We start from the raw sequence: 56,052 nt of genomic DNA, 5'->3' as shown, positions 1-56,052 counted from the left end.
CCGGAAGCACATTGGCGACGCCCGGTCCGATCGCCTCGACGACACCTGCCGCTTCGGCTCCGATGACGAGAGGCATCTTGCGCTTGGCGAAAGCCATGCCGCGCCAGCCCCAGACGTCGATATGGTTCAGCGCCACCGCTTTGACCCGCAGCGTCACCTCGCCGGCACCCGGCGCCTCCGGCTCCGGCAAGTCGGTGATTTCCAGCTTGCGATCGTCAATCAGTTGTAAAGCGCGCATGACAAAATCCCTCGCCCGGAGGCGTCAGTGTCTCTTCGATTGTTTGGCGACTGAGCCTCTAAGCCGGTTCGAGCGTCATGACAAGGCTGGCATTCTGCCCGCCGAACCCGAACGAGTTCGAAAGCACGGCATTAACCTGCTTTTCGCGTTTCTTGTTCGGCACGACATCAAGCGCGATTGTCGGATCCGGATTCACATAGTTGATCGTCGGCGGCAATGTCCCCGTCAGCATGGTCTGCAGCGAGAACACGGCTTCGACAGCGCCCGCGGCAGTCAGCGTATGGCCGATCATCGACTTGTTGGACGACACAGGAATAGTCGAAAGCGAATCGCCGAAGACGGCAAGCATGGAGCCGTATTCCATCTTATCGTTCTCCGGCGTCGAGGTGCCGTGTGCGTTGATATAACCGATACCGGTTTCGTCGATACCGGCGTCGGCAAGTGCTGCACGGATCGTCGCGATCGCCGGACCGCCATCAGGCGACGAACGCGTGCGGTGGAAGGAATCCGCCTTGTCGCCGGCGCCCTTCATGATCCCGAGGATCCTCGCGCCACGCGCGACGGCCGATTCCAGCGATTCCAGCACCAGTGTTGCCGCACCCTCGGCGATGACGAAGCCGTCGCGATCCTTGCTGAAGGGCTTGGAGGCCTTCGTCGGCGGCTCGTTCTGCGTGGACAATGCGGAGAGCAGCGAGAAGCGGATAAGCGCCTCGGCGCTGAGCGATCCGTCGGTGGCAACGGTCAGCGCCCGCGTCGTGCGGCCCTGGCGGATAGCCTCGATGCCGAGCTGGATCGCAGTGACGCCGGACGCGCACGCGGTCGATAAAGTCACCGGCAGGCCGCGCGTACCAAAGCGATCGGAAAGGCGCTCGGAAATGGCGCCGAACAATGCAGCCTCGTGGAAGGCGGCATCCGGACGCTGGCGCATGGCGGCGAGAAAACGCTCATAGACATCGCCGTCATGGTCAGCCGGCGGCGAGCGGTCGCCGAGATCGAAACGGGCGCTCCATTCCGGTTCGATCGGCGGCGCGGCCAGAAAAAGCGGGCCGTTGAAATCGCCGGACAATCCCGCCTGCGCAAGCGCCTCGATGGTCGTCTCACGGGCAAAGGCATAGGATCGCTCGACGGCGTTCGGGACCGGAATGTCGATAAAATCCACTGTTCCAGCAATGCGGGTCGAAAGTCCGTCCGTCGGAAAGCGGCTGATCTTGTGGATTCCGGATGTGCCGGAGGACAGCGCATCCCAATTGTCCTTCAGTCCCTGGCCGAGCGACGTGATGATGCCCATGCCGGTGACGGCAACGACCGGGCGACCGAGATGATCTTTGTATGCGGAAGTCGTCATGACCTGTCACTCCTCACATTTCGGCGGAAAGAATTGCGACGCCTTCGCCGCGCACATGACCGATGGTGGTCACGATCGCGGTGCGCGCACCGGCATCCATCGGCTTCTCGTGGTCTGGATCGAAGGCTGGGACCTTTGCTTCATTGGCCACGGCGAGGGCCGCAAGAGCAAGGCCGAGGGGGAATTGTGGTTCCAACCCGTGACCTGAAACGCCGCCATAGCCGCGGACAGCAGCCTGCGGCAGCTTCGCCTCCAGCACCGCCTTTTCCCTGGCGGCGAGATCATGCTGTCCTGTATTGCCGGAGAATACGACCATTCCTTTGGGCGGGGTGTCCTTGGCATGGTCAAGTAGACGCTCCAGCCGCGCTTCGAACTTGCCGTCACCACGATTGCCTCGATCACCCTCGACCGCGTTGATAGTGGCATAGATATGGGCGCCACGCACCTCCGCATGCGCCCGCGATTCCAGCACGAGGAAAGCGCTGAGTGACCCCATGACAATGCCGCCACCATCTTCCGGCTTGCGCGACCAAAGCGGATGCCAGTCGCCGAGTGCATGCGCGTTTATGGCTTCAAACAGCAGGATCATGTCCATCCGTTCCGCTGCGAAGGCACCGCCGACGAGAGCGTGGCTCGATTCGCCAGACTTGATGCGGAAGAAAGCCGTCTCGACCGCGGAAATGCCTGAAGCCTCCTCGCCCATGAAGGTGCGCGACGAGCCCGTCACTTTGTGGACGATCGAGATATTGCCGGCAAGCAGATTGGAAAGCTGCGCTAGGAACAGTGTCGGACGAAGTTCTGTCGTCAGCTTCTCGTTCAGGAGCAGTTCGCGGTCATTACGCTTCAGTCCTTCGTTGACGATCAGCGTATCGACATTGATGTCGCGCTCGCCGCCGCCGGCGGCCACGATCATGTCCATGGTACCGCAGGCCTCGAGATCGTCCTTGAAGCCGGCGTCTTCCAGTGCCAGACCCGCGGTGAAGACCCCGAGGCGCTGCCAGGTTTCCATCTGGCGCTGATCGCCCCGTTTCGGAATCTGCTGCGACCAATCGATTTCCGGCAGCGGATGCACGGGATAAGGCTTGAACTTCTCGGTCTCTATGATGGTTTTCGGCGCTTCGCCCGCGGTCAGCATCGCGACATGCGCGTCCTTGCCGACTCCCTGACAGGTGACGATACCGATTCCGGTAATGACAACGTCGTTTTGAGCCTTGCTCATCCATGCACCTCTTGCGCCGCAATCGCTTCGAGCAGCCCGACCTCGCCGGCGCGTTTTCTGACAATATCTGCAAGCGGGACTTCGTTGAAAGGCATGGTGCGCAGCTTCAACTGCGCGTCGCATACCTTCTTGCCCGCCATCGTGATCTTCGCCTTGGTGACGGCGAAGCCCGATCCATCATGCTCAAGACGCGCTTCGATCTCGAGTTCTGCCTCGGGCTCGACGAACGTCCGCATCTTGGCGCCGTCGACCGACATCAGGAATGGCATCGCCGCAAAATTGGTCGCGGCAAGAACCAGCATGCCCGAGGCCTGCGCCATGGTCTCGATCAGCAGTACGCCCGGCACGAGCGGCATGCCTGGAAAGTGGCCCTCGAAGACCGGGCTCTTGGCGGGTACGACAGAGCGCGCCGCCAAAACCCCATTGGCGAGATCGACCGCTTCCACCCTGTCAATCATCTGGAAATATTCCAGCAGCATCGAATCCTCCGGCTCGATCTCAATGCATCAGCATGCTCGGATCGGATACGCCTACTTGGGAACAAAACCGCCCGGCCGCCATATTCCGGGGCGGCTGGGCGTCCAAAAGATCAAATTGTTGCTTAGCCCTTTGCTGCACGCAGTTCATCGATCTTGGCACAGAGATTCTTCAGAACGAAATATTCCTCGGTCGAGACCTTGCCCTCGTTGACTTCCTGCGTCCACTGCTCGAGCGGAATCTTGATCCCGAATTCCTTGTCGATGGCGAAGACGATATCAAGGAAGTCGAGGCTGTCGATACCGAGATCATCAATCGTGTGACTTTCCGGCGTAATCGTCTCGCGATCGATTTCGCTGGTCTCTGCGATGATGTCGGCAACTTTGTCGAATGTAGCTGTCACGCCCATACCTCTTGAAATGACAATTCAACCCTCCTCATAGGGAAATCCATTTCAAATGCCAATGCTTTCGTCCGAAGCACGCGGAAAAATGGCATGCCACTGTTGCCTAAACAGCAATGGAGCGCCACCCCTTTTCGCGGTCGAAGGGGGCGGTTGCGCCGGCGCATACTTCAATCATCTGTCGCGTCGCCGAAGCAGTCCACTTCATTGCAAGAAGTTTGATCTGGATCAAACTGCCATAGGGGGCATTTGATAAACATCAAGTGCAAATTCCGCCCTATTCCGGCATAGACGAGAGCATTCCTCTGAGTTGATCTCACACCGGAATTGGAACGGGCGCAAATGACAGGACCGGACATGGATATCGCTCGACAGGACATGAACAATCCAGAAATTCCAATGGTCTGCAGATCCTGCGAGGGGCGTCAGGGGGGCATTTGCGGTGCGTTGTCGACAGCGCAGTTGCTTGAACTCAGCAGGCATTCAAGCCAGAGGACTGTGGCCACCGGCTGCGAAATCGTCGGTCAGGGTGAGCTGGTCTCCTCGTACTGCAGTGTCCTAAAGGGCGTCGTGAAGCTCAGCAAGGTGATGTCGGACGGCCGTCAGCAGATTGTCGGCCTGCAGTTCGCCCCCGATTTCGTCGGGCGTCCTTATAGCAGCGAGAGCGCCTTTTCGGCTGAGGCGGCCGTCGAAACCGAAGTCTGCATATTTCCCCGCAAGCTGATCGACCGGATGGTGGCGGAAACACCGGAACTATGCCAGTGCCTGCATAATCAGGCGCTCAGGGAACTGGACGAGGCACGCGACCGGATGCTGACGCTCGGTCGCAAGACCGCGAGGGAAAAGGTTGCAAGTTTCCTTCATCTCTTCGCGATGCATGCCGATCCGGAGAATCAGGATTGCGCCATATTCGATCTGCCGCTGTCACGCGCCGAAATCGGCGATTTCCTCGGATTGACCATCGAGACCGTCAGCCGTCAGATGACGCGCCTTCGCAAGGAGGGCATCATACGAATCGAGAGCAATCGGCATATTGCCGTACCCGATCTCGATGCCCTGAACCGGGCCTCGGGAAACGACTGAATGGCTGTCAGCGCGTAATGACGATTCTGGTATTGGCAAGCCCCACTTTACTTGCCATCGAAAAGAACGCGGCAGCATTGTTTGGATGCAGGCGGATGCAGCCATGCGAAGCTCGCCTGCCGAGCCGCCTCAAATCATAGGTGCCATGCACGGCGTAGTCGCCGGTGAAAAACACGGCAAAGGGCATCGGCGCATTCTCATACTTCGACGAGCGATGGTAACGCGACAGCCATTTGGCGCGCCATGAGCCTGTCGGCGTGACATAGCCCTTGCGTGCCGTTGAAACCTTCCAACGATATTTCACCAAGCCGTTCTTTGAAACAGTCATCGTCTGCGAGCCGAGATCGATCTTCGCAACAAGAACAGCTGCACTGGTCGCAACCGGTGAAAACTGCAAGAACAGACCGGCAGTCAGGGCTGCTAAGATGATTTTCATCTTAATCCCCTTCTCGTTTTCGCATGGTGAAACGCGAGATCGCAGGAAGGAACCTGCCGTAGTACTTTCTATATTACTTTATCAGCATGGTAACACGACTGATAACCAAGCAAAATAACATCCCGCTGCTCACAGCAAGGTTAGAAACAATAGGAAACTCGCGATAACAAGAACGGTGCAGGCTGAATGGAATACGGAGACGCCTGTTTCGATATCACTGGCTGTCGCGATATCGCGACCGGCGCCGTTGATCATGGATTCACGAACAATTTCTCCGGAATAGATCCGGGGGCCGGCAAGTTGTACGTCAAGCGCGCCCGCCATTGCGGCCTCTGGATGACCGGAATTGGGTGAACGATGAAGGCCGCCGTCCCTGATGGCCACGCGCAAGGCGTTGCTGCAGGCTGCGACCCCACGTCTGAGAAGGGCCCCGGCGGCAATCAGCAGGACTGAAAGCCGAGCTGCCGGCCAATTGGCGAGATCGTCGAGCCTCGCCGCTGCCCAACCAAAATCGATATATTTCTCGGACTTGTGTCCGATCATGGAATCGGCCGTGTTCAACATCTTGTAGACGAATAGCCCCGGCAGCCCAAAGATCGCGTACCAGAGTGCAGGAGCGACGACACCGTCGGAAAAATTCTCCGCCAGGCTTTCGATCGCCGCACGACAGACGCCAGGCTCATCGAGTGTCTCCGGATCGCGGCCGACGATATGCGAAACCGCATTGCGCCCGCCGGCAAGCCCTTCGGCACGCAAGGCTTCGGCGACCGCACCGACATGGTCGGCGAGGCTTTTCTGTGCCAGGAAAATCGCCACGCAGATGACTTCGAAAAGGATGCCGAGCGGTCCGAAAATGCTGAAGATGCCGTGCAGGATCCAGCCGGTGAGAGCGGCAAGTACAAGCAGGGCGACGATGGAGACGACGCCGTTCTGACGCCTTGTCGAATCCGGCAAGCGATTGCGGTTGAAATTCTGATCGAAGGCGGAAATCGCCTTGCCGAAGAAGACGACCGGATGCTGGATGCGCGACCAGAGCCAGTCCGGATCACCGATGATGCGGTCCAAGAGCAATGCGAGAACCAGAATAAGCAGATGTTCGTCGATCATCATCCATCCAAACCCGCAGATTCCAGACCGGTGAGCGCCTGTGCCAAGCGCCGATCCGCCTCATGGTCGGGAGGGAGGCCGAACCGAAGCCAGTTTGGCGCATAGTCGAACTTGCGGACAAGAATGTGATGTTCGCAGAGCCGCGAATATATCTCGCTTGTCCGGGAGTCATTGACGAGAGCGAAAAGCGCTGTCCCGCCCGAAACCATGAGTCCTGCGGACTGCAGCACGGCGTCGAGAGCCTCTCGGCGCCTCAGGATGTTCGCCCTGATAGGAGCCGTATCGCCGCCGAGCAGCGAAGCGGCGAGAAAGAGCGCGGGACCGGAAACAGCCCAGGGCCCGAGCCAATCCTCAAAAGCTGCAAGAATCGAGGGTTCGGCAATCGCAAAGCCGAGACGCAGACCGGCGAGGCCGAAGAACTTGCCAAATGAACGGAAAATGACGAGACGGGGCATCCGAGCCGCATATGGCGCGAGGCTAAGTTCCGGCGTCATGTCCCCGAAGGCCTCGTCAACGATCAGCAGACCGCCCCATGCCCTTAACCTGTCATGCAGTTCGATGAGTGCCTGCGGCGGCAGCACGCGCCCATCCGGATTGTTCGGATTGACGACGACGACGAGTCCGTGCTCCGCGCCCACCGCTTCAACGCTTCCGATGGCATCCACTGGAAATCCGGACAGTTGGAATGCCCGCGCATATTCACCATAGGTCGGCGACAGGATCGCAACCCGCCGCCCCCTCCCTGCAAGGCGCGGCAGGAGTTGGATGACCGATTGCGTGCCTGGTACGGGCAGAGGCAGGATATCGACACTGCGATAATATCGGCGCGCCGCCGTGCGCGCGGTGTCGACGAGATGCCTGTCGGGTAGGCGATGCCAGGCCGAAGCGGGTATGTCCGGCAGCTTGACCGGCTGAGGATTGATGCCGGTCGAAAGGTCGAGCCACTCCTCCGGACGGCCGCCATGCAGGCGCGCGGCGGCCGTGATGCCACCGCCATGAACGATCGGAGCCGTCATGCCGCGTCACCGGCAAGATCAATCAGGTGCAGATAGGAGCCAGCCACCTGCCCTCGCCTCAACCCGACATCGCCAAGATCACTGCCGAGGGCATCGGTAACATGGAACAGCCGGTCCACGCTGCTTTCGGACACGATCGTCGAATAATGAAACTCATGTGCCGTCATCGCCCGGTCGAAGAACGAACCGGCCACTGGATTGACACGCCGATAGCCGAGGTGGCGTTTGCGATGCTGATAGCTGGTCACGACCGGCAGCAGCCCCAGCATTTCATGGCGATTGCCTTCCGCATCGACCAGGCCATCGCCGAGGACCATGTATCCTCCGCACTCGCCGAAGATCTTAACCCCGCGCGAGGCCGCATCCATCATGCCTTTGCGGAAGCGACGGGCGCCTGCGATCCGGCCCGCGTGAAGCTCCGGATACCCCCCCGGCAGATAGATCGCGTCGGCATCCGCCGACGGAGCCTCGTCGGCAAGCGGGGAAAAGAACGAGATTTCTGCGCCGCGGCGGTGCCAACCGAGCAGCATGTGATCGTAGCAGAAGGCAAACGCGATATCGCGCGCGACGGCGACATGCCGGCCGAGCGGCATCAGGCGTGCGATATTGGCGGCGGAAGGCCGATTCGGCCCTTGCCTTGCGGCACGCAGCAGAAGTTCGAAATTGCAGGTGGCCGAAAATGCGCTAGCCGCTCGATCAATGAAAGCCTCGAGAGCCTGATGCTCCTCCGCCTGCACCAGACCCAGATGCCGTTCCGGCAGGGCAAGATCGGGATCGCTTCGGAGGACGGCGATGACAGGCATTCGGATCATCTCCAGCGCATGGCGCAGCATCGCCTCATGCCGATCGCTGGCGACCTTGTTCAGGATGACACCGGCAATGCGGACGGTCGATCTGAAATTTGCATAGCCACTGACAAGTGCGGCCACCGAATGCGACATTCGCGATACGTCCACGACAAGTATCACCGAAAGGCTGAGAGCCGCGGCAAGATCGGCAGGAGCGCCCTTGCCGTCGGCGGCGCCGTCGAAAAGCCCCATCATCGCTTCGACGATCATCAGCCGGTCGCCTGCCCTATGCAGAGCGGCATTGGCGGAAATGAGCTCCGGACGCATCGCCCAAGGGTCGAAATTCAGACAGGTCATGCCGCTTGCCGCCGCATGAAACGCCGGATCTATGTAATCTGGTCCGGCCTTGCCCGGGGCTATGGCAATTCCGCGGTTTCGCAGCGCCCGAAGGAGGCCGAGGGTTACGGTCGTCTTGCCGGCACCCGAAGACGGCGCCGCGATCAGGAGGCCGCTCATGCCGTCACCTCGCGACCGAGTTGCGCGAAAGGATCGGGCTTCAGTCTCCGTCCGGCAAGTGCTCCCAGCCAGTCCAGTGATGGTCGCAGCCTGACGACCTCTCCCACCACGACGATGGCGGGCGGTTCGATGCCAGAGGCCACGACGGCTTGCGGGGCTTCGCCTAACGTCGTCTCTACGACCTGCTGCAGGCTCGTCGCCGCATTGCAGACGAAGGCGACAGGCTCGTGAGGCGACCGACCGGCCGCGATAAGGTTCGCACTAATTGCGGCGATATATTTCATCGCCATGTACATGACGATGACCGGCGATCCCCTGCCGATTGCCTCCCAATCAATCCGGTCCGGCACGATGCCGGCGGAATCATGTCCTGTCAGAAAGGTAACGGAGTGATTGATCTCGCGATGGGTGACGGGAATGCCGGCATAGGCGAGCCCGCCGATCCCGGCAGTGATGCCTGGCACGATACGGAACGGAATATTGTGCTCCGCCAAGGTCAGGGCCTCTTCGCCGCCACGGCCGAAGACGAAAGGATCACCACCCTTGAGTCTCAGAACACGTTTGCCGGATCGCGCCAGCTCGACCAGGCGGAATGAGATGTCGCGTTGGCTGGCGGAAGGCTTGCCGCCACGTTTGCCCGCATATTCGAGCACGGCGCCCGAACGGGACAGTTTCAGGCATTCCTCATTGACCAATGCGTCATGGATGATGACATCAGCTTCTGACAGCCCCTTGGCGGCAAGCAAGGTCAAAAGGCCGGGATCACCCGGACCGGCTCCGACGAGCCAGACACTGCCCGGCTCCAGCGCCGGAAGATTGAAAAATGCAGTATCGTTCATCCCTATTTTCCTATGCCCGCCCGGCTGAAAATGCAATCTTGACAGCAGTTATCATAACTGGGCGGCGGCGTGATCTCTTCGCCATTTCACGCTGTATTCCATGCCGTGGACGACGGAAACCGAATCGACTCACTTAAAGAGAATCCGATTAATCATTATGCTTGCAATCTGTTGATTGCATTCAACAATGACGAACTGGAAGCCAGAGAAATGGGTGCACGAGTTGGCACCCATTTCTCATTGGGGTGAGATCCACGGAATGTCCCGAGATTCGAGAGGCAGCCAAGCCGGGTCAAATTTCAATCACACTCGACTGATCAAAAAAGCGGGCGCGTCAGCCGCCTGAGGCTGCAAGCAATGTATCGCGGATCAGATCGAGCACCCGTTCCGACTGAACGGCTGTGCAGACGGTCTGGCTCGGCAATCCGTCCCAATCGCCCGGCGGAAACCGGCGTCCGTCGGGCTTCAGAACGGTTTGTCCGTCGGCGATGCCGCCGCAAACCACCCGCACCGCACCAGTCTTCGTCTCGAACAATTGCGGCGCGACCACATAGACGCAGGCACAGCTGTCATGGACCATCATGCCGTCATCAACGATATGGCTGTAAAAGTCGATGTAAGATTGCGACAGATCGTTCAGCAATCGCAGGCCCCGATCGCCTTCGGCGGCCATATCCGCCAGAAACGGGCGGGTCATGACGGTGGCTGCGGTGACATCCAGTCCCACCACGGTGACCTTCCAGGGCGCGGCCATGACAATATCGGCCGCCTCCGGATCTCCGTGGATATTCGCTTCCGCGACCGGTGAGACATTGCCGTGCACGTAGAAGTTTCCGCCCATGATGACGACGTCCTTGACCAGCCCGGCGATCTCCGGATCCTGCCGCAGGGCGAGCGCCAGATTGGTCATGCGCCCGACGGCAACGAGCCGCACCTCGCCCGGATGGGCGCGCACCGTATCGATGATGAACTCGTGCGCAGGTCGTGGATCGAGCGGCAGGTCGACTGTCTCCGGGACCTCGATATCGCCGAGGCCATTATTGCCATGGACCCTGGTCGGCCAGGCCCTTTCCTTGCGCAACGGGTCGAACGTTACGTGCGCACCCTTCGCAATCGGAGCCGGAATATCCCATTCGCGCTTCAGAAAAAGCGCATTACGAGTCGTGGTCTCGACCGAGGCATTGCCGAAGACTGTGGTAATCCCGAGCAGATCGATATCCGGACAGCGATGCAGGAACAGCAGCGCCATGGCATCATCGACGCCAGGATCCGTATCATAGATGACTTTATGCATTATCGTTTCCTATCAAGCCATGCCTGTGAGATCGGCAAGGGCCAACATAGTCGTGGGTATCGCATCTTCAACAGAGAAGCGACCCTTGCCGAATTTCGTCACAGATATCGCTGAACTGAATAGAAAGCGAGATCGCTAAAAGATCTCGGCGATAGCTGCCGTCGCCGTTCCGGATTTGATCTTAGGAAGCACGAGCTTGGCTTGCGGACCGGCGGCTGCGAGCGCCGCGGCTTCCGCGACACCATGACAGCCGACCCGCGCAAAAACGACCTCCGAGGGATTGGCAAGCCTCGGCGTTTCCTTTTCGAGCGCCTCTGCGTCGAAGACGACCAACTCGATTGCGAAATGCTTGCCGACTGCGAGAATCGCCGGCTCCTGAGCCCTGTTGTCGATAGATGTCAGAAGCCTTAGCTGCGCCACTGCGATCCCTGCCGCCTGCAACGCCTTCTCCGCGAGCCTGATCGTCTCGTCTGATGGCGTGCCTCGCTCGCAGCCCATTCCAAGAATGAAGCGGCGGTCATCGATCCGGTCGACCGGAAAGACTGCAACGATTGCGTCCTCGGGTATTTGCGCGGGTGAAGACATCGATGAAATTTGCGCCCTGTGTTCTGTCAGCAATTGCAGCAAATCGCGGCCAATGCAACAAGGCGCTTTCCATTCCAGTCTCTCGAGTCCAATCTTGCAAGACCTCGCCCCACATCTGCTTCTTCTACTGTTTGCCGCCGCCTTCTTTGCCGGTTTCGTTGATTCCATCGCCGGCGGTGGCGGTCTGATCACCGTTCCCGCCATGCTCATCGTCGGAATCCCGCCATTGCAGACGCTCGGGACGAACAAGGTTCAATCCGCCTTTGGCGCCGCCTCGGCGACCTTCGCTTACGCTCAGAAGGGGCATGTCCGGCTTGCCGAACAGTTGCCCATGGCGGTGATGGCGCTGATTGGCGGTGGCCTCGGGGCTGCCCTTGCCACGATCGTTCCCGGTGACGTTCTGCGCGTCATCATGCCGTTCCTGCTGATCGCGATTGCGCTCTATTTCGCGTTCAAGCCAAATCTCGATGATATCGACAAACACAGGCGCATGGCACCGTTTGTCTTTGGCATGACCTTGGTTCCGGCAATAGGTTTCTACGATGGCGTCTTCGGGCCTGGAACCGGCTCATTTCTGATGCTGTCCTTCGTCACTCTTGCCGGCTTCGGCATGCTCAAGGCGACCGCGCATACGAAGCTCCTTAATCTTGGCTCCAATATCGGCGCCCTGATCGTTTTTACCTTCTACGGCGTGACGCTTTGGAAGATCGGCCTGATGATGGGTGTCGGCCAGTTTCTGGGCGCTCAGGCGGGCTCACGGCTTGCAATGCGCAGCGGTGCCCGGATCATCAAACCGCTGCTCGTCATTGTCTGCATCGCCTTTGCAACAAAGTTGATAGCCGATCCGGCCAATCCTGTCCGCCTCTGGCTTGGAATTTGAACTAGTTTTGATTACCTCTGATCCTGCTCTCAAACAGCTGATGAATGAGTTGGTTGCCTATCCGTTTAGCCAAATCTCGAAGCTATCCACCATCGAAGGCGATCACGCTGGGGTATTCGTGCCGTTGGAACTGATCATCGACGCAGGCCGGCTTTCTTTTTCCTCGACGAGTTTTCGGAACCCGACTGACATCACCCTGTCCGAACTTGCAATCGAAGCCTTTTTCCCGGTCGATGCAAATACGGCAGAAATCCTGCGGAATATGATCGGCAAAGCAAGTTAATGGTCAGTCTACCGTGGTCTCAAAACTCGACGCCGGGCTGTCCCTTGATACCGGAGCGGAACGGATGCTTGATTAGTTCCATTTCGGTAACGAGATCGGCGATCTCGATCAGTTCTTCCTTGGCATTGCGGCCCGTTAGCACGACATGGGTCATGAAGGGCTTTTCCGTCTTCAGGAAGTTCAGGACCTCGTTCAGGTCGATATAGTCATAGCGCAGCGCGATGTTGATCTCGTCGAGAAGCACCATGGAATTGCGCTCGTCGCGGATCAGCTCCTTTGCTTTTTCCCAGGCAGCCGTTGCTGCCTGAACGTCGCGGGCGCGGTCCTGCGTTTCCCAGGTAAAGCCTTCGCCCATCGTGTGAAATTGGCAGATGTCGGAAAAATGCGTCTCGATCAGATCGCGCTCGCCCGTCCACATCGCGCCCTTGATGAACTGCACGACGGCGCAGGGTTTCTTGTGGGCAATATGGCGGAAGATCATGCCGAAGGCTGCCGACGATTTGCCTTTGCCCTTGCCGGTGTGAACGATAATTAGGCCCTTCTCGTCCGTCTTCGTCGCCATGATCTTGTCGCGCGCGGCCTTCTTCTTGGCCATCTTCTCCGTGTGGCGGGTATCATCGTCCTTCCGGGGCCCGATGTCAGTGGATTCCGTTTCGTCGCTCATTCCTGTCTCCCGGACATTATTGATTTCTGTGGGAATAGCCCGCATCTCGCTCGCGCCATGATCCCGCGCGTGCCGGCGTCTCAAGATCGAAGCGCGCCGAATTGCTGCGCGGGCTCCAGAGCCGCCGATCAATCGCTTCGAGTAGGCGCTCCTTCATTTCATCGAGCGCGGAGGGATTTTTCTCCGCCATGAAATCCCGGACCTTCGTATTGGCGACGAAGGCCTGATAGACGGCTTCGAAATGGTGGTCGCGCACCGCTCCCGTCGTCGCGGCGAAGGCGAAGAGATAGTCGACAGTAGCGGCGATCTCGAATGCACCCTTATAGCCGTGGCGCATGACGCCTTCGATCCATTTCGGGTTGACGACGCGGCCACGCACAACGCGGCCGATCTCCTCCTCCAGCGACCGGATCACCGGCTTTTCCGGCCGGGAGTGGTCGTTGTGGTAAATCGAAGGACGAGATCCGCCGAGCTGCTCGGCCGCCGCTGCCATGCCGCCTTCAAACTGATAGTAGTCGTCGCTGTCGAGCAGATCGTGCTCGCGATTGTCCTGATTTTGCACAACCGCCTGGATCGAGCGCAGTCTCTCCTCAAAGAGGCCGCGCTCAGCATGTCCTTCTTCGCCCGCACCATAGGCGTAGCTGCCCCAGACGAGATAGGCTTCCGCAAGATCGGCGCGCCGCTCCCATCCCTTCTCGTCGATCAGAGCCTGCAGACCGGCGCCGTAGGCACCGGGCTTTGAACCGAAGACGCGATAACCCGCTCGACGCTCTGCGGACACTTGATCGAGCCCTGCCCCCGCAAGTCGGCTGGCCTCTCCGCGCATTCGTGCCGCAATCGGATTGTCCACGGCGTCCTCGTCCAGCGCGCCGACTGCACGGATCGCCCTGTCGAAGAGAGCGATCTGTTCGGGAAAGGCATCGCGGAAAAAGCCAGAAATGCGGAGCGTGACATCAACGCGCGGCCGCCGCAGCAAGGCAGGCGGAATGATCTCGTAGCCGGTCACGCGTCGCGATGTCATATCCCATAGCGGCTTGACGCCGATCAGTGCCAGTGCCTGGGCGATATCATCGCCGCCTGTACGCATGTTCGACGTCCCCCAAGCCGTGAGCCCGAAGGAAACGGGCCATTCGCCGTGGTCCTGCACATAGCGGCGAACCAGCAGTTCTGCGGATTTCCTGCCGAGTTCATAGGCGGCCGGTGTCGGCACGGCGCGGCTGTCGACCGAGTAGAAATTTCGGCCCGTCGGAAGGACGTCCGGCCGTCCGCGCGTCGGGGCGCCGGAGGGGCCAGGCGGAACGAAGCGGCCGTCGAGCCCCGTGAGTAGAGCAGCGATTTCGGCATCGCCGCACGCAAGAATCGAGGGCTTCAGCCTGCCTTCGATTTCATCAAGGACGGATCGCGTGCCGGCCCAGTCCAAAGGGCATTCGATTTCGCCCGACACCAGCTTGGCCGCCAGCAGCTCGATGCGCTCGACCGTATCGCCATGTGTTCGCCATGTGTCGTCTGAGACAGTCGCAAGAAGTGCCGGGCGCGGTCCACTCCAAAGCGACGCCATTTCGCAATCGAGCGGATCCAATGTCAGACCCGCATCCTGCGCGATCGCGCGCTGCAGGCTCTGGTCGCCCTCCTCACCCAGACCCCGCGGCACCCGCGCCAGCGCTACCGTCAGGTCCGTTAGCAACCGCCCCTGGGGCGAGACGCCGAAGATATGCAATCCATCGCGGATCTGCATCTCCTTGAGATCGCAGAGATAGGCGTCAAGCTTCTTCAGAGCCTCGTCTTCGCTCTCTTCCTTGATGATGCCGGCATCCTGGTCCAGCCCGATGTCACTGACAAGATCGAGGATCTGCTTGCGCAGCAGTTTCAGCCGGCGCGGATCGCCGCCCGAAGCCTCGTAGTATTCATCCACCAGCGCTTCCAGATCCTTGAGCGGACCGTAGCTTTCAGCGCGCGTCAGTGGCGGAGTCAAATGGTCGATGATGACGGCGCTGGTGCGGCGCTTGGCCTGCGTACCCTCGCCAGGATCATTCACGATAAATGGATAGAGATGCGGCAGCGGCCCGAGGATCGCCTCCGGATAGCAAGCCTCGGAAAGGGCGAGCGCCTTGCCGGGCAACCATTCGAGATTGCCGTGCTTGCCCATATGGATGACGGCATGGGCATCGAACGCCCTTCTCAGAAAGGCATAGAACGCAAGATAGCCGTGCGGCGGAAACAGATCCGGCGAATGATAGCTTTCCTTGGGATCGATATTGTAGCCACGTGCCGGCTGGATGCCGACCAGGAGTTCGCCGAAACGGGCGAATGACAGCGCGAAGACACCGTCGCGGAAATAGGGGTCGGCCTCCGGAGCGCCCCATCGCGACCTGATCTCTTCCTGAACTTTTTGTGGAAGAGACGTGAAGAAGAGATTGTACTGATTTAGAGAAATTATCTCGCGTATCAATCGACCGTCATGGACGGAATTGGTCGGACCGTCCATCAGATGGCGCATCAATGCGTCACCATCGGCCGGAATATCGGCGACCGGATAACCGGCCCAGGCCAGTGCCTTCAGCACCTCGATCGTGCCAGCCGGCGTGTCGAGCCCGACGCCGTTGCCGAGCCGGCCGTCGCGGTTCGGATAATTCGCCATGACCAGCGCAACACGCCGGTCTTTAGGGGCGGTATGGCGAAGCCGCGCCCAGTTCGCCGCCAGCTGCGCGGTAAAACGCATCCGATCTGCCGCCGGCTCGCTGGCGACGATATTGGCCTCCACACGATCGTCGTAGCGTGCTGCCGTCTTGAACGAGACCGCACGGGCAAGCACGCGTCCGTCCACCTCCGGCAGCGCCACGTTCATGCCGAGATCGCGCGCCGAAAGCCCCTGCGCCGAGGCCGCCCAGGCCTCCCTTGAGGAGGTCGAAAAAATGGCCTGCAGCACAACGGCTCCGTCCGATTCCAGCACCGTCGGCTCGCGATCGGCACCCGGTGCTGAAACCGCAAAGCCTGTGGTATTGATCACCACATCCGGCTTCAGCTCTTGAAGGACACTTTCCAGGATCGCCTTCGAAACCGGATCCTTGAGGCTGTAGGCAAAGACCGGCAGCGGCCGCATCCCCTCCGAGATCAGAGCATCGATAAATGCTTCGACGGGTCTAGTCTCTCCGCTTTGGACAAGCGCACGGTAGAAGCTGATCGCGACAGTTGGGGGTTCAAATCCCTCCTCCGCTACCATTTCCAGACTGTGGTCGGCCGAGCGTAGCCCCTCATCCGCCCTTCGGGCAGCTTCTCCCCGCAAGCCGGGCGAAGGGGATGCCGCACCCTCGGAGAGCCCCCTCTCCCCGTCGAGACGGGGAGAGGGCTGGGGTGAGGGGCAAATCCTCTTCCACTCCTCTACCCCGATCACGCCCCTGCCCGGCCACCAGATCCCGGCCTTCATCAGCGGCGTAGCCGGTGCCGGCTTCTCCGTGCCGGAAAGCATTGCAGCTGCGTAGCTGAGAAACGCACGCGAATTGGCGTCCCCGCCTTCGATTAGGTAGGACCATAGGGCATTGAGATCGTCGAGCGGAACATTCGAAAAGGGTGTAAGCCCCGGATCAGGCCTGGAATCACCTGGCAAAACGGCGATAAGGCTGTGGCTTCGGGCTGCTGCCGCATGCAGCGCTTCCAACGCATGATGGAAATAGCTGGCGCCGCCGAGCGCGCGAACGATGATGAGCTTCGCATGCCGCGCCGTCCGCTCGATATAGGTATCGACCGACATCGGATGCTTAAGGGTCATCAGGTTCGCGAGCCGCAGAGAACAGGCCATTTCCTGCGCATCATAAGCGCCGGCAATGGCCGCGAGTTCGGTATCGGCGGCAGACAGGAACAGGACGTCGCCGGGAGACTGGCCGAGATCGACCGCCTCCTCGCCGTCAGTGATCGTCCCTTTCTGGGCTAGAAGTAGATGCATTGCCCGATCTTATATCAATCCCTCGATCGCCTTACGCACTTCGCCCTCGTCCATTTCATGTAGGCCGATCACGACGAGGCGGGTGACGCGGGCTTCGCCCGGTTCCCAGGCCCGATCGAAATAGTTGTCTATGCGGCTGCCGACCGCTTGAATCTGCAAGCGCATCGGCTTGCCGGGGACATCAACGAAACCCTTGAGGCGCAGCACATCATGTTCGGCGATCACGCCCTTCAGCTTTTCGACAAAGGTCGCCGGATCGCCAATCGGACCGAGCTCGACGACGAAGCTGTCGAATTCATCGTGATCGTGCGGCGTACCGTCCTCATGCTCCAGCTCGTGGTGCGACTTGCGGTTTGCGACATCAGCTTCCGCTCCAATGCCGAGGCCGAGCAGGATGGCGGCAGGCACTTCGCCATTCCTGGCCTCGATCATTGTCGGCTTGCGGGCGATCCGGGAAGCGACCTCTTCGCGGACGCGGCCGAGACCGTCGCTGTCGATGAGATCCGTCTTATTCAGGACGATAAGGTCTGCGCAGGTGAGCTGGTCTTCGAACAGCTCTTCGATCGGGCTTTCATGATCGAGGGAATCGTCCTCGACGCGACGCGATTCGACTGCATCGTGATCGTCGGCGAAGCGACCAGCGGCGACTGCCGCGCTGTCGACGACGGTAACGACGCCGTCAACCGTCACTTGCGTGCGAATATCGGGCCAGTTGAAGGCGGCGACCAATGGCTGCGGCAGTGCCAGACCCGAGGTCTCGATCACGATGTGGTCGGGGCGCCGCTCGCGTTCCAGCAGCTTGGTCATGGTCGGGATGAAGTCATCGGCGACCGTGCAGCATATGCAGCCATTGGTAAGCTCGATGATGTCGTCCTCCGTGCAGTTCTCCGCACCGCACCCTTTCAATACCTCACCGTCAACGCCGAGATCGCCGAATTCGTTGATGATGAGGGCGATCTTCTTGCCGTTGGTATTGGAAAGCAGGTTGCGGATCATCGTCGTCTTGCCGGCGCCCAGAAAGCCGGTGATGACGGTGGCTGGAATCTTTTCCTGGTTCATGCGGATCAACCCTTCATTTTGAGCGGCAGCCCCGCCGCTACGAAATAGACTTCGGCCACTGCTGCGGCGACCATCTGGTGAAGCCGGCCGGCCTGGTCGCGAAATTCGCGCGCCATGCGGTTTTCCGGCACGATGCCGAGACCGACCTCATTGGAAACAAAGACGAGGCGCGCCCGCGCCATCGGCAGGAATTCGATGAGAGCGGCAAATTCACTCGCCATATTGCGCTCCTCCATCATCAGGTTCGTGACCCAAAGCGTCAGACAGTCGATGAGTATGGCTCTGCCATCGGCATCGATTGTGCGCAGACAACTCACAAGATCGAGCGGCTCCTCGTGCGTCGTCCAGAGCGCGTCCCGATCGGACTTATGCTGTTCGATGCGGCATCGCATCTCCTCGTCCCAGGCGCGGCCGGTCGCCACATAGTGGCGTTCGGGACCAGAGGACATGACAAGCGATTCGGCGAAGCGGGATTTGCCGGAGCGAGCGCCGCCGAGAACGAGAGCGGCGCCTGATGACTGAAATGGCATCAATGGCTCCGGTCGTTACACGAGCGGACGCAAATCGGCGCGAGACGCGACCGGAAAGCACGGAAGGACGTTCGCGCAAAGCGAACGCAGGAATAATTTCAGCGCCATGACAACCTCCGTGCTGGCAGCGGGGATTTTCCCCATCGATGGGCTTCCGCCCGACACGCATGGCAGGTCTCCTGGCTCGCGGGTAAGGCACCGCGACCGGGGCAGACCGTTTCGGGTCGCCCTGATCGTGCACCAGCGGATCTCCCTCGCCTTCCCGGCTTGCAATCATGAAAAGGCGGACGATTCGTAGAAATAGAGGCGTCCCGCCGCGGTTGATCATGATGCCACGCCAGTGGCTTTTTCCGGCTCCCCTCCTTCTCGCCCGCCCGCGCCATGCGGGCCGCCGACGAAAATTCGAAGGAACCGAACGGAAGACCCTGACCGCTCTACAGTCGCGGGGTCGGCTGTGATGAGAGCGCCCGGCATGGGTCCGCTCCTTCACATTCCCTTTTCATCCCATGCGACAACATCGCCGCTCGGGAACCATCCGTATGCCGCAATGATTAGGCGTTCGGTTCTCGCAAGTCAATCAACGCCAATTATGCGACACCGAATGTTCCAACGACGAAACCTGCAAGAAAAAAAAGAAACTTGCCGGTCTTCTGCCGCAATTCTTTGACGTTCAACGACTATAGAGGCGAACGCCTCCGGATCAGGACACGCAAATCACCCATCTTTTCCATGCTGCAGAAATTTGAACCGCGCCGTCTCGGCATCCTCTATACACTCTTCGACCCTGGTCGCCTGAGGGCGCTTGTCCGTCGCAGCGAACTCGGTCTCGTCTTCGCCGGAGCCCTTATCGGCGTCACCTCCGGCCTCGCGGTGACCGCCATGAGCCTTGTATCGACGAAGATGCACAGCCTGATTTTCGGCATCGGTGAGGCCGAACGTCTGAGTGCAAGTGACATAGATAACCGCTTTCTGCTGTTGGTTGCGCCAGTCGCGGGTGGCATCATCCTTGGCCTGCTGATCTTCCTCCTCGCCAAGACGCGGAAGAAACCGATGGTTGACCCGATCGAAGCCAACGCGCTTCATGGCGGCCGTTTGTCCCTGACCGACAGCATCCTCGTCGCAGTCCAGAACGTGATTTCCAACGGTTTCGGCGCTTCGGTCGGCCTTGAGGCCGGTTACACCCAGCTCGCCGCCGGCATTGCCTCCAAGGTCGGCTACAAACTGCAATTGCGTCGCGCCGATCTAAGGACGCTGGTTGGCTGCGGTGCCGCGGGCGCAATCGCCGCCGCCTTCAATGCACCCTTGACGGGCGCCTTTTATGCTTTCGAACTCATCATCGGCACCTATACGATCGTGTCGCTGACCCCGGTGGTCGTCTCCGCCCTGATTGCGACGATCGTGGCCCGTCTTCTCGCCGGCAGCGACTTTATGATCGATGTCGGAGAATTCGGCAGCGTCGCGACGGCCGACTACGTGCCCGCAATTCTTCTGGGAGCCTTCTGTGCCGGCGTCGGCATCCTGCTCATGCAGGCGGTATCCGCCGTCGAGGAAGTGGCGCGCAAGAGTTCCATCGCTCCGCCTTTCCGTCCGGCGCTCGGAGGCATTGTTGTCGGCTTGCTCGCCATGATCTCGCCGCAGGTCCTTTCGGCGGGCCACGGTGCTCTGCACCTGAATCTTGCCCGCGATGTCGCGATCCCATCGCTGATCGGGCTTTTCCTGTTGAAATCGCTCGCATCAGCCGTGTCGATCGGCTCGGGCTTCAGGGGCGGTCTGTTCTTCGCCTCGCTCTTCATGGGTGCCCTGCTCGGCAAACTCTTCGCCTATTCGGCTCCCTATTTCGCGAACGCTACGCTGACGCCGGTGATCTATGCCGTCGTTGGGATGAGCTCGCTCGCCGTGGCGATCATCGGCGGTCCGCTGACGATGACGTTCCTGGCCTTGGAGATCACCGGCGACTTTGCCATTACCGCGCTGGTGCTTGCCTCGGTCATCACCTCGTCCCTGGTCGTCCGGACAACCTTCGGCTACTCGTTCGCGACATGGCGATTCCATCTGCGCGGTGAAAGCATCCGCAGTGCCCATGATGTCGGCTGGATCCGCAATCTGACGGTCAACAGACTGATGCGGTCCGACGTGCGCACGGCCAATGCCAATGTCAGCGTGGCCGAATTCCGCCGGCAGTTCCCGATCGGTTCCACCCAGCGCGTCATCCTTCTCGATGATTCGGAAAAATATGCCGGTATCGTCCTTGTGCCGGATGTCTATGCAGGCCTTGTCGACAAGGATGAAGAAAATCAAAGTCTCGCCGACTTCATCAAATACCGGAATGATTTTCTGCTGCCGCAAATGAATGCCAAACAGGCGGCTGCGATCTTCGACAAGACGGAAAGCGAAGCGCTTGCGGTCGTCAACAATCTGATTGAGCGCAAGGTCGTCGGTCAGCTCAGCGAGAGCCATACGCTGCGCCGCTACAGTGAGGAACTGGACAGGCGACGGCGCGAGGTTTTTGGCGAGCTGTAGGGGCCTAGCCCAGCAGGCTCTTCAGCCAATCCCGGTTCAGCACTTTGTCCAGTTCCATCGCAATCTCGTCCAGCGCGTCCTCGACACCCTGGCGATAGTTTGTCCGCTCGCCTGAAAGGCCGAAGCTTTCGAGCAGTTTTGTCCTGTAGGCATCGCTGCTGAAGAGCCCATGAAGATAGGTGCCCATAACTCGGCCATCGGCGGATACCGCACCGTCCGGGCGGCCATCGATAATTGCCGAGGGCCGTTCGCAATCGCTGCCACGCGTGATACCCAGATGAATTTCGTACCCCGACAGAGGCACATTATGTTCCGCTGACCACGCCTTGCTGTTGCGTACAGTCTTTTCCGGCGCCATTTCGGTTTCGATATCGAGCAGCCCCAGTCCTGCCGCTTCTGCGGTCGTGCCTTCGATCCCAAGCGGATCATGGACCATGCGGCCAAGCATCTGATAGCCGCCGCAAATACCAATGACGCGCCCGCCACGCCGCACATGGGAAGCAAGTTCGCGGTCCCACCCCTGTGCACGCAAATCCGCCAGATCGCCGATGGTCGATTTCGATCCGGGGAGAACGACCAGTGCCGCATCGGCAGGCAGGGACTCGCCCGGCCGCACGAAAACGAGATCGACGTCCGGCTCTGCCCTTAGCGGGTCGAAGTCGTCGAAATTGGCAATGCGCGGCAACACCGGAACAGCGATCTTCAATGCACTGCGACTGCCGCGCGCAAGCCTTTCCAGCACGACCGAATCCTCGGCCGGCAGTCTTCCGGCTGATTTCAACCAGGGTACAACCCCAAGACATGGCCAGCCGGTAAAGTCGCCGATCGCTTTTATGCCGTCGTCGAACAGGGCCACATCGCCACGGAATTTGTTGATGATATAGCCAGAGATCATTGCGCGGTCGGTCGCGGGAAGAATGGCGTGGCTCCCGACCAGCGAGGCGATGACCCCGCCCCTGTCGATATCGCCGACGAGCACGACCGGGACACCTGCGCATGTCGCAAATCCCATATTGGCAATGTCGCCTGCCCGGAGATTGATTTCGGCCGGAGACCCTGCTCCTTCCACGATAACCAGATCGCTGCCTTCGCTGACCTTCGCAAAGCTCTCCATGACGAAGTCGAGCAGTTGCGGCTTCAGACGCTGATAATCACGACCCTTCGCCTGCCCCCAGACCTTTCCCTGCACGACAATCTGGCTGCCAGTTTCCGATTGTGGCTTCAAGAGCACCGGGTTCATGTGGACCGAGGATGGGACCCGCGCTGCAAGCGATTGCAGCCATTGCGCCCGGCCGATCTCGCCGCCGTCCTCGGCCACCGCCGCATTGTTCGACATGTTCTGTGGTTTGAACGGCCTGACCTTCAGGCCTCGCATGGAAGCAAGCCGGCAAAGCCCTGCGACCAGTATCGTCTTTCCGACATCCGAGCCGGTTCCCTGCAGCATGATCGCCCTGGTCATCGGCTTCTATCCAGTGACAGGAGCATGACAGATGATCCCTGACGCCGCGCCCTCTTCGATCGCGCAGATGCGGAAGGATCTTGGGTCGATGAATAGTCAATTTGCGACATTCGATGGCGATTTCCCTCGTTGTTTTCACACCTGAAACAGCATTATCTCCGCTGCAAATCAAATGAAAGGCAGACGACCGGCACATCCATGCTGTACATCTTCAATAACAGAAATTCGATTCAGATCGTCTGGGATGCCAAACTACCGAAGCACAAGCGCCAGAGCCGCATGCAGGAACTAGACATCCGCTTCGGCACGCTCGGTCTCATCCGCACCTATAATCCTGGCTGAGTATCAATCGCCACCGAAATGGGGAGATTTGGAGAAAGCAAAAAGCGCACTCGGCCTGAAGGGCGGCACGTTGGATTTCAGACTTTCCAACGCATCCCTGCTGCGTTCGAACGCTGGGCTCGCTCTCCAAAGCTTGTGGAACCCGCTTCTCCGGCACGCAATACCTGATCCGGAGAACAGCGGTTGCAGCCGCTGCGTGCCAACTGATAGCGGCACATTCTTACCGGAGAGTTATTGGCGTCCCAAAACGACGAGCAATTTCCGATTTTTTTCAAAATTTTCCGCTTTTTCCCTGTCTTGCTGAAGACGCGAACGGAACATCAGAGGTCTCTCTCAGACGTGACTTTTTCGTCATTATCTGCCTAAGCCGCAGCAGTCGGCGCCTCCTGCCCATTTTGCAGCCGGGAATAGCAGAAATCAGGCTTATTCAAGCGGTTATCGATCCTTTGATCAACGTCGGACATTCGGGCAGGTGGTTGATTTCTCCACCTGAATCCTTACGCTGCTTACCGTCGGTACACAAAGCACCTGCGAACGCATAAGTGCTTAACGAGAAAGATAACGTACCCAAAACGGGAACCGTGCAGCCGCAGCGGTTGTGGATGCTGGTGGGCCCTTCATAGGACTGACAGGATTGGGGATGAAACATTGCCTGTTCAATCCGCCTCGTTAACGAGAACACTGGGAGACATGACAACATGAAGAAGCTGATCGCTTCCCTTTTCATCGTAGCAGGCGCCTGGGCCGTGGCTGGCTCGACGCAGGCTGCCGATTGCGGCGACGTCTCGATCGCCGAAATGAACTGGGCGTCCGCCGGTGTCGCCGCCCATGTCGACAAGATCATCCTCGAAAGCGGTTACGGCTGCGCCGTGACGCTGGTCACCGGCGATACGCAGCCGACCTTCGCCTCGATGAATGAGAAAGGCGAGCCCGACATAGCGCCGGAGCTTTGGACCAACGCGGTGCGGACCGCTCTGGATCAAGCCATCGCTGACGGCCGCCTGATCCAAGTTGCCCCGATCTTGAGCGATGGTGGCGTCCAAGGTTGGTGGATTCCGAAGTTCCTGGCTGACGCCAACCCAGAGATCAAGACCGTCCAGGACGCACTCAAGCATCCGGAACTGTTCCCCGCGCCGGAAGATCCGTCCAAGGGGGCCGTCTATAACTGCCCGTCGGGTTGGAACTGCCAGATTTCGACCGCCAACCTCTTTAAGGCGCTCGGTGCCGAAAAGGCCGGATTCACGCTGGTTGATACCGGTTCGGGCGCGGGTCTCGATGGTTCTATCGCCAACGCCTTCGAAAAGAAGATCGGCTGGCTCGGCTATTATTGGGCTCCGACCGCAATCCTCGGCAAGTACGAGATGACGAAGCTTTCCTTCGACGTGCCGCTCGACAAGAAGGAATGGGATGCTTGCACGGCGATTCCGGACTGCCCCAACCCGAAGGTCAACAACTATCCGGATACAGATGTCTTCACGGTAGTGACCAAGGCCTTCTCCGAAAAGGCCAATGTCGCCATGGACTACGTCAAAACCCGCAAGTGGGACAATGGCACCGTCAACAAGGTGCTTGCCTGGATGGACGAGAACCAGGCCACCAACGAAGACGCCGCCAAGCATTTCTTGCAGACCTATCCGGATCTTTGGACGAAATGGGTCTCGCCGGATGTCGCCGAAAAGGTCAAGGCCGCTCTTTGATAGGAGCCGCGTCAACGAACGGCGGCTGGCGGGTCTGTCTGCCGCCGTTCGTTTTCGGCTGATCCGGCAGCCAGCATTCCCGACACGGCATGGAGGCGAACTGCAGGTCGCAAACAGAAAAAGGCACGAGCCGAGAGTGTTGTAGACGGAATGTTCATGCCGGAGAAACCGGTCCCGGTCATGCTATGCTCGCCCGATCTTGGCCACACGGACAAGGCGAGCACAAACCGGACAAAAGGGGAAAGTGATGGCTTTGCAATGTACCTATTTGCCGGATGTGCTCTGCAATTTTCCGGCACTCGATAACGAGATCATCCTTACGGCGCGCAAGAATATCGACGGCGGCTTCAGAGCCCTCGTGCGCAGCTATGTCAACGTCATCGACGCTCTTATCCAACCGTTGCAGATCTTCCTCAATTTCCTCGAACGTCTTTTCGTCAGCACACCCTGGATCATCATCCTCGCGATCATGCTCACTGTCGTCTATCTCGCCAGCCGCAACGTCAAGATCGTGATCGGCACGGCGATCTCGATGATGCTCATCGGCTATTGCGGCCTCTGGAACGATACGATGGTGACCCTTGCCATGGTGACCGTCTGCACCATCATCGCGATCGCCATCGGACTTCCGATTGGCATCCTGATGGCGCGCTCGGAACGGCTGCAGGCCATCATCAATCCGATACTCGATGTCATGCAAACGATGCCGAGCTTCGTCTATCTGATCCCCGTTGTTGTCATCTTCGGCATCGGCAAAGTGCCAGGTCTGATCGCGGTCGTCATCTACGCAGTGCCGCCAATGATAAGGCTTACCAATCTCGGTATCCGCCTTGTCGACAAGGAGGTGCTGGAAGCGGCCGACGCCTTCGGCTCATCGCACCGGCAAAAGCTGTTCAACGTTCAGATCCCGCTGGCGCTCCCGACCATTATGGCAGGCATCAACCAGACGATCATGATGTCGCTCGCTATGGTCGTGGTGGCGTCGATGGTCGGCGTGGGCGGACTTGGCAAGAATACCCTGCAGGCCATCAACAATCAGTTCTTCACTTTCGGTTTCCTGAACGGCTTTGCACTGGTTGCCATCGCCATCATTTTTGACCGCACCAGCCAAGCCTATGGCAAGCGGCTTCAGAAGCATTCGGAGGTCATCCATGGCTAGTCACGCGATTCAGATCAAGAATCTCTACAAGATCTTTGGCCCTCGTGGCGGTGACTATGTCGACCTTGTGAAGCGCGGCATCGGCAAGGCCGAACTCAATGAGAAGCATGGGCATGTGCTGGGCCTGAAGGACATCAACATCGACATGCCGGGTGGTGCTATCACTGTGGTAATGGGGCTTTCGGGCTCGGGCAAATCGACCCTCATCCGCCACATCAACCGGCTGATCGAGCCGACCACTGGCGAGGTTCTCTATGACGGTGTCGATGTCTGCAGGATGAGCGAGATCGAGCTTCGCGAATTCCGTCGCCACAAGACCGCGATGGTGTTTCAGAAATTCGCGTTGCTGCCGCATCGCACTGTGATCGAGAACACGATCTACGGGCTGCAGATTCAGGGTGTGCCGCGTAATGAAAGCCAGAGGAAGGGTCGCCACTGGATCGATCGCGTCGGGCTGAATGGCTTCGAGAATCATTACCCAAATCAGCTTTCAGGCGGCATGCAGCAGCGCGTGGGACTTGCCCGGGCGCTGACCAACGATGCCGATATCCTGCTGATGGACGAAGCCTTTTCGGCTCTGGACCCGCTGATCCGGGTCGACATGCAGACCGTGCTTCTCGACTTGCAGAAGGAATTGAAGAAGACCGTCGTTTTCATCACCCACGATCTCGACGAGGCGCTTCGTCTCGGTGACAAGATCGCGATTCTGCGCGACGGCAGGGTCGTCCAGCAAGGAAGCGGTCAGGAGATCGTCCTGAAGCCCGCCGACGACTACATCAGCGCCTTCGTAAAGGAGGTCAATCGCGCTCGGGTCCTGCGGGCACAGACGATCATGAAGCCCCTTTCTGGTGAGGCGCAGGGCTTGCCGATTGCTGGAAATGCGACGCTGGAAACCGCCGCCAAACAGATGACCGAAGCAGGCCAGGCCTTTGCGCTTGTGACGGACGATGGTGGCAAGCCGGTGGGCACGATCGACCTGCAGACGATCATCGCTGCCATGGTGACACCGACGACCGGCACTGCACCAACTGTTCATTCTTCCAATCCAGCCATTGCGGCTATATAACGCTTTCTTTATATCGCCCTGGAACCCCTATCGCTCAAGGATCTGCCATGACCGTTGCATCCAATCCGCTTTCCGATCTGCTCGCCGAAAAAGGCGTGTTGCTGGCGGATGGCGCCACGGGAACCAATCTTTTCGCGATGGGTCTCGAAGCAGGCGAAGCACCGGAACTCTGGAACGAAACCCATCCCGAACGGATCACGAAGTTGCATCAGGATTTCGTCGACGCCGGCGCTGATATCATCCTCACCAATACGTTTGGCGGCACAAGGCACCGTCTGAAGCTGCATCATGCGCAGGATCGCGTTCACGCCTTGAACAAGAGAGCGGCAGAGATTGCACGGACCGTTGCGGACAAGGCCAGCCGTAAAGTGATCGTTGCCGGCTCCGTCGGCCCGACAGGGGAATTACTGATTCCGCTCGGTGCCCTCTCCTATGAGGATGCTGTGGCCGCCTTCGCCGAGCAGATGGAGGGTCTGAAGGCAGGCGGCGTCGACGTCGCCTGGATCGAGACCATGTCTTCGCCGGACGAAATTCGTGCCGCCGCGGAAGCCGCCGTCAAGGTCGGCCTGCCTTACACCTATACCGGCTCCTTCGATACGGCCGGTAAGACAATGATGGGTCTGCATCCGAAGGATATCTTCGGGGTTGCAGGTGACATCGGCGAAGGCCCGCTTGCGGTCGGGGCCAATTGCGGTGTCGGCGCATCCGACATCCTGTCGAGCCTGCTCGACATGACCAATGCCGATCCAAACGCAGCGGTAATCGTCAAGGGCAATTGCGGCATACCCGAATATCGCGGCGCCGAAATCCATTACTCCGGGACACCGCCACTGATGGCAGAATACGCCAGGCTCGCCCGCGATGCCGGCGCCAGGATCATCGGCGGCTGCTGCGGCACGTCCTGCGGCCATCTTGCAGCAATGCGCCAGGCGCTCGACGCTTATACGCCGGGTCTCCGGCCGACGCTTGAGACCATCATCGACAAGATCGGACCCCTGCGCAACAAGACGGCCGATGAAGGCGGCGCTGCTCCCGCACGCGAGAGAGCGCGGCGGCGCGGATGACCGGATCTGTGCCGTTTCCCGATCGCGATACCGTCGCCGCAAAGCTTGATGCTCTGAGCGATCAGGACAAGTCCTTTCTGTGTCTTCTCATGGAGAATGCGGCTCAGGACGATAGCCTGATCGAGGGACTGCACCGACATCTGGACATGGCCACGGGTGCGCGCTTCCTCAATACGCTGAAGCTAGAAAAACTCGGCGAATGGCTGGGTGCCACTGCCCCTGCCCGGCTGCAGGTCCGATTTATGGAGGCAGGCCGCTCTAGTCAGCATCCGGTCTATACGGCCTTCTGGACCGGGTTTACGCGGTCTGGCGGGCTGGAGCGAGCCTACCCTAAATCGCCACTCTAGAGCGGGATGAGGAAAAGTGTGCGCGGTTTTTCGCCCGCATCACGCTCTGAATTAACGGGCGGACGATCCGCTTGTCGAACGGATCACCGATAATGGCCACTTCGCCATAAATCTTAACGGAACGCCCGTTTAAACTGCGTCGGCGAGCGATTCTTTCATTACTTATTAACCATATTTAACAAGGATGCCTTCTCAGCACCATGCCTCTTGAGGTGCGTTAACCAAGCGATGATCGCGCATTCAGCTTTGCTTTCAGAGGTAAAAAGATGCCTGTCATTACTTTTGCAAATACTAAAGGCGGCGCCGGAAAAACCACCGTTGCCCTCATTCTCGCTAATGAATTAATCCGCAGCGGTCACCGCGTGACCATGCTCGACGCCGATCCTCAGCAGTGGACCACTCGCTGGCATGGGCTGTCCGGCGCAATTTCCAACCTTGCAGTCATCTCCGGCGTGACGGAAGAAACCATTGAGCAGCAGGTCAAGGAGCTTAAGCGAAAGGCCGGCTACGTCATCATCGATCTCCCCGGCGGGCGCACCCCGCTGCTCGCAAAGGCCATCGGCCTTTCCGATCATGTGATGGTTCCTGTCCAGGGATGCGCGATGGACGCCGTCGGCGGCGCTCAGGTACTCGAAATCCTCAAGGAACTCTCGGCGCAGTGCGGCATCAGCATCCCGCATTCCGTCGTTCTGACGCGCATCAATTCGATCATCACCACGCGTTCTCTGCAGACCGTGAAGATGCTTCTGGCCGAACGGCAAGTGAACGTCCTGGACACTCCGCTCATCGAGCGGGCGGCTTACCGCGATATTTTCTGCAGCGGCGGCACCCTCTACACGATGGATCCCCAGAAGGTCAGCAATCTCGACAAGGCTCAGGAAAATGCGCGGATCTTCGCCGAGGAGATCCTTCGCCTCGTCCCGCCGAAGGCACTGCGCGCAAGACCTTCACGGAAACAACCGGTGGCTGTCAAGCAGGCTGCCTGATTTCAGGGGCACGATTATAGCGCTTCCATGTGGAACAGAAGCTGCTCCTTTCCATAGCGATGGCTTGCCCCGACGGGGCAGGCATCTCTCGCAAGGCATCCCGTTTGCATGCATCCTGTTCTGCCCTGTGGTGATGCGAGGTGCGAGCGACAGGATGCCACGGCAAAGGACGCAAGTGTTACGGCGTCGACCGGACAGGCCGAAAGACAGGGTTTTTCCGGACAGTGGTCGCAGGGATGGTCTCCAGCAGCGATTGCGGACATTCCGGTGATCGGGAAGCCAAAACCCAACGCCCCGCGATAACCGTGCCAAAGGCCGTATTCGGGATGAATCAGAATGCCAAGCGGCGAGGCTTGCAGGCCCTCAGCCTTCATCGCCCACTGCTGGAATGGTTGCCAGGGTGGATCCGATGGAAAATAGGCGGACGCCCCAAGGGCTTCGGCAAGCGGTCGGATGATAGCCTTTGACCAGGTATCGAGCGGGTGGGGAGTGCCGGAATTTTCCGGCAACTGCCGCCAGCGCTTGAACGGTGCCCAGATCGAACCGCCGATATTGCCGAGCAGAACGACGCTTTGCGCCCTGCCGCCATCTATCAGCGTCGGTGCTTCCTCGTTCTCTGTGAAGCAGGCCGTGCCTCGAACGAAAATACCGTACGACCTCAGCGCCGCGTCAAGTTCCGCAAGAATGTCGGGGCCGCCGCTCACCGTGGCCCCTGATATTGATAGTGCGGCCGCCAGACTTCTTTCTGGATCAGGTCGGCAACGCGCGCGGCACCGCCTTGCTCCCTGGCGGGATCGGGCTCCCTTCAGGTGAAGGCGTCTGGCATCGATTCCTTGCGCTTGCCGATATATTCCTGGAGCGCCTCATCGATACCCGGATCGAGCGGCGGCGCTTCGTAGTGGTCGAGCCAAGAGCGGCACAGCGCATTGGCGCGTTGCTCGATACGCTTCTCGCCCTCGATTTCCCACTGTTCGAAGGAATTGTTGTCGGCAAGGGCCGAACGGTAGAAGGCGGTCTGGAAGTTCGCCTGGGTATGGCTGCAACCGAGATAGTGGCTGCCGGGGCCAACCTCGCGAATGGCATCGAGCGCCTGGCCATTTTCTGAAAGATCGATGCCCTCTGCCATCTTCTGCATCATGCCGAGTTGATCCTGATCGATCATGAACTTCTCGTAGGAGCTGACAAGGCCACCCTCGAGCCAGCCGGCGGCGTGCAGCACGAAATTCGTGCCGGCAAGCAGCGTCATGTTCAACGTATTGGCCGATTCATGCGCCGCCTGCGCGTCCGGAACCTTGGAGGCGCAAAGCGAACCGCCTGTGCGGAACGGCAGGCCGAGACGGCGGGCGAGCTGTGCGGCACCATAGGAAACCAGCGATGGCTCCGGCGTGCCGAAGGTCGGTGCGCCCGACTGCATGGAGATCGAGGCGGCGAACGTGCCGAACAGCACCGGCGCGCCCTTGCGCACGAGCTGTGTGAAAGCGGCGCCCGCCAGCACTTCGGCCAGGATCTGCGTCAGCGTGCCTGCGACCGTCACCGGGCTCATGGCTCCCGATAGGATGAAAGGCGAAAGCACGGTCGCCTGATTGTGCCGGGCATAGACCTTGGCCGCACCCAGCATGGTCTCGTCGAAGACCATCGGCGAATTGGCGTTGATGAGGTTGATCAGCACTGTGTTGTTTTCGACGAAATCATCGCCGAACACGATCTTGCACATCTTGACCGAGTCTTCGGCCCGTTCCGGCGCGGTCACCGATCCCATGAAGGGTTTGTCGGAATACTTGATGTGGCTGTAGACCATATCGAGATGGCGTTTATTGACCGGTATATCCACCGGCTCGCAAAGCGTCCCGCCGGAGTGATGCATTGACGGCGCCATATAAGCGAGCTTCACGAAATTGCGGAAATCTTCGATCGTGGCGTAACGGCGTTTGCCGTCGAGGTCGCGGACAAAGGGAGGACCGTAGACGGGTGCGAACACCGTCGCCTTGCCGCCGATGTGGACGCTGCGCTCCGGGTTGCGGGCGTATTGCGTGAATTCCCTGGGTGCGGTCTTCAGAAGTTCGCGGCAGAGGCCCTTTGGAAAATGCACGCGCTGCCCCTTGATCTCGGCGCCGGCTTCCTTCCAGAGAGCGAGCGCTTCGGCGTCATCGCGGAATTCGATGCCGATTTCTTCGAGCACGGTGTCGGCATTGCGCTCGATCAGCGAAAGACCTTCTTCATCGAGCACTTCGTAGACGCCGATCCTGCGTGTGATGTAGGGACGCGATGGGCCAGGCCCGCCGCCACTGCGCGATGCGCGCCGTGCCGCAGCACCACGCCCCTCCCCACGTGAGCGGCGTCCGCCGCCCTCTCCCGCACCTGCCGTCTGCTCAGTCGTCTCGTCCATGATGCTTCCTCACTCTTGCGCCCGAAGCGCCCATTATTGCCCGCATGCTAGCCGATTCCTGCCGCCGGACGTTCCTTTATGCGCCAGTCATTAGCATAGGACAGACATTTCGCGAGCCCAAACAAGCGCCGTGAATGCATGTCGCGCAGAACTGTGCAGCGGTTCTGCGGCAACTGCATGCGCGAAAAAATGGTCGCTATTTATCTGCGTGACGTCGCTTTCGAAAAGAATTTTGATACGATTGAGGTTTAACTCTTGTTCGGGCAGTCTGCTCAATCCTATTCACGAAGCATCGCGCCAACGGGAAGCCAATCATGTCGGACGACGAAATCATTCTCGCTGAACTTTCTGACGAAGAACTCGTGCAGCAGATGCATGACGACTTGTATGATGGGCTGAAGGAGGAGATCGAGGAAGGCACACGCATTCTGCTCGATCGCGGCTGGGCGCCTTACGATGTGCTGACGGAGGCACTTGTCGAAGGCATGCGCATCGTCGGCATCGATTTCCGCGACGGCATCCTGTTTGTTCCGGAAGTGCTGTTGTCCGCCAATGCGATGAAGGCGGGGATGGCCATTCTTCGCCCACTACTTGCCCAGACCGGCGCTCCCAAGCTCGGCAAGATGGTGATCGGCACGGTCAAGGGCGACATTCACGACATTGGCAAGAACCTCGTCGGTATGATGATGGAAGGCGCCGGTTTTGATGTCGTCGATCTCGGCATCAACAATCCGGTCGAAAACTATCTCGACGCGATCGAACGCGAACAGCCGGACATTCTCGGCATGTCGGCGCTGCTGACGACGACGATGCCCTACATGAAGGTCGTGATCGATACGTTGAAAGAAAAGGGAATGCGCGATGACTATGTCGTACTTGTCGGCGGCGCGCCGTTGAACGAGGAATTCGGCAAGGCCGTCGGTGCGGATGCCTACTGCCGAGATGCCGCCGTTGCCGTGGAAACCGCCAAGGATTTCATGAAGCGCAAGCACAACAGGCTCGCGGCTGGCGCCTAATGCATGTCGCGCAAAAGTGTGCAGCGGTTTTGCGGCAACGACATGCATGAAAACAATAGAGCTGGATGATTTCAGGTCGACCTGAATTCTGCATCCGCCGCCTCTCAATCACAAAGTAGAAGCGGGATGCCGAAATCCGCACACAGTTTTCGGCATCCTGCTCCAGCGGACCATCGCCCCATGGAAATCCATGCGGCCGATTCTTATTTAAGACAGGACTATCTTGCCGCCCTTGAGACCCGGTGCCCGGCGCCTTGCGTTGCGTTGACGGCGTTGGCGGTGTCCTGCCCCATGCCGCGGATCGTGTTGGCACAGGCAGCAAGCTCTAACACAACCAGGCATGCGGCGCAGATTCTTACGATGGTCGATGCAGTCATGATCAGGGATCCTTTTGCAAATGGGTTGTGATTCAGAAAAAGCGGTTTGCGCTCAACGCGATAAACGCCCGACTCTACTAAAAGTTCATGTAATTGCGTGCGGCGCAATTGCGCGTGAAATATTGGCGATTATTAGGCTGAACAACCTCGACCATATCGACCTGCACTGTCTTCCGGCCATCTATCATTCCTATCCGCAAAAGATCGCGCCGGCACTGGAAAATGCCATTGCAGCGGCCCGCTCCCGCGGCTTCGACAAGATTTTCATCGGCTATGCCGATTGCGGCACTGGCGGTGCAATTGACAAGATCTGCGAGCGCGAAGGCATAGAGCGGTTGTCGGGGCCTCACTGCTATTCCTTCTTCTCGGGCAACGAGGATTTTGCCGCCCGCTGGGATCAGGACGTGACCTCATTCTTCCTCACCGATTTCCTGGCCCGCCAGTTCGAAGCCTTTGTCATCGAGCCTCTCGGCCTTGATCGGCATCCGGAACTGAAGGAGATGTATTTCGGCAACTACCGCAAGGTGATCTACCTTTCGCAGGAGGAAGATCCCGATCTGCAGCGGAAGGCGAAGGAAGCTGCCGCCTATCTCGGCCTCGACTACGAATATCGCTTCACCGGCTACGGCGATCTTGCCCGCGAGCTCGTCACCATCTGACCATCTGATATGACATCGGCCAGCGCGTTCGCCGTATCCGTCACACCATCCGTCCCGTCCTGGAAATCGCTTGAAATTCAGCGGAAATGTGCCTTAGGCCATGAACGCATCGATGTATGGCGAAATCACTTTAGGGCGGGATGCCGAAAAGCGTGCGCGGCTTTCGGGCGACATCCCGCTATCACTTTTTGATTTAGTGACGGATTCAGATTTCAGGTCGAATCGACCTGAAGTCACCCGGCTCTAGGGCTGATGGAAGGCACGTCGTATTTCGGTATGGGTCGCGTCGTGCCGGGCCAAGTCCCTACGTGAACGGACGTGCATTGTGCATGAAAGAGGAGAGTTCGGCATGGCGGATCGCATTGTCGTCTATTGGCGGGATATCCCCGCACAGGTCATTATCAAGCAGGGGCGCAAGACGGCCAAGCGTGAGCTGTCGTTGCGCTTTACCGAGGCGATCGACATGTGCGCCATGCGCACCGGGGCGTCGGAAACCGACGACTATCTCGCCGAATGGCGTAAGGCCGATCCGATGCCGGTCTCCGACGATCTGGAGGCTGAAGCCGACAAGGCCGCCGCCGAACTCGAAGCCGCCTACGACAGGGAGCGACTGGTCGCACTCGTCAAGGCCGGAGGCCGCGATGGCGATTGAGGAAAGACAGAGGCCCGGCAATGCGGCCCCCGCGGCCAAAGCGGCGACGGGCGCCTATACGCCTTCGGGCGTCTCGCCGAATCGCCGCGCGCGGCACAAATATACGGTGCGGCTCTGGGCAGTCCGCCATTCGCGCTTTCTGGAGTGGTTTTACCGGCGGTTTGCCCAAGCGTTTCTTTGGCTGCATCCCGTTTGGAATGCCATAGGCTATGGTCGCGTCGAACGGCCGATCACCTTCGTTGAACGCAACGTGAAGGGCTTCCTTTTCGATTGCCGCATGTGCGGTCAATGCGTGCTTTCCTCGACCGGCATGTCCTGTCCGATGAACTGTCCCAAGCAATTGCGCAATGGCCCCTGCGGCGGCGTGCGGGCCAACGGCAATTGCGAGGTCGAGCCGGACATGCCTTGCGTCTGGGTACAGGCGTGGAATGGCTCACGCAACATGATGAAGGGTGATGCGATCATGAATGTGCAGAAGCCGGTGAATCAGTCGCTGCGCGAAACCTCGTCATGGCTGCGTGTTACGGCGGAGGCAGCCGCCGCACGCGATGCGGCGAAGAAGGAAGCGTGATCCATGGCGCATATCGATGAAAATCCCCTTGGCGCTCACCTGCCACTCGATCCCCTGCCCGGTCATTCTTCGCTTGGGCGGCTGGAACGCGTCCTGCGGCGGGGCGAGTTCGCCGTTACTGCAGAGTTGAATCCGCCTGATAGCGCCGATCCGGAGGACGTCTACGAGCGTGCGGAGGTCTTCGACGGCTGGGTGGACGGCATCAATGCCGTCGACGCTTCCGGCGCCAATTGCCACATGTCGTCGGTCGGCATCTGCGCGCTGCTGACGCGAATGGGCTATGCGCCGATCATGCAGATCGCCTGCCGCGACAAGAACCGTATCGCCATCCAGGGCGACGTGCTGGGTGCGGCGGCGATGGGGGTCTGCAACATTCTGTGCCTGACGGGCGATGGCGTGCAGGCCGGTGACCAGCCGGGCGCCAAGCCGGTCTTCGATCTCGACTGCATGTCGCTGCTCGAGACCGTCCGCATCATGCGCGATAACTCCAAATTTCTTTCCGGCCGCAAGCTCACCACGCCGCCGCGGGTCTTCCTCGGTGCGGCGATCAATCCCTTCGCACCACCCTATGATTTCCGGCCCTTCCGCCTCGCCAAGAAAATCGAAGCCGGCGCGCAGTTCGTCCAGAGCCAGTATTGCTACGATGTGCCGATGTTCCGCGACTACATGAAGAGAGTGCGCGACCTAGGCCTGCATGAGAAGTGCTTCATTCTCGTCGGCGTCGGCCCGCTTGCTTCGGCAAGAACGGCCCGCTGGATGCGCTCCAACGTTCCGGGCGTCCATATTCCGGATGAGATCATCAAGCGCATAGAGGGTGCACAGGATCAGAAAAAGGAAGGCAAGCAGCTCTGCATCGACATCATCAACGAGGTGAAGGACATCGAGGGCGTGTCCGGCATCCATGTCATGGCTTACCGCCAGGAGGAATATGTTGCCGAGATGGTGCATGATTCCGGTGTCCTAAAGGGGCGCCGGCCATGGAAGCGCGAGACCAGCCGCAGCGATGCGCTGGTTGCCGAACGCCTCGAACATATCCGCGAAGGCAAGGAAGAAAACCAGCAGGAGATGGCGGAAATAGCCGCGCATCACCAGCCTCATCATCCGCCAACGCATTGAGACATACCCGCACGGGCGCGGATCGCGGCCCGCTTGTAACACTTGTTGCGGCACGATAGACCGTCGTTATCGTGCCCCTGACCAAAGGATCAGAAATGACGCGCACTATCGTTGCATCAGCTACCCGCGAAATCATCATTGGCTTCGATCAACCCTTTTGCGTGATCGGCGAACGGATCAACCCGACCGGGCGCAAGAAGCTCGCCGCTGAAATGATTGAAGGTAATTTCGATACCGTGATCAAAGATGCACTCGAGCAGGTGGCCGCAGGCGCGACGATGCTCGATGTCAATGCGGGCGTGACCTCCGTCAATCCGAACGAGACCGAACCGGGCCTGTTGGTGCAGACGCTCGAGATCGTCCAGGGTCTCGTCGATGTGCCGCTGTCGATCGACAGCTCGGTGACGGCAGCGATAGAGGCCGCCCTGAAGGTCGCCAAGGGCCGTCCCCTTGTTAACTCGGTGACCGGCGAGGAAGAGAAGCTTGAAGCGATCCTGCCGCTCTGCAAGAAGTACGATGTGCCCGTCGTTGCGATCTCCAACGACGAGACCGGTATTTCCACCGATCCAGACGTCCGCTTCGCCGTTGCCAAGAAAATCGTCGAGCGCGCCGCTGATCACGGCATCAAACCACACGACATCGTTGTCGATCCGCTCGTCATGCCGGTCGGCGCCATGGGCACGGCGGGTTTGCAGGTCTTCGCGCTGCTGCGCCGGCTGCGGGAAGAGCTTAAGGTCAATACGACCTGCGGCCTCTCCAACATTTCCTTCGGCTTGCCGCATCGCCACGGCATCAATGCCGGCTTTATCCCGATGGTGATTGGCGCCGGTATGACATCGGCAATCATGAACCCCTGCCGACCGCAGGAGATGGAGGCCGTCCGCGCCGCCAATGTTCTGAATGGCACTGATCCGAATTGCACCAATTGGATCATGACCTACCGCGACTACAAACCGGCTGAAGGCGGCCATGTCGCTGCGGCTTCGCCCGCACCCTCTGCCGGCGGCGGACGTCGCGGTGGACGCGCGGCACGCGCCGGTATCGCAGCAGCGAGGGAATGACCATGTTGCCAAGCCGCCGTCTTTCACATGACCTTGCAACGCTCTGGTTTCAGGCGCCCTTCGTCGTCGCTATCAGGATGCAGGAAATGGCGACGGTCATGATATCAGGTGGAACGGGCAACATCGCAGAATTTCACCGCATGGTGACCGAGAAGCTGGCGGCTGCGGCGGAAAGTGCCATGGCCGCCAACCTGCAGATCTACAGTCAATGGGTTTTCACTATGACCTCGACCGCGCGTTCGTCGCAGCGTGCAGCTGACGCCGTCGTCGGATCTGCCGTGAAGCCCTACAGCAAGCGTGTCCGCTCCAATGCGCGCCGGCTGTCGAGAAAGAAAGCCTGATCCGTGGCCGAAGACAGTGCCAATCCGCTCGTCCTCTTCATGCCTTCCGGCAAGCGTGGCCGTTTCCGCGTCGGAACGCCGGTGCTGGAAGCAGCACGCCAGCTTGGCGTCTATGTCGAAAGCGTGTGCGGTGGACGCGCCACTTGCGGGCGGTGCCAGGTATCGGTTCAGGAAGGCCATTTTGCCAAGCACAGGATCGTATCGGCCAATGATCATCTGTCGCCGATCGGCCCCAAGGAGCAGCGTTACGCATCGGTACGGGACCTGCCGGAGGGGCGCAGGCTATCCTGCTCCGCCCAGATCCTGGGTGACCTCGTCATTGATATCCCGCAGGACACGGTCATCAACGCGCAGGTGGTGCGCAAGGCTGCTGACGAGCGCGCCATCCCCCGCGATGCCGCCGTTCACATGTGCTACGTCGAGGTGGATGAGCCGGACATGCACAAGCCGCTCGGCGATCTCGATCGGCTGAGGGCGGCAATTGCCGCCGATTGGAAATATGAGAACCTCGAAGTCGATTTCAATTTGATCCCGCAGGTGCAGTCCGTTCTGCGCAAGGGCGAATGGAAAGTAACCGCCGCTATCCATAAGGATCACGAGAACGATCGACCGCGTCTCGTCGCGCTCTATCCCGGCCTGAAGAATGGGGCCTATGGTATTGCCTGCGATATCGGCTCCACGACGATCGCTATGCACCTCTCGTCACTGCTTTCGGGCAGGACGGTCGCGTCAGCCGGAACGCAGAACCCGCAGATCCGTTTCGGCGAGGATCTGATGAGTCGTGTCTCCTATGTCATGATGAACCCGGACGGGCGCGAGGCGATGACCAATGCCGTTCGGGAAGCCTTAAACGGATTGATCGACAAGGTCTGCGCCGATGGCGGCGTATCACGCACCGACATTCTTGATGCCGTCTTCGTCGGCAATCCGATCATGCATCATCTCTTTCTCGGCATCGATCCGACGGAACTCGGAGGCGCACCTTTCGCGCTTGCCGTCTCCGGCGCTGTTCAACTGAGATCAGCCGAGATTGGCCTTTCGATGAATGCCGGCACGCGCGTCTATATGCTCCCCTGCATTGCCGGCCATGTCGGCGCGGATGCCGCTGCTGCAACCCTATCGGAAGGTCCTCACCGTCAGGACGAGATGATGCTGCTTGTCGATATCGGCACCAATGCCGAAATCGTCCTTGGCAACCGCGAACGCGTCGTCGCGGCCTCTTCACCGACAGGACCTGCCTTCGAAGGCGCGGAAATCTCGAGCGGCCAACGTGCCGCCCCCGGTGCCATCGAGCGGATCCGCATAGATCCTGTGACATTGGAGCCGCGCTTCCGTGTCATCGGCATCGATCCCTGGTCGGACGAACCGGGCTTTGCCGAAGCGGCCGGCAGGATCGGCGTCACCGGTATCTGCGGCTCCGGTATTATCGAGGTGATCGCCGAAATGTTCCTCGCAGGCATCATTTCCGAAGACGGCGTCGTCGATGGCTCGCTTGCGACGCGCTCGCCCCGCATCATCCAGAACGGCCGCACCTTCTCTTACCTGGTTCATGATGGCGAGCCGCGCATCACCGTGACGCAGAACGATGTCCGCGCGATCCAGCTCGCCAAGGCGGCGCTTTATGCCGGCATCAAGCTACTGATGGAGAAGCAGGGAGTCGGTCACGTCGATCGCATCGGGCTTGCCGGCGCCTTCGGCACCTTCATCGATCCGAAATATGCAATGATCCTCGGTCTCATTCCGGACTGTGCCCTCGATCATGTGAAGGCGGTCGGAAACGCTGCCGGCACCGGCGCACGCATGGCACTCCTCAACCGGGGCTACCGCCGCGAGATCGAGGAGACGGTCAGGAAAATCGAGAAGATGGAGACGGCGCTGGAATCAAGGTTTCAGCAGCATTTCGTCCATGCCATGGCCTTGCCGAACAAGGTCGACGCCTTTCCGGAGCTCTCCAAGGTCGTCAAGCTCCCGGAACGCAGGATGCAGAGCGATGATATTGCGGGCGAAGGTGGGGGCCGCAGGCGGCGTCGCAGCCGCGAATAGAGCAATTCCAGAAAAAATGCGAAGCGATTTTCCTTCGGAACTGGGTAAAAACAAAAGATTAGAGCGGTCCTGCGAAAAGCTGAACCGCCCTAACTTCCCGCAGTCAATTCAAGCGGCGCGCGCAATTTCGACAAAGGCGAAACGGATGCTGTCTGCCACAGCCTGCATCGGACCGCTGAGCTGCGATGCGGTCAGCAGGCGGATGTCGAAGGAAGTCAGTTCCGGCAGACCTTCGTTGGGCCCGAGAATTCGCATATCCTCGGTAACGTAGGAGCGCGGGAACGGCGCTATGGCCAGATCCGAAAGAACCGCGGCGCGCTGTGCCATGGTATGGGCGCTCAGAAAGGCAACACGATAGGGCCGTTTGTTTCTCTCAAGCTGCGCCAGCGCTTCGGATCGCCAGATACATCCCTCCTCCCAGATTGAGATCGGGAGCGGATCCCGGCGGTGCGCCGTGCCACACTTTGCCCCGGCCCAGACCAGTCGTTCGGTATAGATTACCTCGCCATCAGTCGGAAACGGCCGTGTCGCACAGTTGATCAGCGCCAGATCCAGCCGTTGCTCCTCCATGCGCTTCTTCAGATTGATGCTCATGTCGACGACGACATCCACCATGATGCTCGGATAGGTCTCTGCGAAACTCTTCAAGATATGCGGCAGCAGCCGTTCACCGATATCGTCCGGAGCGCCAAGCCGCACGACGCCGCTGAGCTCAGGCATGATGAAACGCGAAACCGCCTCATTGGACAGCGCCAGAATGCTGCGGGCATAGGCAAGAAGCATCTCACCGTGATGCGTCAGGCTCACTGAACGTGCATCACGCAAGAAGAGCGTAGCGCCGAGCTGTTCCTCGAGCTTTTTGATCTGCATCGAAACGGCCGAAGGGGTACGCAGCACTGCATCCGCAGCGGTCGAGAAGTTTCCCGTTTCCGCAATTGCGACAAAGGTCCTCAGGATCTCGTTGTCAAGCAGCGGAAGGGGGCGACGGAAGGGAATGTTCATGGCCATATCTTTCAATATTTCTGAACTTAAGGACCATATCATTTCATTTGTCTGAAAGTCAACGCGGGAGCATATTAGCGGATAACGAAATCAGAGAGTCTTCCCAAGGAGGCTGTGATGACTGGAATAGCACTTCACGACGTATTGCAGTTTGCTCGTCTCTACCGCGCACGGCAGCGCCAGCAAACGGCAATGCAGCGAACCCAGCGCGAAATGAACCTGCTGCCGAAACACCTGTTGGATGATGTCAACGCCCTCGGCCTGCCGATGGACCCTGCGCTGACAAAGCGAGCCCGTTATGTTTCGGCGAACAGTTCAAGAAATTTCATCACACCCATAAGATCCATTACCTTGATTGATGGGTAAGCCGTGAGCATATCAGTAGCCGAAAGGTCGCGACCCTTTTGGCTTCGACCCGAAAGGAACCTGACATGACGACGATCCACTACATCAGCACTGGAAAGGGACCGGCTTCCCTTGTTCCCACGCAGAGCAGCTCTACGCATGTTTTCGATTTTGCCCGAAAACTGGCAAGGCGCTGGCACCGCTGGCAAACGCAGCGGGAAATCGAGTCCATGCCTTTCGAAATCCGCAAAGATATCGGCTGGCCTACTGCCTACGAGGATGAGGCTCGCAGGACCATGCAATGATTGCGACATTGATTGAAGATCAAGGGCGGCACGCGATTGACGGTGCCGCCCGGACAGTTTGAACACGTAGATTTTTTTCCTTTGGATTTCATGCATCTAATTGGGCTTTGAGCCCCGATGAACGCGCATTGGCTCCCGCCAAAGTGATGCGAAGACGGCCCGTGGCGGCGATGTCGCAAAGAATACACTTCCCCGGCGCGTTTATCCATGCGAATGTCGCTTTTAGACCATCGGCGTGACGCTTTCCGCGCAAGGAATACGGGATCACCGCCGAGCATGGGTTTTCTGACATGAGCAAGATGCCGACGAAGACGCGTTCACTGGTTTTTTTCCTTGTCCCGCACTTCACCATGCTGCCCTTTTCGGCGGCAATCGAGACGCTGCGGATTGCTAACCGCATGCTGGGTTATTCCGCCTATTCATGGCGGCTGGCTTCGGTCGATGGACAGAAGGTCTATTCCTCCTGTGGCATTGGCATAGAAGCCAATTCCTCGCTTGCCGACGAGCGACGCTATCTCGGTGGCGAAAACCGTCCCAACATGGTTCTTGTCTGTTCAGGGATCTATGTCGAGGAGTTCCACAACAAGTCCGTCAATGCCTGGCTGCGCGAATCCTATAATCGCGGCGTCGCCGTAGGCAGTCTCTGTACCGGTGCACATGTGCTTGCACAGGCGGGCCTGTTGAACGGCAAACGCTGTGCGATCCATTGGGAAAACCTTCCCGGTTTCGCTGAAGCCTTCCCGCAGGCGGAGGTCTATGCCGATCTCTACGAGGTGGACAGCAACCTCTACACCTGTGCAGGCGGGACCGCTTCGCTCGACATGATGCTTAATCTCATCGGCCAGGATTTTGGCGAAAGCCTCGTCAATCGTGTCTGCGAACAGCACCTCACCGACCGCGTGCGCAGTCCTCACGACCGCCAGCGCCTGCCTCTTCGCGCCCGTCTCGGCGTCCAGAACTCCAAGGTGCTGTCGATCATCGAACTGATGGAAAGCAACCTCGCAGAGCCGCTCTCGCTGCTGGAGATCGCCGACGATGCAGGCCTGTCTCGCCGTCAGATCGAGCGCCTTTTCCGCCAGGAAATGGGACGCTCCCCCGCCCGCTATTATCTGGAGATCCGGCTCGATCGCGCTCGGCACCTGCTTGTGCAGTCCTCGATGCCCGTTGTCGAGGTTGCCGTTGCCTGTGGCTTCGTTTCGGCTTCGCATTTCTCGAAGTGTTATCGCGAGCTCTACAATCGCTCGCCGCAGCAAGAGCGTGCCGAACGCAAGCTTACCATGTCAACGGCTCGCACCGGCGTTGTGGTATAACGCTCAGGTCCCGGCATTTGCGCTCTCGCCGCCGCTCTGCTTGGCGGACGCTCATACGTGGAGGCCGCTCGCCAGGGTAAAGCGCAGCAACAGTGTGAGGACGACCAGGCCGATCAATCCGCCGATAAAGACGATCTTGCGCCACCGCGTCCGGAGGATGATTTCTCCTCCCCTGGCCTCTTCGGCGGTAAAGGTCCTCGGCTCCTTCTTCCTGCCATCCTTCGCCATGGCGTCTCTCCATCAGTGGAGTGCGCGCTCCAATTCCCGTCTTGTCATCTTCGACCGGCCCTCGATGCCGCGCTTTTTCGCCTCGGCATAAAGCTCTTCCTTTGTTGGCCCCGACTGTGGAGCGGTTCGCCGCGCCGTTGCCTTTTCCATTGTCCGGCGCTGTGCGGCCTTGCCCTCCTTCTCGGCCTCGGCGGTCTCGCCCTTGCGTTCCTTCGCCTTTGTGCGCTGCAGATTCCTTCTGTTCTCGGCTGGGCTTTCCTGACGGGTGGCGCCGGCTTCGTGAAGAGCGACGGCGATCGCCTGCTTTGGATTCCTTACCTTAGGACCTGAGCCGCGGATTTTCAGCTCGCCATGCTTGAACTCATGCATCACGCGGGCAACCGTTTCCTTCTGTTCCTTTGATTGTCGCGGCATGTCTTCCTCCATCATCCGGTGGCTAAATCGACAGATCACTGCAGGCGGTTTGTCGTCTGTTTGTTCTTGAGACCGTCATGACTGTGAGAGAGAGCGAGTGTCGGTTTTGGTTGTACCTTTACGAAGTCCTGGACCAGCCGGCCTGGTCCGCCTTTTGCAATCGTCGTCCCGCCGTCGGCAAACCAGAGTGCGCCGGTAACATAGCTTGCCTCGTCGGAGGCGAGGAACGCATAGACATTGGCGATCTCTTCGGGCGTGCCGCGACGGCCGAGAACCGTACCGGCGAGCGTCATTTCCTCCATCTGCTCATTCATCGGTCCCGTTTCCTTGTGAGTCCAGGCCGTGTCGATGGGACCGGGGCAGACGCAATTGGCTCGGACGCCATATTTGCCCTGTTCGAAGGCGACGCCGCGCATGAAGGCATGAACGAAGGCTTTTGTGCCGCCATAGGGCGCATTGTTCGGCTCGCCAACTTCGCCGGCCTCGGAGCCGGCCGACAGGACCACGCCTCGGCTTTTCTGCAGATGGGGAAGCGCGAATTTCGTCATCAGGAAGACCGAGCGGATGTTATTGGCGATCGTGAGATCGAAATTCCCGACAGAATAATCCTGACATTCCGCGACCTCGAGGAACATGCCGGCATTGTTGACCAGGATGTCGAGCTTTCCATATTGCCGCACCGCCTGCTCGACGCAGGATCGGGCATGGGCCTCCTCTGAAAGATCGCCGGTATAGGCGACCGCCTCGCCATTTTGGCGCGAAACGGCAGAGGCAACGTCTTCAACCGGATCATCCGGCAGGCCGGCAAGAACGAGCCTTGCGCCTTCGGCCGCGAATTTATGGGCGATCGCTTCTCCGATTCCCGCACCTGCGCCGGTAACGATTGCGACTTTGCCTTCAAGTCTTCCAGCCATGATCAAACTCCTCTTGAAACTCTCTCCAAACCGCTTGGTCCTATCGATGTTCCCCGGAAATTAGGATGATCATGTATTCGGGCAGTTATGCACGGCAGCCATGCGGTGCTAGCAGTCTGATCCCGAGCGGCTTAGCGATATCGCCCAGGCTCGGTGTTGCCAGCCCCGCTCCTTGCGATCGGAATTAATCACGGAACGACTAAGCCGGAAGCGGGTTTTAAACATGATAGTGCTGGTGGTCGATTCTCGCCGAAGCGACCCCACTCCCTCTTCAGCGTCGGGCCAGACAAGCGATGATGAGGTCAGCACGCCCCTCATCAAAGCCGCGTAGCAGCCCTCCCCGCTTAAAGAGGAAGGTGCCCAGAATCGGCGTAGCGGAGGCGGACATGAGCCCAACTTCAACCATGGGAGCCAACGAGCAGGTCGTGCATGTTTCAGCGGGGCCGGTCACGCTCGAAGGCAACCTGTCGCTGCCCGTCGATGCTCGGGGGCTTGTGCTCTTCGCCCATGGCAGTGGCAGCAGTCGGCACAGCCCGCGCAACCGTCATGTGGCGAAACGGCTGAATGATGCGAATCTAGCCACCCTGCTGATTGACCTGCTGACCGCCGAGGAGGAACCGATCGACCAAGTCACGGCCGAGCTGCGCTTTAATCTCGAACTTCTTTCGAACCGCCTGATCCATGCCACGGATTGGCTTGCCGCATCCGGAGATACGTCTACATTGCGCCTCGGCTATTTCGGTTCGAGCACTGGCGCAGGCGCTGCCCTGATGGCGGCAGCCGAACGGCCGGACCAGGCCGCGGCCGTTGTCTCGCGCGGCGGGCGGCCCGACCTTGCGGCGGCGGCTCTGCCACGCGTCCGGGCTCCGACCCTACTCGTCGTCGGGGGCGCGGACACACAGGTGATTGCGCTCAACCGATCGGCGCTGGCTGCACTCCATTGTGAGAAGAAACTCGCGATCGTCCCTGGTGCGACGCATCTGTTCGAGGAGCCCGGCGCATTGGATCAGGTTGCGGACCTCGCAATCCAGTGGTTCCTGAGCCACCTGACCCCGACAGCCTGATGCCGGTATAGGACGGGAAAAGTGTACGCGGTTTTCCGTCAACAGCGGACTCTAGGGACTGCTAATCTTCGCAGGCGAACCTATTGGGTCACCTCTTCCGTCAACTTGGAGTCGGAATAGACTTGGTTGCGACCCTTGTGCTTTGCCATATAGAGAAACTGGTCGGCCGCGTTGAGGTAGTTTTCGAAGGTCTCGTAGCCGGCAATTTCGGCTACACCGATCGAAACGGTCACGGAAAGTTCCTCGTCGTCGACGGTGACCTTCAGCCGTGACAGATCGGCACGGATTTCGTCGCAGATCCTCGTTGCTGCGCGCGAATCCGTCTGGCTGAAGAGAATGGCGAACTCCTCGCCGCCGAGTCGCGAAAGCAGATTTTCGCTGCCCTCGAAAATCGTATTGAGTTTTACGGCCACGGCTCTCAGAACCTTGTCGCCGATCTCATGGCCATAGGTGTCGTTGAGCCCTTTGAAATGGTCTATGTCCAGAATGGCAACGGAGCTAGCTTTACCGTTGCGCAGGCACTCGTTGATGATCTTTGGACCCTGATCATAGAAATACCGACGATTGTAGAGGCCGGTCAGATAATCACAGGCTGCCGCCGCACGAAGCTGCTTGAGCTGCATCAGGGTTTCGACGTTGTTGGCTATGCGGCATTGCAGTTCCTCCACGACGAAGGGACGGTAAATGAAATCGCTCGCTCCCGCCTTCAGGAAACTTGCCGAAAGCATGCGGTCGTTCGATGACGATATACCAATGACGCGCAGCCGGTCCGAACCGTAGCGGTGTCGTATCCGGCGTGTTAATTCATAGCCGTCCATATCGGGCATATGGTAGTCCGTTACGACGAGCTCGATATCGCTAAAAGCATCTAAGGCGGCGAGCGCCTCGAGGCCGGTGCCGGCCTCAGCCACCATGAACTGCTGCGCGCTCAGCAGATCGACGAGGACCTTGCGAGCCGACGGCATATCGTCCACGACAAGAATGCGGGTCTTACGGTTCGAGATCGTCCGCCGAACGGCGGAAACGAGGTTGTCCACGGCGAATTCATTGCCTTTGATGACATAGTCGACGACATTGCGCTCCAAGATCCTGTTGCGCATCTCGCTGTCGAAGGAGCCAGTGAAAACGATCGTTGGAATTCCGTGTTCGATGATATGGTCCAACACTTCGCCATAAGGCGAATCCGGCAGGTTAAGATCGACGACTGCCATCGCGAAGTCGCGCGCTGGCCGGGAAAGTTCGTCCCGAAGTGCCTTGAGGGAGGAGCAATGGGTGACGGCCAATCCCAATTCAGTCTGGAAGCGATGCGACAGGATGGAGGAAAACATTCGGGAATCTTCAACCAGAAGTAAACTCTGGTTTCCGACCCGGAGACTGGGCCGATCCCGAATGACATCTACCTGCAACGCCATGCCTGCCTTACCCCTTTGAAACCGCTAGCGCATCCGAATCCGTCTGCGGTTGTGTGAGCGGCACGATAGCCGAGAGGCTATTGGCGGTGAAGGGGAACATCAACGTAAATATAACCGTGAATTGCAAAAACCTGATCGAGGATGCCCGAGTCATGCCTTCGACTCGTGGCAGTGGCAAATTCTCTCCGTCGCCGGCTTGGCTGCATCAGGCAAAGGCGGCTTCCTTCCTCATGGCTCGGATTTGCAGCAGCGTATCGAGGTTCTGGTTCACGCGGCAGTAGAACTCCTCGTCAATGAAGGGACGCAGGATGAAATCATTTCCACCGGCTTTGAGAAAGCGTGCCGACAACAGGCGGTTGGTCGAAGAGGAGACACCGATGATGCGCAATTCATGCGAGCCGACACTGGCGCGGATGCGCCGCGTCAGCTCAAAGCCGTCAATGTCCGGCATGTTGTAGTCGGTGATCATCAGTCCGATGTCGCGATTGGCTTTTAGCGCATCCAGGGCCTTCGCGCCGCTTTCGGCGGTGCTGACACGGAAATTGTAACGCTTCAGCCGGCTCGACAGCAATGCACGCGCTGTCGGGCTGTCATCAACGATCAGAACGTGATGGCGATGGTTCGTCAAAAAGCGGCAAACGGATTCGGCGAGCAGCTCCACCGCAAAAACATTGTCTTTCAGAATATAGTCGACAACGTCCTTGGCGATCAGCTCGTCACGCATTCCCTCGTGAAAGGTACCCGTAAAGACGATCGTGGGAATGCTGAGGTCTATCAGATATTCAAGCGCCTCGCCTCGTTCAGCCCCAGGGAGATTTATATTGGAAATAGCCAGCCGGACAGGCTCGCTGGATTTATCGTAGGCGAGCTGCAGTTCTTCGAAATTCCGGCAGATCTCCACATCGATGTTGAAGAGTTCTTTCAGCCTCTTTCCGATCATGGATGTAAAGACGTTGGAATCCTCCACAAGGAGAATACGTGCATCAGCAAGCGACTCCCCCGAATACTGCATTCCCGAAATACCTAGAAAAGCCATGATAAACCTTGCTTAAATTCGATCTCCCATAGTCTTTTGATACTACAAAGCGTTTGAGTATTTATTAACTCACTCCTTCTCATTGGAATGAATAAGGCAGCGCAATCAAAGATCGCCCATAAAAAAGAGGCGGCATAAGGCCGCCTCTTTGTTCAAATCTGATGGGTGCTTTACGACACAGTCAGGCCTTGCGAGTGCCACTGATCTTCCTGTCGCGCAATTCTACAGGACGCTCATCATCACTCTCGGCTTGCGCGGTCTTTTCCTCGGGTTGTTCCTCTACGAATGGCCCCTTGCCAGCCTGTGGGGCCGGTAGCTGATGAAAGAGCACATCGCTTTGCGGTAGCGGAATAGAGATACCCTCCTCCTTGAACCGCTTGAGGATGGCAATGCGCAGATTGTTTCGGACAGTCATCCCCTCACCCATATCCGCGAGGTAGAAGCGCAATTCGAAGTCGAGCGTGTAAGTCCCAAAACGCAAGAACTCGACGTGCGGCTCCGGATTGCGCATTACCAGCGGAATATCGTTGACGAGCTCGAGCAGGATATCCATCACCCGCTGTGCATCAGCATCATAGCTGACGGAGACGGGAATTTCCGAACGTCCGATCTTGTTGCGATGGGTCCAGTTGCCGAGCGACGCGTTGATGAGGTCCGAATTCGGAACGATGATCGATTGCTTGCGGAACGTCTCGATTTCCGTCGCGCGCACCGAGATCCGCTTGACGATGCCTTCCGCCGTGCCTGAAACGATGTGATCGCCGACCTTGAAGGGCCGCTCGACGAGGAGGATCAGGCCCGAGACGAAATTGGAGACAATATTCTGCAGGCCGAAGCCGATGCCGATGGAGAGCGCACTGGCGACGAGCGCAAAGCTCGACAGATCGATCCCCGCAGCCGAAACGCCGACGATCGCCGCAATCCCAACGCCGAGATAGCCGATACCCGTCTTGACGGAATTGCGCACCCCAAGATCAACATGGCTGCGCGCCATGACGTTGTTGTCGAGCCAGCGCTGAACCCAACGCGTGAGAAGAAAACCGCCGGCAAAGAGCAGGATGCCGGTGAAAATGCCGACCAATGAAATGCTGATATTGCCGAGCCGAACTTCGGTGAAGAGGCGATAGGCAATGAGCTGCAGGTCTTGAATATGAAAGCCCCACAGCAAAAGAACCAGCGGAACGCCCGTGAGCAGCGCCACGCCGTAGATCCCGAGACCGGCCACAAGCCCGGCCTGATCGATCGCGACCGGTCCGAAATTGAACCGTTCCCGCAAGAAACGCGCTGCCGACGTATCGCTGAAGCTTTCCTGACGGGAGATCGCTTTGCCCGACAAGATACCGATATACATGGTGACGAGGACGGCACCGGTGATGATGAGCTGTGTCGCCATGAAGCGCGCCAGCCCGACATAGCCGCTCAGCGCGGTGAAGATAAGCCCGAAACCGATAACCCGCAGGATGATCGCCATGCCGCGTGGCCACCGGCGTCCCGGCGCATCCGGATCACCGCTCTTGGCAAGCATCGGCTTGCCGAACGAAGCGGCGATGATGATGCCTCCGATGATCAGCGATGCGACAAGGCTCTTGACGACGGTGACGACGACGGGCGAGCCCATGGCCTCGCTGACGCGACTAAGCACGTAATCGAAGCCGTTTACGATCGCCATCGCGAGAAGGCAGGTGCTCAGCGTTCGAGCACCAATATTGGAGAGTTTGACCAGACGCCAGTGCGGCTCGTATGGCGCGAAGACGGCATTCGTCACCCGCCCGACGAAATAGACAAGACCAATCATGCCGAAAAGCGCTGCCAGAATGGGCGCTATGTCGGGCCGCAGAACGTTGAAACTGCTCAAGAAGAAGTAGGAAGTGATCAACAGCGCTGTCAGCGCCATGGTGCGGATCACGGTCGACCAGAATGCGATGGACAGACGACTGAGATAGGAGGGATCTTCAACAGCCTCATTGCGTTTGAGATAGGGACCGAAAAGCCGATATCCGCCCCGCAGCAGGATGAGTGCGGCGCCAAGCGAGAAAAGCAGAGCCGCAAAGAGCGGAATCCGCTTGAACTTCCAGACGAAACCCAACCAGCTCGCCATGGCTTGCCCGAAATTGCTCACCTCCGTCACGAGCGCATGGCCCGCATCATCGAGGACCGAGGTGGAGATTTCCGTGCGTCGCAGCAGAGTGTCGGTGAAAAGCCTGCGCCGCATCTCCGTCGTCTCGCTGCCGAGCTTCGTCGTGGCAGCCGAAAGAGTATCGAGATCACCCGTCAGGGCGTTGATCTGTGTACGCTCGGCTGTCAGTTTGTTGCGCTCGTCGGTCACGATCGCGGCTTCCGGCGGCTGGCCGTCTTTCGGAGGGTCTCCGAGCTCGGTCAAGCGAGCACTGATCTGGTCGAGTCGCTCGCGAAGGCCGGTCGATACGGCACTGATCCTGCGGCTGAGTTCATCGATGTTGGTCGTAAGCCCAACCAGAGCGTCGTCATTGTCCGCATTCTGCTTGGCGCTGTCCTGAAGCGACGTCAGGTCGTGCTTGGCTTTGTCGAGATCGGTGGATGCCTGTTCGATCGGGCCGGCAAGCGGGGCGGCAGCGGGGGCTGAGGCCGGGTCCTGCGCGCACACGGCGCTGCCGACGCTGATCATGGCCAGCAATAGAAAAGTGCGAAAAAGTATTTTCGTCAGCCGCAAGCTTATTTCCCCACCACAATCGGTATCGATGATCAACAGGTCGTATGTGTTGTAAAGCAAAGAAAGGCGACAGGAAGGCAAACAGCTTCAGAACCCGGCATCCGGTCGTGCCAGATATTCGAGTTCTGAAGGCCTGGATGCCCGCCCCAGCATCGCATTTCGATGCGGAAATCGGCCGAAAGTGGCGATCACATCTCGATGGCGCATTGCGTAATCGAGATATTCCGCGTCGCCGAGCGCGGCGAACAGTTCGACCGCCCTCTCCTGTTCGACCAGATCCTCTGAATGTTCGAACGGCATGTAGAAGAAAGCCCGGCACTCCTCGGAGATGGCGAGATCGGCGCTGACAGCCAGGGCATCTTTCGCCTCCTGCAGTGCCAATCCGTCGGTTGCAAAGGCGAGCGCTGTGCCGCGATAGATATTGCGGGCAAATTGATCGAGCACGATAACCGCTGCAAGGCGGTTCGTGGGGTTTGCACGCCAGATGCCGACAACGCCGCCGGCGAGTGCCAGATGCGTATCGCGAAAACGAGCACGGATCTCTTCATCCAGTTCGAGCGATGCTTCGAACCAGTTTTCGCGCGAGCACTCCTCAAACCAGAAGGCGTAGACCTCCTCCGGTGTGCATATAGACATCTGGTCTGCCATGAACTCCTCCGATTCGCTTCTCCGGTAATCTACGCGCAAACCATTGGGCCGCCATCATAATTGGGAAAGGAAGATCCGCCGCAATGGAGAACCAAAATAAAAGCGATTTCTCCGGAGACGCCGCTAAAGGCTTGTCGTCCGGAGTCATGACAAGCTGCGGGCATGGCCGGCTGGGGACAATGAAGCCATCACGCCATTGTGAAGACCAAGGACGCGCGGGTACCCCTATGCTGCGGATCGTAGCTGATTTCCGCTTTCAGACTGGCCGCCATCGCGGCCAGAATCTTACTGCCGAGGCCGGTTCCCTTCGCCGGGATGGAATGATCGAAACCGATGCCGTCATCCTCGACGACCACTCGCAAAATGTCGCCATCGTTGCGTTCGACGACCACGCGGATCTCGCCGGCTGTGCCTTCTGGATAGGCATATTTGAATGCGTTGGTGACCAGTTCGCTGACGATGAGGCCAAGGGTTATGACCCTGTCGGTTGCCAGATTGACCGGTGCGGAGGTCACGGTCAGTCGATGCGGACGCTTGTCGTCACGCATTGAGGTTTCCAGCTCGGCGAGCAGGTTGCTGAGATATTCGTCGATCTGGACCGTTCCCACCTGCCTGTTCGTATAGAGGCGGCGATGGACGCTTGCGATCGCGTTTATCCGCATCTGCGTTTCCTGAAGTGCGTCGATCGCGACCTGATCCGTCATCAATGAAGACTGCATACGCACCAGCGCGGCGGCAAGCCCCAGGCTGTTGGCGATACGGTGATTGACCTCAGCCAACAGCAGTTCCGCCTGATCCCGCTGCTGGCGAATGACTTCCTGAGCGTGGGCTGTCTCGCGGCGGAACCGCGCCCGTTCGAGCCCCTGCTCCAGCGCAGCCACGAGAAGATCAAAATAATCCGCAGAGACGCCCTTGAGAACGTAATCCTCAGCCCCAGCCTTCAGCGCCGCGATGGCGACACCGGTGTCGACGGATGCCGTCGCATAGATGACCGGCGGATGGTCAGGCATCGCGACGATGCGCGGCAGAATGTCGAGTCCGGTCTCTTCCTTCAGGAAGTGGTCAAGGATGACGGCATCAACTCCTCCTTCGGAGAGCCGCGAAAGGCCGCTTGCACCGTCGAAAGCGAGCTCGACGCGGTAGCCGAGCCGCTCTAGGTTCTTGCGCATGAGCGTACCCAACGCCTGGTCATCATCGATATAGAGGATGCATATAGGGCCGCTCCCTTGCCCCTTGCCCTCCTCATCCCTGCGCTCGCTCATTCTGCCTCCGGAATTTTCATGACAGCAACGAACATCCCAAGCTGTTGGATCGCGTGCACGAACTTATCATATTGCATTGGCTTGCTGACGTAGACATTTGCGCCGAGATCGTAACAGCGGGCAATCTCGCGCGGATCATCCGTGGTCGTCAGCACAATGACCATGCACCGCCGCGTATGCTCGTTGCCTTTCACGCGCTCCAGAATGTCGAGACCGCTCATGTCTGGCAAATTGAGATCAAGCAGGATCAGAATCTGCTGACCGCGGCTGACCTCTCCGCTACCATCGAGCCCGAACAGGTGCTCCAGCGCCTCTGCGCCCGTGAGGAATGATCGCATCTCATTCGTCACACCGGCTCTGCGGATGTTTTTCTCGATGAGGCGCGCGTGCCCGACGTCATCTTCGATCATCACGATCTTTACCGCTTCCGGCCTATAGGTCATCCTTAGCTTTCTTTCATCGTCTTCGACAGATCGGCTGCGATCGCGACCCGAAATGTCGTACCTTTATCGAGCACAGATTGCAGACTGATGTCTCCGCCGAGACGCCGCACGAGTGTGCGCACATGCGCGAGCCCGACGCCATCACCCATCGTGTCCTGCTTCCCCGAACGGCGGAAAAGCTCGAATACTCTCTCCTGGTCGCCCTCGGCGATCCCTCTGCCATTGTCACTTATCTCGAAGATTGCAAGCGCCCCCTTGCGCCAGCCGCGAATACCGATCTTCCCTGTTCGCGCAGGGTCCATGTATTTGATGGCATTGTCCAGCAAATTACCGATAATCTGCTGTAACGCCAGCCGATCGGAGCAGACTTCGGGCAGCCGTGTGTCCATGTCGACCGCTATGTTATTCTCGTCGAGACGATGCCGGACTGTTGCGAGCGTTTCATCCAAAAGATCGTTAAGCCGCAGGCGTTCCGGATTCAATTCACGATTGCCGGCGCGTGCGATAACGAGGATCTGGTTGATAAGATTGTCCATGCGTCGCATGGATGATCGAATAAAGCCGAGCGCTTCGGGAATGTCGGTTTCGACCGCCTCGATCGCGGCCTTGCTGTTAGCGTCGGCCGTGCTGGCGCGCGTGGCATTCAGATAGCTGCGGAAAATGCCGCTCGCGCGATCGAGCTCCTCCGTGAAGCCCATGATATTGACCAAAGGTGCGCGCAGGTCGTGTCCGACGATATAGGCGTAGCTCTGCAATTCGTTGTTCGCCAGTTGCAGGCTCTCCGTCCGCTGCGCGACTGTCTCCTCCAGCGTCTCGTTGATCCGCACCAGCTTACGCCTGGCGCGCTCGATCTGGCGGGTGCGGTCGAACATGACTTTCAACACGCCGCCGGCTAGGACCAGCAGCAGAGCCGCGCTCCCCGCAACGATGCTTGTAAGCCATCTCATCGTTGTCCGCAGCGTAGTTATATGTGTCGCGGAATTGGAAATGCCGAGTTGCTGGATTTGCTCGATGATGGCACGGATCCGATCCATGAAGTTGGCGCCGAGAGAAGACTTCACCAGCGCCACGGCGCCCGCCGAATCGCCGCTTCTCTGCAGTTCGATCGTTCGCACGATTTCCGCCAACTTCTGCTTCAACAGGTCCTGCAGTTCATCGATCTCTGACTGCGGCAAACCGAGATCCCGCAGTTGCGGTGCGAGGATCTGGGTCTCGGAAGAAATGCTGCTGAGCGATCTGTTGAATGGCTCAAGATAGCGCTCTTCGCCGGTCACAAGATAGCCGCGCTGGCCGGTCTCCGCATCCTGCACGGCGCTGAAGAGCCTCAGAACACGAAGATTGAGCTGACTGGCCCGAACGGCACTTTCTGATTCATCCGCCGCGCGATCGGCGAGATAGAGAGCACCAAGCACAGTGGAAAAAAGGACGATTGCACCGGCGCTAAGCAGCACTGGCACTGATCTGAAGAGCGCGGAACTAAGACGTACCATTGCCGGCGACGTTTGGACCCCTACCCGTCGGACTGACATCCGAGCAGGCCGTTAAAATGAAGCTGGAATTTATGAAGCACGCACAAACCCGAACTACAAACGCACGATCCAGTAAATGGTTCCCGCGATGGGCGAGGATTTTAGTTCAACGCGAACTTGATTGCTTGCCGCGATGACCGGAAACTTCTGCTCCAGCGTCGTACGGCAACTGTAGAAACCGGAGTGACGAAACAACGCCGATGAAGCCGACCACGAAAAACGCCCAGCGAAAATCGATCAATGCGGTTTCAGCGCCTCCGCGAAGGAGCCGCGAAACATTCAGCAGCGCCGCCGCGACCGCGACGCCGAGAAGCATGGCGACCTGTTGCAGCATGCTGGAAAGGGTCGAGGCGGAGCTGCGCTGAGTCGGATGAATGTCGGCGAATGCTAGCGTGTTCAGCGCCGTGAATTCCATCGACCGTGAAAGTCCGGCCAAAAGCAGCAGCGCGAAAACCACGATTTGCGGCGTGGACGGTGAAAGCAGCCCGCAGGCCATGATCGAAAACGAGGCGATCAGACCGTTGAACGCGAGGACTGCGCGGAAGCCCAACAATCTCAAAAGCGGCGTGGTCACCACCTTCATCCCGAGGTTGCCGACAAAATAGACAAGCAGATAGGTCCCCGCCTCGATCGCATCCATGCCGAAGGCGACTTGAAAGAGCAGCGGCAGAAGAAAAGGGGTGGCATTGATGGCAACGCGGCTGGCTGTTCCAGCAGAGAGCGTCGATATCGAGAAGGTCTGAATTCGAAAGGCAGAAAGATCGAGCAGCGGCCTTTCAACGCGCAGGAAATGTCGGGTGGCCATGACCGAGGCGAGAATGCCGACGATGAAAAGCACGACGATCAGCGGCAATGCGACCGCGCCTCGAACCGAGAGCTCAAGCCCGGCAAGCAGCGCCGTAAGCCCCGTGGCGGACAGTAGAAAGCCACAAATATCGAGCTTGCCGGGATTGCTCTCGTGCTGCTCCGGAACGAAGCGTAGCACGAGAGCCAGCCCAAGAATGCCGATCGGAATATTGATCAGAAAGTTCCAATGCCAGCTGGCATAGGTCGTAATGAAGCCGCCGAGGACTGGGCCGACGACCGGAGCTGTCAAGGCCGGCCAGGTGATGAGTGCAATTGCTTGCACGAGCTCGGATTTGCGGGCGTTTTTGAGGACGATGATGCGTCCGACGGGCGTCATCAATGCGCTGCCCGCCCCCTGCATCGCGCGGGCGACAACGAATTCCGCCAAGCCTCCGGAAAGGCCGCAAACCAGCGAGGCAAGCGTAAAGACGGCGATCGCCCACAGAAAGACCCTGCGCGCGCCGAAGCGGTCGCCGAGCCAGCCCGACAGCGGAATGAACGCGGCCATCGTCAGCATGTAGACGGTAATGCCGATGCTCATGGCGACGGGTTGCACTCCGAAGGACTGCGCCATCTGCGGCAGAGACGTGGCGACGATCGTTCCGTCCAGGATCTGCATGAAGAAGGCAACCGCCACCACCAGCGCTACAATTCTCGCCTGCCTCCCATCGCCCGTCTTTTGCGTATTTTCCGTCGTCTGAACCGCAGTCATCAATCTACCAACGAACAATGCGTGGCGAGGAACTCGCCGAATGAAAGGAGCGAAGCCGAAGCGGAAAGGAAAACCCGGCCCGGTAGCAGCAGGAGGCCCACGCAAGAAAAGCGCGAATGAACCACGCGTGATGTGAATACCTCTGTTAATCCCGGTGGAAAAGCCTAGTTTTCGCTTTTATTGCCATTCCGTTAAGCGTATCCGAACGAAAGGTCGCCGCAATCGCATGGCTATGCGATTGCGGCGACGGCATCCAAGAAACTAGGTCCTATTGATTCGCGTCCACTTCCTTGTAGGCGGCGTCTAGATAGGATGTGTCGATCCACTTG

The 56,052-nt window shown here is 59.0% G+C and carries 56 protein-coding genes and 1 riboswitch (2 of these 57 only partly in view); of the genes, 23 read left to right on the top strand and 33 right to left on the bottom strand.

The window, feature by feature from the left end; translation table 11 throughout:
• The 5 genes from AAE029_RS05520 to AAE029_RS05500 form a co-directional block, all read right to left on the bottom strand.
• Positions 1–238 carry the 5' portion of a zinc-binding dehydrogenase gene (locus AAE029_RS05520; protein WP_371071798.1) on the bottom strand. 791 nt of this gene lie to the left of the window's left edge, so 238 of the gene's 1,029 nt are visible here — the first part of the coding sequence; its start codon is at positions 236–238; its stop codon lies off the left edge, out of view.
• A gap of 58 nt (positions 239–296) precedes the next feature.
• Positions 297–1,583: a beta-ketoacyl-ACP synthase gene (locus AAE029_RS05515; protein WP_371071797.1), complete on the bottom strand. Its 1,287-nt coding sequence runs from the start codon at positions 1,581–1,583 to the stop codon at positions 297–299.
• Between the two features lie 13 nt (positions 1,584–1,596).
• Positions 1,597–2,802: a beta-ketoacyl-ACP synthase gene (locus AAE029_RS05510; RefSeq protein ID WP_371071796.1), complete on the bottom strand. Its 1,206-nt coding sequence runs from the start codon at positions 2,800–2,802 to the stop codon at positions 1,597–1,599.
• Positions 2,799–3,281 (bottom strand): 3-hydroxyacyl-ACP dehydratase FabZ family protein, encoded by a 483-nt coding sequence (locus tag AAE029_RS05505; RefSeq protein ID WP_371071795.1) that lies wholly within the window; start codon positions 3,279–3,281, stop codon positions 2,799–2,801. Before AAE029_RS05505 ends, AAE029_RS05510 begins: the two co-directional genes overlap by 4 nt.
• Before the next feature lie 122 nt (positions 3,282–3,403).
• Positions 3,404–3,688 carry an acyl carrier protein gene (locus AAE029_RS05500; RefSeq protein WP_003495848.1) on the bottom strand — a complete coding sequence of 95 codons (285 nt, stop codon included), beginning with the start codon at positions 3,686–3,688 and terminating at the stop codon, positions 3,404–3,406.
• A 351-nt stretch (positions 3,689–4,039) separates the two neighbouring features.
• Here AAE029_RS05500 and AAE029_RS05495 point away from each other — a divergent pair, with 351 nt between their 5' ends.
• Positions 4,040–4,765, top strand: coding sequence for a Crp/Fnr family transcriptional regulator (locus tag AAE029_RS05495; protein ID WP_371072104.1), 726 nt, complete (start codon positions 4,040–4,042; stop codon positions 4,763–4,765).
• 7 nt (positions 4,766–4,772) lie between these two features.
• Here AAE029_RS05495 and AAE029_RS05490 read toward each other — a convergent pair whose 3' ends face one another.
• The 7 genes from AAE029_RS05490 to AAE029_RS05460 all read right to left on the bottom strand — a co-directional run bounded on the left by AAE029_RS05490 (position 4,773) and on the right by AAE029_RS05460 (position 11,259).
• Positions 4,773–5,201: a L,D-transpeptidase gene (locus tag AAE029_RS05490; RefSeq protein WP_371071794.1), complete on the bottom strand. Its 429-nt coding sequence runs from the start codon at positions 5,199–5,201 to the stop codon at positions 4,773–4,775.
• A gap of 129 nt (positions 5,202–5,330) precedes the next feature.
• Positions 5,331–6,311 carry an adenosylcobinamide-phosphate synthase CbiB gene (gene cbiB, locus AAE029_RS05485; protein ID WP_371071793.1) on the bottom strand — a complete coding sequence of 327 codons (981 nt, stop codon included), beginning with the start codon at positions 6,309–6,311 and terminating at the stop codon, positions 5,331–5,333.
• A complete protein-coding gene (gene cobD, locus AAE029_RS05480) occupies positions 6,308–7,324 on the bottom strand; it encodes a threonine-phosphate decarboxylase CobD (protein WP_371071792.1) in 1,017 nt (338 codons plus the stop codon). Before cobD ends, cbiB begins: the two co-directional genes overlap by 4 nt.
• A complete protein-coding gene (locus AAE029_RS05475; protein ID WP_371071791.1) occupies positions 7,321–8,628 on the bottom strand; it encodes a cobyrinate a,c-diamide synthase in 1,308 nt (435 codons plus the stop codon). The genes cobD and AAE029_RS05475 overlap by 4 nt, the downstream gene beginning before the upstream one ends.
• Positions 8,625–9,467, bottom strand: a complete 843-nt coding sequence (cobA, locus tag AAE029_RS05470; RefSeq protein ID WP_371071790.1) for a uroporphyrinogen-III C-methyltransferase — start codon at positions 9,465–9,467, stop codon at positions 8,625–8,627. The genes AAE029_RS05475 and cobA overlap by 4 nt, the downstream gene beginning before the upstream one ends.
• Before the next feature lie 334 nt (positions 9,468–9,801).
• Complete coding sequence (locus AAE029_RS05465; protein WP_371071789.1) at positions 9,802–10,761, bottom strand: nucleoside hydrolase; 960 nt, start codon at positions 10,759–10,761, stop codon at positions 9,802–9,804.
• A gap of 135 nt (positions 10,762–10,896) precedes the next feature.
• Entirely contained in the window at positions 10,897–11,259 is a 363-nt protein-coding gene (locus tag AAE029_RS05460) for a cobalamin biosynthesis protein (RefSeq protein ID WP_371072103.1), read from the bottom strand.
• Positions 11,260–11,440: 181 nt separating this feature from the next.
• Here AAE029_RS05460 and AAE029_RS05455 point away from each other — a divergent pair, with 181 nt between their 5' ends.
• A complete protein-coding gene (locus AAE029_RS05455) occupies positions 11,441–12,226 on the top strand; it encodes a TSUP family transporter (RefSeq protein WP_371071788.1) in 786 nt (261 codons plus the stop codon).
• A gap of 40 nt (positions 12,227–12,266) precedes the next feature.
• The gene (locus AAE029_RS05450; RefSeq protein ID WP_371071787.1) at positions 12,267–12,509 is read left to right on the top strand and encodes a hypothetical protein; all 243 of its coding nucleotides are present in this window, start codon (positions 12,267–12,269) and stop codon (positions 12,507–12,509) included.
• Between the two features lie 19 nt (positions 12,510–12,528).
• Here the strand turns inward: AAE029_RS05450 and cobO are convergent, their stop codons facing one another.
• The 4 genes from cobO to cobU are packed head-to-tail and all read right to left on the bottom strand — an operon-like array spanning position 12,529 to position 18,702.
• Positions 12,529–13,173, bottom strand: coding sequence for a cob(I)yrinic acid a,c-diamide adenosyltransferase (gene cobO / locus AAE029_RS05445; RefSeq protein ID WP_371071786.1), 645 nt, complete (start codon positions 13,171–13,173; stop codon positions 12,529–12,531).
• Positions 13,174–13,189: 16 nt separating this feature from the next.
• On the bottom strand, positions 13,190–17,113 hold the full coding sequence (gene cobN / locus AAE029_RS05440) for a cobaltochelatase subunit CobN (protein ID WP_371071785.1): 3,924 nt from the start codon (positions 17,111–17,113) through the stop codon (positions 13,190–13,192).
• A gap of 9 nt (positions 17,114–17,122) precedes the next feature.
• Positions 17,123–18,172, bottom strand: a complete 1,050-nt coding sequence (cobW, locus tag AAE029_RS05435) for a cobalamin biosynthesis protein CobW (RefSeq protein WP_371071784.1) — start codon at positions 18,170–18,172, stop codon at positions 17,123–17,125.
• A 5-nt stretch (positions 18,173–18,177) separates the two neighbouring features.
• Entirely contained in the window at positions 18,178–18,702 is a 525-nt protein-coding gene (gene cobU, locus AAE029_RS05430) for a bifunctional adenosylcobinamide kinase/adenosylcobinamide-phosphate guanylyltransferase (protein ID WP_371071783.1), read from the bottom strand.
• A 151-nt stretch (positions 18,703–18,853) separates the two neighbouring features.
• A riboswitch (cobalamin riboswitch) is annotated at positions 18,854–19,253 on the bottom strand.
• Between the two features lie 178 nt (positions 19,254–19,431).
• On the opposite strand from cobU, the gene AAE029_RS05425 reads away from it, so the two are divergent.
• On the top strand, positions 19,432–21,222 hold the full coding sequence (locus AAE029_RS05425) for a chloride channel protein (RefSeq protein ID WP_371071782.1): 1,791 nt from the start codon (positions 19,432–19,434) through the stop codon (positions 21,220–21,222).
• Positions 21,223–21,226: 4 nt separating this feature from the next.
• Here AAE029_RS05425 and AAE029_RS05420 read toward each other — a convergent pair whose 3' ends face one another.
• Entirely contained in the window at positions 21,227–22,681 is a 1,455-nt protein-coding gene (locus tag AAE029_RS05420; RefSeq protein WP_371071781.1) for a cobyric acid synthase, read from the bottom strand.
• 198 nt (positions 22,682–22,879) lie between these two features.
• Here AAE029_RS05420 and AAE029_RS05415 point away from each other — a divergent pair, with 198 nt between their 5' ends.
• From AAE029_RS05415 to AAE029_RS05385, 7 genes are all read left to right on the top strand, one after another.
• Positions 22,880–23,023, top strand: a complete 144-nt coding sequence (locus AAE029_RS05415) for a hypothetical protein (protein WP_371071780.1) — start codon at positions 22,880–22,882, stop codon at positions 23,021–23,023.
• 698 nt (positions 23,024–23,721) lie between these two features.
• Positions 23,722–24,720 (top strand): ABC transporter substrate-binding protein, encoded by a 999-nt coding sequence (locus tag AAE029_RS05410; protein ID WP_371071779.1) that lies wholly within the window; start codon positions 23,722–23,724, stop codon positions 24,718–24,720.
• 247 nt (positions 24,721–24,967) lie between these two features.
• Positions 24,968–25,879, top strand: coding sequence for an ABC transporter permease (locus AAE029_RS05405; protein ID WP_371071778.1), 912 nt, complete (start codon positions 24,968–24,970; stop codon positions 25,877–25,879).
• Positions 25,872–26,945 (top strand): glycine betaine/L-proline ABC transporter ATP-binding protein, encoded by a 1,074-nt coding sequence (locus AAE029_RS05400; RefSeq protein ID WP_371071777.1) that lies wholly within the window; start codon positions 25,872–25,874, stop codon positions 26,943–26,945. Before AAE029_RS05405 ends, AAE029_RS05400 begins: the two co-directional genes overlap by 8 nt.
• 47 nt (positions 26,946–26,992) lie before the next feature.
• Complete coding sequence (bmt, locus tag AAE029_RS05395) at positions 26,993–28,009, top strand: betaine--homocysteine S-methyltransferase (protein WP_371071776.1); 1,017 nt, start codon at positions 26,993–26,995, stop codon at positions 28,007–28,009.
• The gene (locus AAE029_RS05390; protein ID WP_371071775.1) at positions 28,006–28,356 is read left to right on the top strand and encodes a hypothetical protein; all 351 of its coding nucleotides are present in this window, start codon (positions 28,006–28,008) and stop codon (positions 28,354–28,356) included. The genes bmt and AAE029_RS05390 overlap by 4 nt, the downstream gene beginning before the upstream one ends.
• 266 nt (positions 28,357–28,622) lie before the next feature.
• Positions 28,623–29,342: an AAA family ATPase gene (locus AAE029_RS05385; RefSeq protein ID WP_371071774.1), complete on the top strand. Its 720-nt coding sequence runs from the start codon at positions 28,623–28,625 to the stop codon at positions 29,340–29,342.
• Between the two features lie 14 nt (positions 29,343–29,356).
• On the opposite strand, the gene AAE029_RS05380 is transcribed toward AAE029_RS05385, so the two are convergent.
• Together AAE029_RS05380 and AAE029_RS05375 are read right to left on the bottom strand one after the other, a co-directional pair.
• On the bottom strand, positions 29,357–30,046 hold the full coding sequence (locus tag AAE029_RS05380) for a ferredoxin (protein ID WP_371071773.1): 690 nt from the start codon (positions 30,044–30,046) through the stop codon (positions 29,357–29,359).
• A gap of 101 nt (positions 30,047–30,147) precedes the next feature.
• Positions 30,148–31,728: a trimethylamine methyltransferase family protein gene (locus tag AAE029_RS05375; protein ID WP_371071772.1), complete on the bottom strand. Its 1,581-nt coding sequence runs from the start codon at positions 31,726–31,728 to the stop codon at positions 30,148–30,150.
• A gap of 314 nt (positions 31,729–32,042) precedes the next feature.
• On the opposite strand from AAE029_RS05375, the gene AAE029_RS05370 reads away from it, so the two are divergent.
• Positions 32,043–32,744, top strand: coding sequence for a corrinoid protein (locus AAE029_RS05370; RefSeq protein WP_371071771.1), 702 nt, complete (start codon positions 32,043–32,045; stop codon positions 32,742–32,744).
• A 218-nt stretch (positions 32,745–32,962) separates the two neighbouring features.
• On the opposite strand, the gene AAE029_RS05365 is transcribed toward AAE029_RS05370, so the two are convergent.
• The gene (locus tag AAE029_RS05365; RefSeq protein WP_371071770.1) at positions 32,963–33,121 is read right to left on the bottom strand and encodes an entericidin; all 159 of its coding nucleotides are present in this window, start codon (positions 33,119–33,121) and stop codon (positions 32,963–32,965) included.
• Positions 33,122–33,141: 20 nt separating this feature from the next.
• On the opposite strand from AAE029_RS05365, the gene AAE029_RS05360 reads away from it, so the two are divergent.
• From AAE029_RS05360 to AAE029_RS05330, 7 genes are all read left to right on the top strand, one after another.
• Positions 33,142–33,780, top strand: coding sequence for a DUF1638 domain-containing protein (locus AAE029_RS05360; RefSeq protein ID WP_371071769.1), 639 nt, complete (start codon positions 33,142–33,144; stop codon positions 33,778–33,780).
• 349 nt (positions 33,781–34,129) lie between these two features.
• Entirely contained in the window at positions 34,130–34,432 is a 303-nt protein-coding gene (locus AAE029_RS05355) for a virulence factor (RefSeq protein WP_371071768.1), read from the top strand.
• Complete coding sequence (locus AAE029_RS05350; RefSeq protein WP_371071767.1) at positions 34,422–35,003, top strand: methylenetetrahydrofolate reductase C-terminal domain-containing protein; 582 nt, start codon at positions 34,422–34,424, stop codon at positions 35,001–35,003. Before AAE029_RS05355 ends, AAE029_RS05350 begins: the two co-directional genes overlap by 11 nt.
• A 3-nt stretch (positions 35,004–35,006) precedes the next feature.
• Positions 35,007–36,119, top strand: a complete 1,113-nt coding sequence (locus tag AAE029_RS05345) for a methylenetetrahydrofolate reductase (protein WP_371071766.1) — start codon at positions 35,007–35,009, stop codon at positions 36,117–36,119.
• Positions 36,120–36,214: 95 nt separating this feature from the next.
• On the top strand, positions 36,215–37,180 hold the full coding sequence (locus tag AAE029_RS05340) for a methyltetrahydrofolate cobalamin methyltransferase (RefSeq protein WP_371071765.1): 966 nt from the start codon (positions 36,215–36,217) through the stop codon (positions 37,178–37,180).
• The gene (locus AAE029_RS05335; RefSeq protein ID WP_371071764.1) at positions 37,177–37,521 is read left to right on the top strand and encodes a hypothetical protein; all 345 of its coding nucleotides are present in this window, start codon (positions 37,177–37,179) and stop codon (positions 37,519–37,521) included. The genes AAE029_RS05340 and AAE029_RS05335 overlap by 4 nt, the downstream gene beginning before the upstream one ends.
• 39 nt (positions 37,522–37,560) lie before the next feature.
• Complete coding sequence (locus AAE029_RS05330; protein WP_371072102.1) at positions 37,561–39,564, top strand: ASKHA domain-containing protein; 2,004 nt, start codon at positions 37,561–37,563, stop codon at positions 39,562–39,564.
• A 108-nt stretch (positions 39,565–39,672) separates the two neighbouring features.
• Here AAE029_RS05330 and AAE029_RS05325 read toward each other — a convergent pair whose 3' ends face one another.
• Positions 39,673–40,608 carry a LysR family transcriptional regulator gene (locus tag AAE029_RS05325; protein ID WP_371071763.1) on the bottom strand — a complete coding sequence of 312 codons (936 nt, stop codon included), beginning with the start codon at positions 40,606–40,608 and terminating at the stop codon, positions 39,673–39,675.
• 75 nt (positions 40,609–40,683) lie between these two features.
• On the opposite strand from AAE029_RS05325, the gene AAE029_RS05320 reads away from it, so the two are divergent.
• From AAE029_RS05320 to AAE029_RS05310, 3 genes are all read left to right on the top strand, one after another.
• A complete protein-coding gene (locus tag AAE029_RS05320) occupies positions 40,684–40,932 on the top strand; it encodes a hypothetical protein (RefSeq protein ID WP_371071762.1) in 249 nt (82 codons plus the stop codon).
• A gap of 65 nt (positions 40,933–40,997) precedes the next feature.
• Positions 40,998–41,216: a hypothetical protein gene (locus AAE029_RS05315; protein ID WP_371071761.1), complete on the top strand. Its 219-nt coding sequence runs from the start codon at positions 40,998–41,000 to the stop codon at positions 41,214–41,216.
• A 290-nt stretch (positions 41,217–41,506) separates the two neighbouring features.
• Positions 41,507–42,526, top strand: a complete 1,020-nt coding sequence (locus AAE029_RS05310; protein ID WP_371071760.1) for a GlxA family transcriptional regulator — start codon at positions 41,507–41,509, stop codon at positions 42,524–42,526.
• A 51-nt stretch (positions 42,527–42,577) separates the two neighbouring features.
• On the opposite strand, the gene AAE029_RS05305 is transcribed toward AAE029_RS05310, so the two are convergent.
• Genes AAE029_RS05305 through AAE029_RS05295 form a run of 3 tightly spaced genes read right to left on the bottom strand, consistent with a single transcriptional unit; the run spans position 42,578 to position 44,082 of the window.
• A complete protein-coding gene (locus AAE029_RS05305; RefSeq protein ID WP_371071759.1) occupies positions 42,578–42,754 on the bottom strand; it encodes a hypothetical protein in 177 nt (58 codons plus the stop codon).
• A 12-nt stretch (positions 42,755–42,766) separates the two neighbouring features.
• Complete coding sequence (locus tag AAE029_RS05300) at positions 42,767–43,168, bottom strand: DUF6496 domain-containing protein (RefSeq protein ID WP_371071758.1); 402 nt, start codon at positions 43,166–43,168, stop codon at positions 42,767–42,769.
• A 35-nt stretch (positions 43,169–43,203) separates the two neighbouring features.
• Positions 43,204–44,082, bottom strand: a complete 879-nt coding sequence (locus tag AAE029_RS05295) for an SDR family NAD(P)-dependent oxidoreductase (protein ID WP_371071757.1) — start codon at positions 44,080–44,082, stop codon at positions 43,204–43,206.
• Positions 44,083–44,468: 386 nt separating this feature from the next.
• Here AAE029_RS05295 and AAE029_RS05290 point away from each other — a divergent pair, with 386 nt between their 5' ends.
• The gene (locus AAE029_RS05290; protein ID WP_371071756.1) at positions 44,469–45,146 is read left to right on the top strand and encodes a dienelactone hydrolase family protein; all 678 of its coding nucleotides are present in this window, start codon (positions 44,469–44,471) and stop codon (positions 45,144–45,146) included.
• Between the two features lie 80 nt (positions 45,147–45,226).
• On the opposite strand, the gene AAE029_RS05285 is transcribed toward AAE029_RS05290, so the two are convergent.
• The 9 genes from AAE029_RS05285 to AAE029_RS05245 all read right to left on the bottom strand — a co-directional run.
• On the bottom strand, positions 45,227–46,558 hold the full coding sequence (locus AAE029_RS05285; RefSeq protein ID WP_371071755.1) for a diguanylate cyclase: 1,332 nt from the start codon (positions 46,556–46,558) through the stop codon (positions 45,227–45,229).
• A gap of 205 nt (positions 46,559–46,763) precedes the next feature.
• Positions 46,764–47,594, bottom strand: a complete 831-nt coding sequence (locus AAE029_RS05280; protein WP_371071754.1) for a response regulator — start codon at positions 47,592–47,594, stop codon at positions 46,764–46,766.
• Between the two features lie 181 nt (positions 47,595–47,775).
• Complete coding sequence (locus tag AAE029_RS05275; protein ID WP_371071753.1) at positions 47,776–50,283, bottom strand: mechanosensitive ion channel domain-containing protein; 2,508 nt, start codon at positions 50,281–50,283, stop codon at positions 47,776–47,778.
• 87 nt (positions 50,284–50,370) lie between these two features.
• Positions 50,371–50,931 carry a DUF924 family protein gene (locus tag AAE029_RS05270; RefSeq protein ID WP_371071752.1) on the bottom strand — a complete coding sequence of 187 codons (561 nt, stop codon included), beginning with the start codon at positions 50,929–50,931 and terminating at the stop codon, positions 50,371–50,373.
• A gap of 188 nt (positions 50,932–51,119) precedes the next feature.
• Entirely contained in the window at positions 51,120–52,193 is a 1,074-nt protein-coding gene (locus AAE029_RS05265; protein WP_371071751.1) for a sensor histidine kinase, read from the bottom strand.
• Complete coding sequence (locus tag AAE029_RS05260) at positions 52,190–52,636, bottom strand: response regulator (RefSeq protein ID WP_371071750.1); 447 nt, start codon at positions 52,634–52,636, stop codon at positions 52,190–52,192. The genes AAE029_RS05265 and AAE029_RS05260 overlap by 4 nt, the downstream gene beginning before the upstream one ends.
• Before the next feature lie 2 nt (positions 52,637–52,638).
• Positions 52,639–54,126, bottom strand: coding sequence for a CHASE3 domain-containing protein (locus tag AAE029_RS05255; RefSeq protein ID WP_371071749.1), 1,488 nt, complete (start codon positions 54,124–54,126; stop codon positions 52,639–52,641).
• A gap of 145 nt (positions 54,127–54,271) precedes the next feature.
• Entirely contained in the window at positions 54,272–55,723 is a 1,452-nt protein-coding gene (locus AAE029_RS05250; protein WP_371071748.1) for an MFS transporter, read from the bottom strand.
• A 268-nt stretch (positions 55,724–55,991) separates the two neighbouring features.
• Positions 55,992–56,052, bottom strand: partial view of an aliphatic sulfonate ABC transporter substrate-binding protein gene (locus tag AAE029_RS05245; RefSeq protein ID WP_371071747.1) — the end only. The gene runs 968 nt beyond the window's last position; the window shows 61 of its 1,029 coding nt (coding positions 969–1,029); its start codon lies off the right edge, out of view; its stop codon occupies positions 55,992–55,994.

The sequence above is a fragment of the Sinorhizobium sp. CB7 genome, assembly GCF_041357635.1.
Taxonomy (GTDB): Bacteria; Pseudomonadota; Alphaproteobacteria; order Rhizobiales; family Rhizobiaceae; genus Rhizobium.
This window is presented reverse-complemented; position numbering and strand designations above follow the sequence as displayed.

What these genes read in the sequence shown, in the direction of transcription:
- AAE029_RS05515 (WP_371071797.1), bottom strand. Translation starts at nt 1,583, where the DNA reads ATGACGACTTCCGCATACAAAGATCATCTCGGTCGCCCGGTCGTTGCC.
- AAE029_RS05510 (WP_371071796.1), bottom strand. Translation starts at nt 2,802, where the DNA reads ATGAGCAAGGCTCAAAACGACGTTGTCATTACCGGAATCGGTATCGTC.
- AAE029_RS05505 (WP_371071795.1), bottom strand. Translation starts at nt 3,281, where the DNA reads ATGCTGCTGGAATATTTCCAGATGATTGACAGGGTGGAAGCGGTCGAT.
- AAE029_RS05500 (WP_003495848.1), bottom strand. Translation starts at nt 3,688, where the DNA reads ATGGGCGTGACAGCTACATTCGACAAAGTTGCCGACATCATCGCAGAG.
- AAE029_RS05495 (WP_371072104.1), top strand. Translation starts at nt 4,040, where the DNA reads ATGGATATCGCTCGACAGGACATGAACAATCCAGAAATTCCAATGGTC.
- AAE029_RS05490 (WP_371071794.1), bottom strand. Translation starts at nt 5,201, where the DNA reads ATGAAAATCATCTTAGCAGCCCTGACTGCCGGTCTGTTCTTGCAGTTT.
- cbiB (WP_371071793.1), bottom strand. Translation starts at nt 6,311, where the DNA reads ATGATGATCGACGAACATCTGCTTATTCTGGTTCTCGCATTGCTCTTG.
- cobD (WP_371071792.1), bottom strand. Translation starts at nt 7,324, where the DNA reads ATGACGGCTCCGATCGTTCATGGCGGTGGCATCACGGCCGCCGCGCGC.
- AAE029_RS05475 (WP_371071791.1), bottom strand. Translation starts at nt 8,628, where the DNA reads ATGAGCGGCCTCCTGATCGCGGCGCCGTCTTCGGGTGCCGGCAAGACG.
- cobA (WP_371071790.1), bottom strand. Translation starts at nt 9,467, where the DNA reads ATGAACGATACTGCATTTTTCAATCTTCCGGCGCTGGAGCCGGGCAGT.
- AAE029_RS05465 (WP_371071789.1), bottom strand. Translation starts at nt 10,761, where the DNA reads ATGCATAAAGTCATCTATGATACGGATCCTGGCGTCGATGATGCCATG.
- AAE029_RS05460 (WP_371072103.1), bottom strand. Translation starts at nt 11,259, where the DNA reads ATGGGCTGCGAGCGAGGCACGCCATCAGACGAGACGATCAGGCTCGCG.
- AAE029_RS05450 (WP_371071787.1), top strand. Translation starts at nt 12,267, where the DNA reads ATGAATGAGTTGGTTGCCTATCCGTTTAGCCAAATCTCGAAGCTATCC.
- cobO (WP_371071786.1), bottom strand. Translation starts at nt 13,173, where the DNA reads ATGAGCGACGAAACGGAATCCACTGACATCGGGCCCCGGAAGGACGAT.
- cobN (WP_371071785.1), bottom strand. Translation starts at nt 17,113, where the DNA reads ATGCATCTACTTCTAGCCCAGAAAGGGACGATCACTGACGGCGAGGAG.
- cobW (WP_371071784.1), bottom strand. Translation starts at nt 18,172, where the DNA reads ATGAACCAGGAAAAGATTCCAGCCACCGTCATCACCGGCTTTCTGGGC.
- cobU (WP_371071783.1), bottom strand. Translation starts at nt 18,702, where the DNA reads ATGCCATTTCAGTCATCAGGCGCCGCTCTCGTTCTCGGCGGCGCTCGC.
- AAE029_RS05425 (WP_371071782.1), top strand. Translation starts at nt 19,432, where the DNA reads ATGCTGCAGAAATTTGAACCGCGCCGTCTCGGCATCCTCTATACACTC.
- AAE029_RS05420 (WP_371071781.1), bottom strand. Translation starts at nt 22,681, where the DNA reads ATGACCAGGGCGATCATGCTGCAGGGAACCGGCTCGGATGTCGGAAAG.
- AAE029_RS05415 (WP_371071780.1), top strand. Translation starts at nt 22,880, where the DNA reads ATGCTGTACATCTTCAATAACAGAAATTCGATTCAGATCGTCTGGGAT.
- AAE029_RS05410 (WP_371071779.1), top strand. Translation starts at nt 23,722, where the DNA reads ATGAAGAAGCTGATCGCTTCCCTTTTCATCGTAGCAGGCGCCTGGGCC.
- AAE029_RS05405 (WP_371071778.1), top strand. Translation starts at nt 24,968, where the DNA reads ATGGCTTTGCAATGTACCTATTTGCCGGATGTGCTCTGCAATTTTCCG.
- AAE029_RS05400 (WP_371071777.1), top strand. Translation starts at nt 25,872, where the DNA reads ATGGCTAGTCACGCGATTCAGATCAAGAATCTCTACAAGATCTTTGGC.
- bmt (WP_371071776.1), top strand. Translation starts at nt 26,993, where the DNA reads ATGACCGTTGCATCCAATCCGCTTTCCGATCTGCTCGCCGAAAAAGGC.
- AAE029_RS05390 (WP_371071775.1), top strand. Translation starts at nt 28,006, where the DNA reads ATGACCGGATCTGTGCCGTTTCCCGATCGCGATACCGTCGCCGCAAAG.
- AAE029_RS05385 (WP_371071774.1), top strand. Translation starts at nt 28,623, where the DNA reads ATGCCTGTCATTACTTTTGCAAATACTAAAGGCGGCGCCGGAAAAACC.
- AAE029_RS05375 (WP_371071772.1), bottom strand. Translation starts at nt 31,728, where the DNA reads ATGGACGAGACGACTGAGCAGACGGCAGGTGCGGGAGAGGGCGGCGGA.
- AAE029_RS05370 (WP_371071771.1), top strand. Translation starts at nt 32,043, where the DNA reads ATGTCGGACGACGAAATCATTCTCGCTGAACTTTCTGACGAAGAACTC.
- AAE029_RS05365 (WP_371071770.1), bottom strand. Translation starts at nt 33,121, where the DNA reads ATGACTGCATCGACCATCGTAAGAATCTGCGCCGCATGCCTGGTTGTG.
- AAE029_RS05360 (WP_371071769.1), top strand. Translation starts at nt 33,142, where the DNA reads ATGGGTTGTGATTCAGAAAAAGCGGTTTGCGCTCAACGCGATAAACGC.
- AAE029_RS05355 (WP_371071768.1), top strand. Translation starts at nt 34,130, where the DNA reads ATGGCGGATCGCATTGTCGTCTATTGGCGGGATATCCCCGCACAGGTC.
- AAE029_RS05350 (WP_371071767.1), top strand. Translation starts at nt 34,422, where the DNA reads ATGGCGATTGAGGAAAGACAGAGGCCCGGCAATGCGGCCCCCGCGGCC.
- AAE029_RS05345 (WP_371071766.1), top strand. Translation starts at nt 35,007, where the DNA reads ATGGCGCATATCGATGAAAATCCCCTTGGCGCTCACCTGCCACTCGAT.
- AAE029_RS05340 (WP_371071765.1), top strand. Translation starts at nt 36,215, where the DNA reads ATGACGCGCACTATCGTTGCATCAGCTACCCGCGAAATCATCATTGGC.
- AAE029_RS05335 (WP_371071764.1), top strand. Translation starts at nt 37,177, where the DNA reads ATGACCATGTTGCCAAGCCGCCGTCTTTCACATGACCTTGCAACGCTC.
- AAE029_RS05330 (WP_371072102.1), top strand. Translation starts at nt 37,561, where the DNA reads ATGCCTTCCGGCAAGCGTGGCCGTTTCCGCGTCGGAACGCCGGTGCTG.
- AAE029_RS05325 (WP_371071763.1), bottom strand. Translation starts at nt 40,608, where the DNA reads ATGATATGGTCCTTAAGTTCAGAAATATTGAAAGATATGGCCATGAAC.
- AAE029_RS05320 (WP_371071762.1), top strand. Translation starts at nt 40,684, where the DNA reads ATGACTGGAATAGCACTTCACGACGTATTGCAGTTTGCTCGTCTCTAC.
- AAE029_RS05315 (WP_371071761.1), top strand. Translation starts at nt 40,998, where the DNA reads ATGACGACGATCCACTACATCAGCACTGGAAAGGGACCGGCTTCCCTT.
- AAE029_RS05310 (WP_371071760.1), top strand. Translation starts at nt 41,507, where the DNA reads ATGAGCAAGATGCCGACGAAGACGCGTTCACTGGTTTTTTTCCTTGTC.
- AAE029_RS05305 (WP_371071759.1), bottom strand. Translation starts at nt 42,754, where the DNA reads ATGGCGAAGGATGGCAGGAAGAAGGAGCCGAGGACCTTTACCGCCGAA.
- AAE029_RS05300 (WP_371071758.1), bottom strand. Translation starts at nt 43,168, where the DNA reads ATGCCGCGACAATCAAAGGAACAGAAGGAAACGGTTGCCCGCGTGATG.
- AAE029_RS05295 (WP_371071757.1), bottom strand. Translation starts at nt 44,082, where the DNA reads ATGGCTGGAAGACTTGAAGGCAAAGTCGCAATCGTTACCGGCGCAGGT.
- AAE029_RS05290 (WP_371071756.1), top strand. Translation starts at nt 44,469, where the DNA reads ATGAGCCCAACTTCAACCATGGGAGCCAACGAGCAGGTCGTGCATGTT.
- AAE029_RS05285 (WP_371071755.1), bottom strand. Translation starts at nt 46,558, where the DNA reads ATGGCGTTGCAGGTAGATGTCATTCGGGATCGGCCCAGTCTCCGGGTC.
- AAE029_RS05280 (WP_371071754.1), bottom strand. Translation starts at nt 47,594, where the DNA reads ATGGCTTTTCTAGGTATTTCGGGAATGCAGTATTCGGGGGAGTCGCTT.
- AAE029_RS05270 (WP_371071752.1), bottom strand. Translation starts at nt 50,931, where the DNA reads ATGGCAGACCAGATGTCTATATGCACACCGGAGGAGGTCTACGCCTTC.
- AAE029_RS05265 (WP_371071751.1), bottom strand. Translation starts at nt 52,193, where the DNA reads ATGAGCGAGCGCAGGGATGAGGAGGGCAAGGGGCAAGGGAGCGGCCCT.
- AAE029_RS05260 (WP_371071750.1), bottom strand. Translation starts at nt 52,636, where the DNA reads ATGACCTATAGGCCGGAAGCGGTAAAGATCGTGATGATCGAAGATGAC.
- AAE029_RS05255 (WP_371071749.1), bottom strand. Translation starts at nt 54,126, where the DNA reads ATGGTACGTCTTAGTTCCGCGCTCTTCAGATCAGTGCCAGTGCTGCTT.
- AAE029_RS05250 (WP_371071748.1), bottom strand. Translation starts at nt 55,723, where the DNA reads ATGACTGCGGTTCAGACGACGGAAAATACGCAAAAGACGGGCGATGGG.